Annotated in this window: 56 protein-coding genes and 1 riboswitch; of the genes, 33 read left to right on the top strand and 23 right to left on the bottom strand. The window is 65.5% G+C overall.

Translation table 11 applies throughout. The features are described 5' to 3' along the window. Positions 1–3: 3 nt before the first annotated feature. Both JQ586_RS06255 and JQ586_RS06250 read right to left on the bottom strand, forming a co-directional pair. A complete protein-coding gene (locus JQ586_RS06255) occupies positions 4–1,206 on the bottom strand; it encodes an MHYT domain-containing protein (RefSeq protein ID WP_212393838.1) in 1,203 nt (400 codons plus the stop codon). A 101-nt stretch (positions 1,207–1,307) separates the two neighbouring features. Next, a complete protein-coding gene (locus tag JQ586_RS06250; RefSeq protein ID WP_212393648.1) occupies positions 1,308–1,886 on the bottom strand; it encodes a 6,7-dimethyl-8-ribityllumazine synthase in 579 nt (192 codons plus the stop codon). 78 nt (positions 1,887–1,964) lie between these two features. Continuing rightward, positions 1,965–2,117, bottom strand: a riboswitch (FMN riboswitch). A gap of 442 nt (positions 2,118–2,559) precedes the next feature. Between JQ586_RS06250 and JQ586_RS06245 the strand changes: the two genes are divergently transcribed. Both JQ586_RS06245 and proC read left to right on the top strand, forming a co-directional pair. Further along, a complete protein-coding gene (locus JQ586_RS06245) occupies positions 2,560–3,060 on the top strand; it encodes a YbjN domain-containing protein (RefSeq protein WP_212393647.1) in 501 nt (166 codons plus the stop codon). A gap of 204 nt (positions 3,061–3,264) precedes the next feature. After that, positions 3,265–4,095, top strand: a complete 831-nt coding sequence (gene proC, locus JQ586_RS06240) for a pyrroline-5-carboxylate reductase (protein ID WP_212393646.1) — start codon at positions 3,265–3,267, stop codon at positions 4,093–4,095. Positions 4,096–4,190: 95 nt separating this feature from the next. Here proC and JQ586_RS06235 read toward each other — a convergent pair whose 3' ends face one another. From JQ586_RS06235 to JQ586_RS06220, 4 genes are all read right to left on the bottom strand, one after another. Further along, the gene (locus tag JQ586_RS06235; protein WP_212393645.1) at positions 4,191–4,601 is read right to left on the bottom strand and encodes a thioesterase family protein; all 411 of its coding nucleotides are present in this window, start codon (positions 4,599–4,601) and stop codon (positions 4,191–4,193) included. A gap of 67 nt (positions 4,602–4,668) precedes the next feature. Beyond that, positions 4,669–4,872, bottom strand: coding sequence for a tautomerase family protein (locus JQ586_RS06230; RefSeq protein WP_044538952.1), 204 nt, complete (start codon positions 4,870–4,872; stop codon positions 4,669–4,671). Positions 4,873–4,993: 121 nt separating this feature from the next. After that, positions 4,994–6,508 (bottom strand): histidine--tRNA ligase, encoded by a 1,515-nt coding sequence (gene hisS / locus JQ586_RS06225; RefSeq protein WP_212393644.1) that lies wholly within the window; start codon positions 6,506–6,508, stop codon positions 4,994–4,996. A gap of 83 nt (positions 6,509–6,591) precedes the next feature. Then, positions 6,592–7,482 (bottom strand): branched-chain amino acid aminotransferase, encoded by an 891-nt coding sequence (locus tag JQ586_RS06220; RefSeq protein WP_212393643.1) that lies wholly within the window; start codon positions 7,480–7,482, stop codon positions 6,592–6,594. Positions 7,483–7,779: 297 nt separating this feature from the next. Between JQ586_RS06220 and JQ586_RS06215 the strand changes: the two genes are divergently transcribed. The 3 genes from JQ586_RS06215 to JQ586_RS06205 are packed head-to-tail and all read left to right on the top strand — an operon-like array spanning position 7,780 to position 10,452. Beyond that, positions 7,780–8,328, top strand: coding sequence for a MarR family winged helix-turn-helix transcriptional regulator (locus tag JQ586_RS06215; protein WP_409334467.1), 549 nt, complete (start codon positions 7,780–7,782; stop codon positions 8,326–8,328). Beyond that, complete coding sequence (locus JQ586_RS06210; RefSeq protein ID WP_409334468.1) at positions 8,325–9,056, top strand: response regulator; 732 nt, start codon at positions 8,325–8,327, stop codon at positions 9,054–9,056. Before JQ586_RS06215 ends, JQ586_RS06210 begins: the two co-directional genes overlap by 4 nt. A 10-nt stretch (positions 9,057–9,066) precedes the next feature. Next, on the top strand, positions 9,067–10,452 hold the full coding sequence (locus JQ586_RS06205) for an ATP-binding protein (RefSeq protein WP_212393641.1): 1,386 nt from the start codon (positions 9,067–9,069) through the stop codon (positions 10,450–10,452). 24 nt (positions 10,453–10,476) lie between these two features. Here JQ586_RS06205 and JQ586_RS06200 read toward each other — a convergent pair whose 3' ends face one another. Both JQ586_RS06200 and JQ586_RS06195 read right to left on the bottom strand, forming a co-directional pair. Then, positions 10,477–11,010, bottom strand: coding sequence for a DUF3617 family protein (locus tag JQ586_RS06200; RefSeq protein ID WP_212393640.1), 534 nt, complete (start codon positions 11,008–11,010; stop codon positions 10,477–10,479). Positions 11,011–11,055: 45 nt separating this feature from the next. Continuing rightward, a complete protein-coding gene (locus JQ586_RS06195) occupies positions 11,056–11,355 on the bottom strand; it encodes a hypothetical protein (RefSeq protein ID WP_212393639.1) in 300 nt (99 codons plus the stop codon). 166 nt (positions 11,356–11,521) lie between these two features. Here JQ586_RS06195 and JQ586_RS06190 point away from each other — a divergent pair, with 166 nt between their 5' ends. From JQ586_RS06190 to JQ586_RS06175, 4 genes are all read left to right on the top strand, one after another. Beyond that, positions 11,522–11,998, top strand: coding sequence for a hypothetical protein (locus JQ586_RS06190; RefSeq protein WP_212393638.1), 477 nt, complete (start codon positions 11,522–11,524; stop codon positions 11,996–11,998). A gap of 122 nt (positions 11,999–12,120) precedes the next feature. After that, the gene (locus tag JQ586_RS06185) at positions 12,121–12,810 is read left to right on the top strand and encodes a ribonuclease T2 family protein (RefSeq protein ID WP_212393637.1); all 690 of its coding nucleotides are present in this window, start codon (positions 12,121–12,123) and stop codon (positions 12,808–12,810) included. 197 nt (positions 12,811–13,007) lie between these two features. Further along, on the top strand, positions 13,008–13,868 hold the full coding sequence (locus tag JQ586_RS06180) for a 23S rRNA (adenine(2030)-N(6))-methyltransferase RlmJ (protein ID WP_212393636.1): 861 nt from the start codon (positions 13,008–13,010) through the stop codon (positions 13,866–13,868). Between the two features lie 260 nt (positions 13,869–14,128). Beyond that, positions 14,129–14,344, top strand: a complete 216-nt coding sequence (locus JQ586_RS06175) for a cold-shock protein (protein ID WP_066502379.1) — start codon at positions 14,129–14,131, stop codon at positions 14,342–14,344. Positions 14,345–14,711: 367 nt separating this feature from the next. On the opposite strand, the gene JQ586_RS06170 is transcribed toward JQ586_RS06175, so the two are convergent. Further along, positions 14,712–15,359: an outer membrane protein gene (locus JQ586_RS06170; RefSeq protein WP_249147363.1), complete on the bottom strand. Its 648-nt coding sequence runs from the start codon at positions 15,357–15,359 to the stop codon at positions 14,712–14,714. Between the two features lie 264 nt (positions 15,360–15,623). On the opposite strand from JQ586_RS06170, the gene uvrC reads away from it, so the two are divergent. From uvrC to JQ586_RS06135, 7 genes are all read left to right on the top strand, one after another. Then, on the top strand, positions 15,624–17,699 hold the full coding sequence (gene uvrC / locus JQ586_RS06165) for an excinuclease ABC subunit UvrC (RefSeq protein ID WP_212393635.1): 2,076 nt from the start codon (positions 15,624–15,626) through the stop codon (positions 17,697–17,699). Positions 17,700–17,781: 82 nt separating this feature from the next. Then, on the top strand, positions 17,782–18,408 hold the full coding sequence (gene pgsA, locus JQ586_RS06160; protein ID WP_212393634.1) for a CDP-diacylglycerol--glycerol-3-phosphate 3-phosphatidyltransferase: 627 nt from the start codon (positions 17,782–17,784) through the stop codon (positions 18,406–18,408). After that, positions 18,405–18,656, top strand: a complete 252-nt coding sequence (gene moaD / locus JQ586_RS06155; RefSeq protein ID WP_212393633.1) for a molybdopterin converting factor subunit 1 — start codon at positions 18,405–18,407, stop codon at positions 18,654–18,656. Before pgsA ends, moaD begins: the two co-directional genes overlap by 4 nt. Before the next feature lie 7 nt (positions 18,657–18,663). Then, a complete protein-coding gene (locus tag JQ586_RS06150) occupies positions 18,664–19,131 on the top strand; it encodes a molybdenum cofactor biosynthesis protein MoaE (RefSeq protein WP_212393632.1) in 468 nt (155 codons plus the stop codon). Continuing rightward, a complete protein-coding gene (gene prmB, locus JQ586_RS06145; protein WP_212393631.1) occupies positions 19,131–20,090 on the top strand; it encodes a 50S ribosomal protein L3 N(5)-glutamine methyltransferase in 960 nt (319 codons plus the stop codon). Before JQ586_RS06150 ends, prmB begins: the two co-directional genes overlap by 1 nt. A 153-nt stretch (positions 20,091–20,243) precedes the next feature. After that, a complete protein-coding gene (locus JQ586_RS06140) occupies positions 20,244–21,656 on the top strand; it encodes an EAL domain-containing protein (RefSeq protein WP_212393630.1) in 1,413 nt (470 codons plus the stop codon). A 15-nt stretch (positions 21,657–21,671) separates the two neighbouring features. Continuing rightward, a complete protein-coding gene (locus JQ586_RS06135; RefSeq protein ID WP_212393629.1) occupies positions 21,672–22,526 on the top strand; it encodes a TIGR01459 family HAD-type hydrolase in 855 nt (284 codons plus the stop codon). A gap of 59 nt (positions 22,527–22,585) precedes the next feature. Here the strand turns inward: JQ586_RS06135 and JQ586_RS06130 are convergent, their stop codons facing one another. Next, positions 22,586–22,981, bottom strand: a complete 396-nt coding sequence (locus JQ586_RS06130) for a response regulator (protein WP_016844467.1) — start codon at positions 22,979–22,981, stop codon at positions 22,586–22,588. 216 nt (positions 22,982–23,197) lie between these two features. Between JQ586_RS06130 and JQ586_RS06125 the strand changes: the two genes are divergently transcribed. From JQ586_RS06125 to arfB, 7 genes are all read left to right on the top strand, one after another. After that, on the top strand, positions 23,198–24,169 hold the full coding sequence (locus JQ586_RS06125; RefSeq protein ID WP_212393628.1) for a bifunctional riboflavin kinase/FAD synthetase: 972 nt from the start codon (positions 23,198–23,200) through the stop codon (positions 24,167–24,169). A gap of 285 nt (positions 24,170–24,454) precedes the next feature. Then, entirely contained in the window at positions 24,455–27,469 is a 3,015-nt protein-coding gene (gene ileS, locus JQ586_RS06120) for an isoleucine--tRNA ligase (RefSeq protein WP_212393627.1), read from the top strand. Continuing rightward, on the top strand, positions 27,442–27,963 hold the full coding sequence (gene lspA / locus JQ586_RS06115; protein WP_212393626.1) for a signal peptidase II: 522 nt from the start codon (positions 27,442–27,444) through the stop codon (positions 27,961–27,963). Before ileS ends, lspA begins: the two co-directional genes overlap by 28 nt. A 102-nt stretch (positions 27,964–28,065) precedes the next feature. Beyond that, positions 28,066–28,806: a hypothetical protein gene (locus JQ586_RS06110; protein ID WP_212393625.1), complete on the top strand. Its 741-nt coding sequence runs from the start codon at positions 28,066–28,068 to the stop codon at positions 28,804–28,806. Between the two features lie 154 nt (positions 28,807–28,960). Next, positions 28,961–30,349, top strand: a complete 1,389-nt coding sequence (locus JQ586_RS06105; protein WP_409334469.1) for a M16 family metallopeptidase — start codon at positions 28,961–28,963, stop codon at positions 30,347–30,349. Then, the gene (locus JQ586_RS06100; protein WP_409410963.1) at positions 30,346–31,710 is read left to right on the top strand and encodes a M16 family metallopeptidase; all 1,365 of its coding nucleotides are present in this window, start codon (positions 30,346–30,348) and stop codon (positions 31,708–31,710) included. The genes JQ586_RS06105 and JQ586_RS06100 overlap by 4 nt, the downstream gene beginning before the upstream one ends. Positions 31,711–32,014: 304 nt before the next feature. Continuing rightward, entirely contained in the window at positions 32,015–32,434 is a 420-nt protein-coding gene (gene arfB, locus JQ586_RS06095; RefSeq protein WP_212393622.1) for an alternative ribosome rescue aminoacyl-tRNA hydrolase ArfB, read from the top strand. Positions 32,435–32,497: 63 nt separating this feature from the next. On the opposite strand, the gene JQ586_RS06090 is transcribed toward arfB, so the two are convergent. Next, a complete protein-coding gene (locus JQ586_RS06090; protein WP_212393621.1) occupies positions 32,498–32,794 on the bottom strand; it encodes a hypothetical protein in 297 nt (98 codons plus the stop codon). Positions 32,795–33,288: 494 nt separating this feature from the next. Between JQ586_RS06090 and JQ586_RS06085 the strand changes: the two genes are divergently transcribed. From JQ586_RS06085 to JQ586_RS06070, 4 genes are read left to right on the top strand one after another with little or no spacing between them, the layout of a single operon-like run. After that, complete coding sequence (locus JQ586_RS06085; RefSeq protein WP_212393835.1) at positions 33,289–33,609, top strand: c-type cytochrome; 321 nt, start codon at positions 33,289–33,291, stop codon at positions 33,607–33,609. Continuing rightward, the gene (locus tag JQ586_RS06080) at positions 33,610–34,005 is read left to right on the top strand and encodes a VOC family protein (RefSeq protein WP_212393620.1); all 396 of its coding nucleotides are present in this window, start codon (positions 33,610–33,612) and stop codon (positions 34,003–34,005) included. A gap of 32 nt (positions 34,006–34,037) precedes the next feature. After that, the gene (locus JQ586_RS06075) at positions 34,038–34,586 is read left to right on the top strand and encodes a gluconate 2-dehydrogenase subunit 3 family protein (protein ID WP_212393619.1); all 549 of its coding nucleotides are present in this window, start codon (positions 34,038–34,040) and stop codon (positions 34,584–34,586) included. A gap of 27 nt (positions 34,587–34,613) precedes the next feature. Beyond that, positions 34,614–36,182, top strand: coding sequence for a GMC family oxidoreductase (locus tag JQ586_RS06070; protein WP_212393618.1), 1,569 nt, complete (start codon positions 34,614–34,616; stop codon positions 36,180–36,182). 72 nt (positions 36,183–36,254) lie between these two features. Here JQ586_RS06070 and JQ586_RS06065 read toward each other — a convergent pair whose 3' ends face one another. After that, entirely contained in the window at positions 36,255–36,578 is a 324-nt protein-coding gene (locus JQ586_RS06065) for a ribbon-helix-helix domain-containing protein (RefSeq protein ID WP_212393617.1), read from the bottom strand. 231 nt (positions 36,579–36,809) lie between these two features. Between JQ586_RS06065 and mutL the strand changes: the two genes are divergently transcribed. Continuing rightward, entirely contained in the window at positions 36,810–38,627 is a 1,818-nt protein-coding gene (mutL, locus tag JQ586_RS06060) for a DNA mismatch repair endonuclease MutL (protein ID WP_212393616.1), read from the top strand. Between the two features lie 26 nt (positions 38,628–38,653). Here the strand turns inward: mutL and rsmD are convergent, their stop codons facing one another. Further along, positions 38,654–39,208 carry a 16S rRNA (guanine(966)-N(2))-methyltransferase RsmD gene (gene rsmD, locus JQ586_RS06055; protein WP_212393615.1) on the bottom strand — a complete coding sequence of 185 codons (555 nt, stop codon included), beginning with the start codon at positions 39,206–39,208 and terminating at the stop codon, positions 38,654–38,656. A gap of 6 nt (positions 39,209–39,214) precedes the next feature. Next, positions 39,215–41,284: a pseudouridine synthase gene (locus JQ586_RS06050; RefSeq protein ID WP_212393614.1), complete on the bottom strand. Its 2,070-nt coding sequence runs from the start codon at positions 41,282–41,284 to the stop codon at positions 39,215–39,217. Positions 41,285–41,406: 122 nt separating this feature from the next. Here JQ586_RS06050 and JQ586_RS06045 point away from each other — a divergent pair, with 122 nt between their 5' ends. Beyond that, on the top strand, positions 41,407–41,853 hold the full coding sequence (locus JQ586_RS06045) for a nucleoside deaminase (protein WP_249147360.1): 447 nt from the start codon (positions 41,407–41,409) through the stop codon (positions 41,851–41,853). A 145-nt stretch (positions 41,854–41,998) separates the two neighbouring features. Here JQ586_RS06045 and JQ586_RS06040 read toward each other — a convergent pair whose 3' ends face one another. Continuing rightward, positions 41,999–42,901 (bottom strand): alpha/beta fold hydrolase, encoded by a 903-nt coding sequence (locus JQ586_RS06040; RefSeq protein ID WP_212393613.1) that lies wholly within the window; start codon positions 42,899–42,901, stop codon positions 41,999–42,001. 125 nt (positions 42,902–43,026) lie between these two features. Here JQ586_RS06040 and JQ586_RS06035 point away from each other — a divergent pair, with 125 nt between their 5' ends. Further along, on the top strand, positions 43,027–44,259 hold the full coding sequence (locus JQ586_RS06035) for an acyl-CoA dehydrogenase family protein (protein ID WP_212393612.1): 1,233 nt from the start codon (positions 43,027–43,029) through the stop codon (positions 44,257–44,259). Positions 44,260–44,338: 79 nt separating this feature from the next. Here JQ586_RS06035 and purD read toward each other — a convergent pair whose 3' ends face one another. Beyond that, on the bottom strand, positions 44,339–45,622 hold the full coding sequence (gene purD, locus JQ586_RS06030; RefSeq protein WP_212393611.1) for a phosphoribosylamine--glycine ligase: 1,284 nt from the start codon (positions 45,620–45,622) through the stop codon (positions 44,339–44,341). Positions 45,623–45,786: 164 nt separating this feature from the next. Here purD and xseA point away from each other — a divergent pair, with 164 nt between their 5' ends. Beyond that, positions 45,787–47,406: an exodeoxyribonuclease VII large subunit gene (gene xseA / locus JQ586_RS06025; RefSeq protein WP_212393610.1), complete on the top strand. Its 1,620-nt coding sequence runs from the start codon at positions 45,787–45,789 to the stop codon at positions 47,404–47,406. A gap of 8 nt (positions 47,407–47,414) precedes the next feature. On the opposite strand, the gene JQ586_RS06020 is transcribed toward xseA, so the two are convergent. Continuing rightward, complete coding sequence (locus tag JQ586_RS06020; RefSeq protein ID WP_212393609.1) at positions 47,415–48,251, bottom strand: dienelactone hydrolase family protein; 837 nt, start codon at positions 48,249–48,251, stop codon at positions 47,415–47,417. 186 nt (positions 48,252–48,437) lie between these two features. Here JQ586_RS06020 and JQ586_RS06015 point away from each other — a divergent pair, with 186 nt between their 5' ends. Next, positions 48,438–48,665, top strand: a complete 228-nt coding sequence (locus tag JQ586_RS06015; RefSeq protein WP_212393608.1) for a DUF2093 domain-containing protein — start codon at positions 48,438–48,440, stop codon at positions 48,663–48,665. A gap of 2 nt (positions 48,666–48,667) precedes the next feature. On the opposite strand, the gene lpxK is transcribed toward JQ586_RS06015, so the two are convergent. The 6 genes from lpxK to JQ586_RS05985 form a co-directional block, all read right to left on the bottom strand. Further along, a complete protein-coding gene (gene lpxK, locus JQ586_RS06010; protein ID WP_212393607.1) occupies positions 48,668–49,690 on the bottom strand; it encodes a tetraacyldisaccharide 4'-kinase in 1,023 nt (340 codons plus the stop codon). Continuing rightward, positions 49,683–51,017 (bottom strand): 3-deoxy-D-manno-octulosonic acid transferase, encoded by a 1,335-nt coding sequence (locus JQ586_RS06005; protein ID WP_212393833.1) that lies wholly within the window; start codon positions 51,015–51,017, stop codon positions 49,683–49,685. The genes lpxK and JQ586_RS06005 overlap by 8 nt, the downstream gene beginning before the upstream one ends. Next, positions 50,980–51,693 carry a lysophospholipid acyltransferase family protein gene (locus JQ586_RS06000; protein WP_212393606.1) on the bottom strand — a complete coding sequence of 238 codons (714 nt, stop codon included), beginning with the start codon at positions 51,691–51,693 and terminating at the stop codon, positions 50,980–50,982. The genes JQ586_RS06005 and JQ586_RS06000 overlap by 38 nt, the downstream gene beginning before the upstream one ends. After that, the gene (locus tag JQ586_RS05995; RefSeq protein ID WP_212393605.1) at positions 51,690–51,938 is read right to left on the bottom strand and encodes a DUF4170 domain-containing protein; all 249 of its coding nucleotides are present in this window, start codon (positions 51,936–51,938) and stop codon (positions 51,690–51,692) included. The genes JQ586_RS06000 and JQ586_RS05995 overlap by 4 nt, the downstream gene beginning before the upstream one ends. 161 nt (positions 51,939–52,099) lie before the next feature. Continuing rightward, positions 52,100–52,909 carry a 3'(2'),5'-bisphosphate nucleotidase CysQ gene (locus JQ586_RS05990; protein WP_212393604.1) on the bottom strand — a complete coding sequence of 270 codons (810 nt, stop codon included), beginning with the start codon at positions 52,907–52,909 and terminating at the stop codon, positions 52,100–52,102. After that, positions 52,896–54,287 carry a TldD/PmbA family protein gene (locus JQ586_RS05985; RefSeq protein WP_212393603.1) on the bottom strand — a complete coding sequence of 464 codons (1,392 nt, stop codon included), beginning with the start codon at positions 54,285–54,287 and terminating at the stop codon, positions 52,896–52,898. Before JQ586_RS05985 ends, JQ586_RS05990 begins: the two co-directional genes overlap by 14 nt. Positions 54,288–54,573: 286 nt before the next feature. Between JQ586_RS05985 and JQ586_RS05980 the strand changes: the two genes are divergently transcribed. Further along, positions 54,574–55,098, top strand: a complete 525-nt coding sequence (locus JQ586_RS05980; protein WP_212393602.1) for a DUF6101 family protein — start codon at positions 54,574–54,576, stop codon at positions 55,096–55,098. The last annotated feature ends 206 nt before the right edge of the window (positions 55,099–55,304 follow it).

Raw genomic sequence — 55,304 nt, 5'->3', positions numbered from 1 at the left:
CGCTCAGGCCGTACGGCGCGCGAGCCCGAGTCGAGCCTTCACCTCGGCGATCTTGGCGCGGCTGACCGGGACCCGGTGCGGCGATGGGCCGTCCAGCTCGATGACCGCCCCGTCCCCCTCCTTGCGAACCAGGCTCACATGCGGGATCGCCACGATGTGGCTTCGGTGCACCCGGACGAACAGGCCGGGGTCGAGCAGCGCCTCTGCCTCCGAGATCGACCACGGGCACATACGCTCCCGCACCCCGTCGTGGATCCTGGTGTAGTGGGCGTCGGCGCGGACGCTGCGGACCTCGGCGGCGTCGATGAAATGGGTGCCATCGGCACCTTCGACAGGAAGCTTGACGGCCGGCGCCGCCCGCGGCGGCTGGCCCAGGCCCCCGAGCGGCGTCGGCCGCAACTTCGGGCCGGCGGGAGCCATGGCGGCATCGGTGATCGGGATATCGACGATCTCGTCGCTCGGGGCGGGTGTCCTGGCAGCCGACGGCTCCTTCTTGCGGGGATCGGGCACCAGCGAGAGCAGGAAACCGGCGGCGATCACGAAGCAGAGCAGCGCGACCACAAGCGAGAGGATCTGCGGCGATGCGGCCAACCCCTCCATCTGGTGATGTCCCTCCGCCCCGGGCGGAACGATCTGCACTCCCGCCATCGCGGTGTAGTGCATGCCCGAGACGGCGATGCCGAACGCTACCGCGCTCAGCGCCAGCTGCACGCCGCCGTGCCGCGCAAGGAACGCCCGCAGGCCGCCATACGCGGCCGCGATCGCAATCGCCAGCGAGAGCGCCGCCATCCCCGGCGCATGAGTCATCGCGAAGTCACCGGACAGTCCGTGCATGCCGACATAGTGCATGGTGAAGATGCCGAGCCCGAGCAGCACGGCCGACGACACCACGCGCGGCATCGACGGTTCGCCGATGCTGACGAAGAACAGCGAGACACCGACCACGAGCGCGCAAATCAGGAAGGAAACGATCGTCGGCAACACCAGATAAGCAGTGCCCGCCGGCAGCGGCGCGGCCAGCATGCCGACGAAATGCATGGTCCAGATGCCGACCGCGAGAAAGCATGCTGCACCCGCGAGCAGCAAGCGATGGCCGGCGTCCGGCGTGCCGCGGATGCGCGCGGCGAGACCGAAGCCGGTGTAACCTCCCAGGATCGCGATCACCACCGAGAGCGCGACGAGATAAGGATCGTGTCCTTCGAACATGATCATCCCGGCCTCCCCGTCATCACGGACAGGCCTCCTCCCGCCGCCGACCTTACAGGTGCGGCAGCGGGATTGACAATCAGACGATCGAGAGGCGCTTGCTAAACGATCCCCGCCGCGACCTGGCCGCGCAGGCGCTCCAGGCTGAGCAACGTGTTGGCGCAGGCTTCCGCGACCTCGATTCCCTTGATCACGAAATGCTTGCGGAAGAAGTCGTAATGCACCTCGGTCTCGTGGAATTGCTGCGGCGTCAGCACCGCGGAGAACACCGGCACCTCCGTGCGGAGCTGCACATCCATCAATGCCTTGATCACGGTGTCGGCGACGAACTCGTGGCGATAGATGCCGCCGTCGACGACGAGCCCGGCGGCGACGATCGCGGTGTAGCGGCGCGTCTTCGCCAGGATCTGCGCGTGCAGCGGGATCTCGAACGAGCCCGGCACCTCGAACACATCGACATTGGTGATATGCCGCGCCTCGATCTCCTTCAGGAAGGAGATTCGGCACTCCTCGACCACTTCGCGGTGCCAGGCCGATTGCACGAAGGCGACGCGCTGCGGCTTTGCGAAGCGCGGATGCTCGGGCACCGGCGGAGCCGCCGGCGTATCGGGAACGGATTCAGCTTGGGGGATTTGGACTTCCGAAGTCTTGAGGTCTTGGTCTTGCAACATCTGATTCATGGCTTTCCTCTTTCAGGACCAGAATCAGGGCATACGGACAACGACACGAGCCCCACGCGAATCCGCGCGGGCTGCCGCAACCGTTCTCTTTCATCCGGACTTTAACCGTCGGCTTCGGAATTGCACCGAATCTGCTGACCCTTCCCCGGCTTCGCGGAAAAGGCGCTCGCGGGCTTGGGCTCGAAAGCCCTTACCGCCGGTGGGGACTTTCACCCCGCCCTGAGAACATCGGCCCGCCCGGGATGGGCGTGCCTGTCAATAAATATGACCAAAGCACGACAGGCGGGCAAGCACCTTTCGCATGGGGAATTGTCATGTCCCCATGAGCAATCTGCGAGTCTCGCCGCGCTTCGCGACGGCGGCGAAGCGATTCACGAATGCGGCGAAGCCACGGCAAATCGTTAACGAATCGTTACGCTTGCAGCTCCGATTCCGGTTTGTTCCCAAATTAACAAATGTGGCGCGATCAGCTGTGGACGATGCGCGCTTTGGCTGTGGACGGACTCGGCGTGCGGTTGCGCGGATTCCGCAAATCACATCACTTCATCCGCGTCAGGTCCAAGGGGCATCCGGAAGCCGCTCAAGGAGCTGTACTCGGCCACGACGCAGTTTGTCGCACGTGCCGGCTTCCGTGTGCGTATCAACAGTTCATAAGAACAAGGGTCGAGACGGCATGTCCCTCCTCGAAAGCATTATCGATTCCCGGAGCAACCCGCTTGCGGTGGTCGAGGATATCGCCACCGACAACAACTGGGCGTTCGAGCGTTCCGGCGAAGACGAGGTGACGATCGTCTCCAAGGGAGACTGGACCGACTATCAGCTCTCGTTCACCTGGATGGGCGAGATCGAGGCGCTGCATCTGGCCTGCGCCTTCGACATGAAGATTCCGCAGGCGCGACGCGCCGAGGTGCAGCGGCTGATCGCCGCGATCAACGAACAATTGTGGGTCGGTCATTTCGACCTCTGGACGCACACCGGCATGATCATGCATCGTCAGGCGCTGGTGCTGCCCGGCGGCCTCACCGCGTCGACCTCCCAGTGCGAAAGCATGCTGGTCAGCGCGATCCACGCCTGCGAGCGCTATTACCCTGCGTTCCAGTTCGTGGTCTGGGCCGGCAAGTCGGCGGCGGAGGCGATGAGCGCGGCGATGTTCGACACCGAGGGCGAGGCGTAAGGGCTTTCGAGGCGCGCCTGTACATTCGGTGTCGTCCCGGCAAAGGCCGGGATCCGCACGCCGCGACCGCAATGCTCAAGCAAACGGCTTGTGGCCCTTCCTGCGCTTCACTAAGAACCGCCTGTGGTATCGCGACGAGCGCAAATGCGCCCGCGCGGGGATCCCGGCCTCCGCCGGGACGACGGAGAGTTGGTGGAGACAGCCATGAACACATCCAGCAGCGCATTGACGAACGCGGCAGGCACCATCGCGCTGGCGGGCGCGGGCAAGATGGGCGGCGCAATGCTGACCGGCTGGCTGGCGCAGGGCTTCGCGCCCGAGCGCGTCGTGGTGATCGATCCCTTCATGTCGCCTGATATCGCCGCGCTTGCCGCGAAAGGCGTCCGGCTCAACCCGTCGGCAAGTGACGTCGGCACGGTCGATACGCTGGTCGTTGCGGTGAAGCCGCAGTCGTTTCGCGAGGCGGGGGCGGCACTGAAGGCGTTCGTCGGGCCGTCGACGCTCGTGGTGTCGATCATGGCCGGCACGACGATCGCCGCGCTCGAAGAGGTCTGCGGCGGCAGGGTGGTGCGCGCAATGCCGAACACTCCGGCAGCGATCGGCCGGGGCATCACGGTCGCGGTGCCGGCGAAGAGCGTCACATCGGCGCAGCGCACCACCACGGATGCGCTTCTGAAGGCAACCGGTCTCGTCGAATGGGTCGATGATGAAAGCCTGATGGACGCGGTGACCGCGGTCTCCGGCTCCGGCCCGGCCTATGTGTTCCTGCTCGCCGAAGAGCTCGCGCGTGCCGGAGTGGCGGCGGGCCTGCCGGAGCAACTGGCAACGACGCTCGCCCGCGCCACCGTCGCGGGCTCCGGCGAATTGCTGCATCGCTCGGACCTGCCGTCGGCGACCCTGCGCCAGAACGTCACCTCGCCGGGCGGCACCACGGCCGCGGCGCTCGAGGTGTTGATGGCGAATGACGGAATGCAGCCGCTGATGACCCGCGCGATTGCCGCGGCGACCAGGCGCTCGAAGGAACTGGCGAAGTAGCGGAGGATCCGCAGGGTTGGCAAAGACGCGCACATGCGCTCTGCCCACCTGAAGTACAAGGTCGCGACGGTTGGCGCGGTAGGGCTTTGCCCGTCCTACAGTCCTGCGCCCGGCGTCATGGCAAGCCGCCTGTTGAAAAGCTCGACATTGATCAGCCCGCGGGCGTGGCGGCCCTCGCCGAGCCTGCGCGTGCCTTCAAAGGCCTCGACCTCGAAGCGGATGACACGGCGCTCGACCGCGATCACCTGCGCCGTGGTGCGCACCGTTGCGCCGACCTGCGCGGCGGCAAGATGGCGGATGTCAACCTCGGTGCCGACAGTCACCCAGCCGGGCTGCAACGCTGCCCCGATGGCATCGCCCGATGCCATCTCCATTTCCAGGATCATCATCGGGGTCGCATAGACCATCGGCATGCCTGGCACGAAATGCCCGACCGTGCGCTCCGGCGGCACCACGAGCCTGCGCTCCGCGCTCATGCCAACCTTGATGAAGTCGCGTGCGTCCATTCCAGCCTCACCTGTCATTGCGGGGCACGCGAGGCGTGAACCTCAGATGCGCAATCGCGCTCCCGCGTCACTTCTTTGCGGCTGCGGCGCGCTCGACGAAGGTCTTGCCACCCTTCATCTTGTGGTGCAGCGGCGCCTCGTTGATCTGGATCACCACCGCGTCTGCATCGACGCCGAGGTTCTTCACCAGCGCCTGGGTGATGTCGCGCATCATGCCGGCCTTCTGCTCGTCGGTGCGACCGGCGGCCATGCTCACGGTAATCTCGGGCATCGGAAGAACTCCCTTGTTATTGTTGACGCATAGTTCTCGACACACAAACCGGCCACCGGCCTGTGCCGGGCCATCTTTTTTGAGATGGATGCACGGGTCAAGCCCGCGGACGACAATCCAGCTATCCCCACGCCACCTCATGCCGCGCCAGCACCTCGCGGACTTTTGCGACGAGATCGGCCTCGGGGCACGAGAATTGCGCCGGCCGCGTTTCGCGCCACTCCTGGTTGGAGGCGATCGCGGAAGCGGCCTTGGCGCCCTCGATCAGGTCCTTGATCTGCACCTCGCCGCGCGCTTTCTCGTCACTGCCCTGGATGATGACGCAGGGCGAGTTGCGGCGGTCGGCATATTTGAGCTGGTTGCCCATGTTCTTCGGGTTGCCGAGATAGAGCTCGGCGCGGATCTTCGCGTTGCGAAGCTGCGTGACCATCCGCTGGTAGTCGGCGACGCGGTCGCGATCGAACACGGTGACGACGACCGGCCCGAAGTCCGGGCGCGTATCGAGCTTGCCGAGCATGGTGAGCGCAGCCTGCAGGCGCGACACCCCGATCGAGAAGCCGGTCGCCGGTACCGGCTCGCCGCGGAAGCGTGAGACCAGACCGTCATAGCGACCACCGCCGCCGACCGAGCCGAACCGCACCGGGCGTCCCTTCTCGTCCTTGGTGTCGAGCAGCAGTTCAACCTCATAGACCGGCCCGGTGTAGTATTCGAGGCCGCGGACGACGGAGGGATCGATCCGGATTTGGTCGGCACCGTAACCAGACGCGGCGACAAGCTTTGCGACCTCTTCGAGCTCGCTGACGCCGGCCTGGCCGATCTCGCTCTTGGCGAGATAAGTATCCGCCGCAGCAATCGCCTCTCTCCAATCGTCGCGCTTTTGCGTGACGGCCAGAACGATTTCGGCATCGGCTTCGCTCAGGTCGGCGCCCTCGGTGAAATCGCCCTTGCCTTCATCACCGCCGTCCCATCGCCCCGGGCCAAGCAGTTTGCGAACTTCATCGGCGGCAAACTTGTCCAGCTTGTCGATCGCGCGCAGCACCGTGAGACGCCGTCCCGCATTCTCGTCTCCGCCGAGGCCGATCGCCTCGAGCACGCCGTCGAGCACCTTGCGGTTGTTCACCTTCACGAGATACTGGCCGCGCGCGATGCCGAGCGCTTCCATCGTGTCGGCCGCCATCATGCAGATCTCGGCGTCGGCCGCAGCCGAGCCGGAGCCGACCGTATCCGCATCGAACTGCATGAACTGACGGAAGCGACCCGGGCCGGGCTTCTCGTTGCGGAACACGTAGCCGAAGCGGTAGGAGCGGTACGGCTTCGGCAGGGAATCAAAATTCTCGGCGACGTAGCGCGCCAGCGGCGCGGTCAGGTCGTAACGCAGCGAGATCCACTGCTCATCGTCGTCCTGGAACGAGAATACGCCCTCGTTGGGACGATCCTGATCCGGCAGGAACTTGCCGAGCGCATCGGTGTACTCCATCGCCGGCGTCTCCACCGGCTCGAAGCCATAGCGCTCATAGACTTCGCGGATCTTCTCCACCATCTGGCGCGTGGCCGAGATCGCGGCAGGACCACGGTCTTCCAGTCCGCGCGGCAAGCGCGCCTTCAACTTCTGCGGTTTTTTCGATTTGTCGGCCATGGGCGGCTAGGTACCAGCCATGGCCCGGCCGGGCAACCCGGCGAGAGGCCCCCTCTCCCTGCGCAGGAGAGGGGGCCAGCGGCTCAGGCCGCGACCTTCGTACTCTTCGGCTGCACCTCGGCGGTGTAATCCACCATCAGTTGCTCCGACAGCTTGCCGGGCGTGAAGCGCCAGTCCGCGATCTCGGAGACCGGGGTCACTTCCGCAGCCGTGCCGGTGATGAAGCATTCCGAAAAGCCGCCGAGCTCGTTCGGCATGATGCGGCGCTCGATCACCTCGATGCCGCGGCGTTTGGCAAGCTCGATCACGGTCGCGCGCGTGATGCCGGCGAGGAAGCAGTCCGCGATCGGAGTGTGGATCCTGCCGTCCTTGACGAAGAAGATGTTGGCGCCGGTGCACTCGGCCACCCTTCCCTCCCAGTCCAGCATCATCGCGTCGGCATAGCCCTGGCGCTCTGCCTTGTGCTTGCTGATCGTGCAGATCATGTAGAGGCCGCCCGCCTTGGCCAGCGCCGGGATGGTGAGTGGATCCGGCCGCCGATATTCGGCGAGGCTAATGCGGATGCCCTTCAGCTTCTCGGCGGGATCGAAATAGCTCGGCCAGTTCCAGGCCGCGATCGCCAGATGGATGGTGTTGGTCGGCGCCGCCACACCCATCATCTCCGAGCCGCGCCAGGCGATCGGGCGGACATAGGCGTCGGGCAGGCTGTTGCGGTCGATGACGAGCTGCTTGGCCGCATCGATCTCGGCAACCGAATAGGGAATCTCGAAGTCGAGGATGTTGGCGGACCGCTTCAGCCGCTCGGAGTGCGCCGTGCTCTTGAAGATCGTGCCGCCATAGGCGCGCTCGCCCTCGAACACCGAACTGGCATAGTGCAAGCCATGCGTCAGCACATGGACATTGGCGTCCTGCCACGGCACCAGTCTACCGTCATACCAGATGACGCCGTCGATCTTGTCGAATGACACTCCCATGGGGCCTCTCCCGAGTTGGCGCCGGGTTTGCTCTCGCCCCCGGCGCTTCAGACAGCCGGCCTCAGCCACTGCCCATAAGGCAGCCGTCACCGCCCGCGTCGTCGACACGCTTTTGCGGAGTGCTGAAGTCCAGTATGTTTGTCGAAATGCCGCTCGACGATCGCACGGTAGTCCAATTCGCGGCTCAAACCGCCATCGCTGGCTCTTCAGGCCGCCGCAAACGCCGTCGGGGACAAAACGACCTAATGTTTCGTCGTGATGCGCAGTTTTGTAACATTGAACCCAAGATACGTCAATATGACTGACATAAATTTCCCAGGCATGGCAGCCAAGCCCGATTCGCAGGGGAGCGACCAGGCGTCCCCCACGGCGGGCGGGCGCGACCTGCGCTGGGACATCATCGAGCTCCTGTTCTTCGCCTACCGTGACTTTGTCGGTGACGCCGATCAGGAGCTGGAAGCTTTCGGCTTCGGCCGCGCCCATCACCGGGTGATCCACTTCGTCACCCGCTATCCCGGGCTCAAGGTCGCCGATCTGCTCGACGTGCTGCGCATCACCAAGCAATCGCTCGGGCGCGTGCTCAAGCAGCTGCTCGACGAGGGCTATATCGTGCAGAAGACCGGCAACAATGACCGCCGGCAGCGCCTGCTCTATGCGACGCCCAAGGGCGAGGCGCTGGTCGCCAAGCTCGCGGGGCTGCAAACCGACCGCATCAACCGTGCGGTCACCGGTATCGATGCCGAAGGCGTCGAGACGGTCCGCCAATTCCTGCGCGCGATGATCGACCGCGACGATCCCGACAAGGTGCTCGAGGCGATCTTCGGCGGCAGAAAGACGAGGGAGTGACCGTGGCTCAGGCTGCAACTGCAGTGGCGCCCGCGCCGGCCCAGCTGGCCGACGACGCGCCGCATCTTCTTCTGGTCGACGACGACCGGCGCATCCGCGACTTGTTGTCGCGCTTTCTCGCCGGCGAGGGCTACCGGGTCACAACCGCGATGAGCGCGAGCGACGCACGCGCCAAGCTGCTCGGACTGCATTTCGACCTCCTGATCCTCGACGTGATGATGCCGGGCGAGAACGGCTTCGACCTCGCCCGCTTCATCCGCACCTCCTCATCGGTGCCGATCATCATGCTGACCGCGCGCCACGAGGCCGAGGCCCGCATCGAGGGTCTGCAGATCGGCGCCGACGATTACGTCGCCAAGCCGTTCGAGCCGCGCGAGCTCGTGCTGCGCATCGGCAATATCCTCAAGCGCACCGCGCCGCCGCAGGTCACGGCCGTCGAGCAGATCGCCTTCGGTCCCTACATCTTCCACATCGAGCGCAGCGAGCTGCGCCAGGGTGAGGAGATCATCCATCTCACCGACCGCGAGCGCGAGATGCTGCGCATCCTCGCGACGACGCCCGGCGAGACCGTGCCGCGCGCCGCGCTGACCAGCGGCGGCACGGTCAACGAGCGCGCCGTCGACGTGCAGATCAACCGCCTCCGCCGCAAGATCGAGCGCGACCCCGCCAATCCGCTGTTCCTGCAGGCGGTGCGCGGTATCGGCTATCGCCTGGTGGCCTCGCCGTAAGATCCCAGCCATGAGCACGCTCGACTCCGGCCTGACCCTGATTCGCAACGCGTCGCAGCGCGTGTCGAGGGCCAATGGCTGGATGGGCAACGCGTTCAAGAGCTGGATGCCGACCGGCCTCTATGCCCGCGCGCTGCTGATCATGATCGTGCCGATGGTGATCCTGCAGACCGTGGTCGCGTTCGTGTTCATGGAGCGGCACTGGAACACGGTGACACGGCGCCTGTCGGCCGCCGTCGTGTCCGACATCGCCGCGCTGATCGACGTCTACAAGAACTACCCGCAGGACAAGGACCGCGCGCAGCTGCGCCACATCGGCCAGAAGCTGCAGCTCGTGGTCGACTTCCTGCCGGCGGGCGACATGCCGCCGCCGGGGCCGAAGCCGTTCTTCTCGCTGCTCGACCAGACGCTGTCGGTGCAGCTCGGACGGCAGATCAACCGCCCGTTCTGGATCGACACCGTCGGCAAATCCAACCTGGTCGAGATCCGCGTCCAGCTCGACGATTCGGTGATGCGGATCTTCGCCCAGCGCAGCGCGGCCTATGCCTCCAATTCGGAGATCTTCATCTTCTGGATGCTCGGCACCTCGACGATCCTGTTGATCGTCGCCGTGCTGTTCCTGCGCAACCAGATCAAGCCCATCCTCAGATTGGCTGATGCCGCCGAAAGCTTCGGCAAGGGCCGCGAAGCGCCGAACTTCCGGCCGCGCGGCGCGCGCGAGGTGCGGCGCGCGGCGCAAGCCTTCATCGAAATGAAGGGTCGCGTCGAGCGCTCGATCGAGCAGCGCACCGCGATGCTTGCCGGCGTGTCGCACGATTTGCGCACCATCCTCACCCGCTTCAAGCTCGAGCTCGCCTTGCTCGGCGAAGGTCCCGAGATCGACGCGATGCGCAAGGACGTCGACGAGATGTCGATGATGCTGGAGGACTACCTCGCCTTTGCGCGCGGCGATTCCGGCGAGATCGCGCAGCCCACCGACATGGCGATGGCACTCGAGGAACTGCGCAGCGACGCGGAGCGCCACGGCCATACCGCGACGGTGGCGTTCCACGGCCTGCCCGTCGTCACGGTGAAGCCGGCCTCGTTCAAGCGCTGCCTCGCCAACCTGGTGTCGAACGCGGCGCGCCACGCCAACACGATTTCGATCACCGGCCACCGCGACCATCGCTATCTCACCGTGACCATCGACGACGACGGCCCGGGCATTCCTGCGGAGATGCGCGAAGAGGTATTCAAGCCGTTCCTGCGCCTCGACGACGCGCGCAACCAGGACGAAGGCGGCAGCGGGCTCGGTCTTGCGATCGCCCGCGACATCGCCCGCTCGCATGGCGGCGATATCATGCTCGGCGAAAGCCCGATGGGCGGCCTCAGGGCCGCGGTGCGCGTGCCGGTTTAGACGAGATTGCGACGGTCAGCCGAATCACTTCTGCAGCTTGGGGATCAGCCCCTTCAGCTTTTCCATGTCCTTGACGTTCATCTTCATGCCGCCGGGCATGATGATGTCGCCGGGTTTCTGGTCGGCCTTGCATGCGCCGAGCCACTTCGCCTCGATTGTCGCCGAGGTGTCGCGCGCGCCGGAGGAGCCGCCCTCGACGTGCGATGTGGTCTTGACCGTATAGGCCGAGCTGAAATCACCGATGATCTCGGAATGCGAGGTCACTGTCACACCGGCTGCGCCGCAGACGGAATCGCTGACATAGCCGGTGGCGGTCTTCTGGATGTCCTGCTTGGAGCAAGCCTGCTTCGCCGCCGGCCCGACGGATGTGTTCATGTCCTTGTCGGTCGTCTCGTCGGTGCAGTGCTGCATGGTCATTTCGGGCATCGGACCGCCCGTGCGCACCATCTTCATCTCCCAGAGACCGGCCTTGCGGGTCGGCAGGTCGACCGCGCCGGCGGCGCCGGCCGACAACGCCAGGCATACGGCCGAACCAAGCAATGCAAGCTGTCGCGTCATGGCGATTGGCTCCCGGCTTGACGATTCGAGAGGCTGCGCAGGCGCTCAATAGCGCGCATGCAGGGGCCGGTCGGCCGCACCGTAGGGCACCCAGCGGCAGGCAAACGAAATGTAGCCGCCCGGATAGGGCTGCACCGCGAGGAATTTCACGACCTTGCCGTAGGAGGCGCAGTGGTCGACGGCGAGTTGCCTGGCATCGGCCTGCCGCGCCAGCGAGTAGGCAATGATACCGCCGGTGTCATTGCCGGTGAACGGCGCCACCGGCTGCAGCCAATCGGCCCGCGCCGGCAGAGCGGCCAGCATCCCGCAAACGGCAACCAGGCACGCGGCCAATTTCCTTCGCATCGCAGACTCCATTTCGCCTGGAGCCAACATAGAGTGCGTCGGCGGCCGTGAAAAGAACGAGCCGTAGGTCAAAAGTGGAGTTCTCGACAGGTGTTGCCGCGCTGCACTTGACCTTGCCGGGGCTTCGCGGCACCGTCCGCGGCATCGGATTATCGGGCGGATTCCCATGCGCAACCTGTTCATCTCCCCCAAAAAACTCGGCCGCAGGCTCAGCCTTGGAGCTGCCCTCGTGTGCAGCCTCATGGCCGTCGGGGGAACGGCACAGGCCGCCAATCCGTTCGAGCTGAACTTCTGGCTGTCCGGACCGCGCTATGACGGGCGCGTTGCCAACTGCGAGGCGGCCCTGCCGACCATCACCTCGCAATTCCAGGAGAAGGAAGCCACCCAGTGGAATTCGCCGCTGGTGATCACCGGCTTCGGCCGCATCCACGAGACCGCCTTCCGACCCTGGCAGTCCGACAATATTCCGCGCCGCTATTGCTCCGGCGACGTCATGCTGAGCGACGGCAAGATGCGCTCCGTCCACTATTCGATCATCGAGGACGGCGGATTCGCCGGCTTCGGCCAGGGCGTCGAATGGTGCGTCACGGGCCTCGACCGCAACTGGGCCTACAACCCCGCCTGCCGGGCCGCGCGGCCCTGATCCTGCCCGGAAACCGCGAGACAGCGCCTGTGCCCGGCCCACCGTCGGCACGCGACGCATTTTGTTCTTGAAATGTTCCGATGTCCTGCTAGCTTCCGAGGCGTCAAGTTAGGGAGCGTTTGATGCCTCGGTTGGTCACAATTTCCCGATTTCTGATTTCGCTTGCGGTCTTCAGCCTGTCCTGCACGGGCATCGCGACCGCCCAGGACCGCAGGCAGAACGCGCCCGGCGATTTCGATTTCTACGTGCTCTCGCTGTCGTGGTCGCCCTCGTTCTGCGAGGCGGCGAGTGAACGCGGCAATAATGGCCGTGGCACGCAGGCCCAGTGCGGCGGACGGCCATTCTCCTTCGTGGTGCACGGCCTGTGGCCGCAATACGAGCGCGGCTTCCCCGAATACTGCGAACGGCCCTCGCCGCGGCTTGCCCGCAACATCATGACCTCGATGCTGGACCTGATGCCGGCGCCCGGGCTGATCTACAATGAGTGGGACAAGCACGGCACCTGCTCCGGCCTCGGCGAGCGTGCCTATTTCGAGACCATCCGCAAGGCCCGCGCCGCGGTGAAGATCCCCGATGAATTCCTGCAATTATCCGAACCGAAGACGATCGCGCCCGACGACCTCGAGGCCGCGTTCATCAAGGCCAATCCGGGGCTGAGCAGTTCGGCCATCGCGGTCACCTGCGACAGCCAGCGGCTCGGCGAAGTGCGCATCTGCCTCTCCAAGGACCTTCAGTTCCGGTCCTGCGAGGAGATCGACCGGCGGGCCTGCCGCCGCGATCAGGTGCTGATGCCGCCGATGCGCGGCGGCTAGAGCATGGTCCGGAGAATTGTGTAGCGGTTTTCCCTCGCTACAAGCGCGGAACGCGTTTGCGCGGAGATCAAACAAAGAGCTACGATTCAGCCTTATCTCAGCGCGCTTCAGGCTTCGCTGGCAAGACACGCCGGTCGCCGCTCACGCGCAAGGCGAACGATTGGCTGCGCGCGCGGTGACGTGGTAATCGCTGTGACATGAACTACCGCCACGCCTTTCATGCCGGCAACTTCGCCGATGTCGTCAAGCACATCGTGCTGGTGCGCATGGTCACCTATTTGCAGGAGAAGCAGGCGCCGTTCCGTGTCATCGACACCCATGCCGGCGCCGGGCTCTATGATCTTACCTCTAACGAAGCCGAGCGCGGCGGCGAATGGCTCACCGGCATCGCGCGGCTGATGCAGGCACGGTTTTCGGAGGAGGCGTTGCCGCTGGTCGCGCCCTACCTCGACATCGTCAGGGCGTTCAACCCGAAGGCCGAACTGAAGGCCTATCCCGGCTCGCCCTTGATCGCGCGCGCACTGTTGCGACCGCAGGACCGCCTGACGGCGTGCGAGATCGAGCCGACCGCACGCAAGCAACTGATCGATGCGCTGCGGCGCGATACGCAGGCCCGCGTCGTCGACCTCGACGGTTGGACCGCGTTGCCGGCGTTCGTGCCGCCGAACGAGCGTCGCGGACTCGTGCTGATCGATCCACCGTTCGAGGCGAAGGATGAGTTCGAGCGGCTGGCGGCGGGTTTCTCGGAAGCGTTCGCAAAATGGCCGACCGGCGCGTACCTGATCTGGTATCCCGTAAAAACACGGAGAGCCACCGACGAACTCGCGCAGAGCGTCGCCGCGGCCGCGGCGACAAGCCGGCCACCTGGCAAATGTCTGCGTTTGGAATTCAGTGTGGCGCCGCAGGAAGCCAGCGGCGGCCTCGTTTCCACGGGTCTTTTGATGGTGAATCCACCATGGACGCTGGCGAGCGAGTTGAAGATCATCCTGCCAGAACTCGAGAAGCCGCTTGGTCACGGCGGTGCCGCCCGCTTCAGACTCGAGACGCCCAAGCCGTAATCGCGAGCTACCTCTGAAAAGTACGATTGAGGCGTAGGCATTCTGCGCGGAACCGTATTATGCTCGTCCTGTTACGACTGGCTTTACGTTCCGCTTCCGCGAATGGTTGCGGCGGAGTGACAAGGCCGAAACAAAATCCAGGCGGACCGGTGGCGTGACGCCGGCCTGCTCAGGTGGCCAAGCTTCCGACAAGCGAATGTCGGTCAACCGCTTCGCGGCGTGCGCGTAGCGGTGGAGCAATACGGGGGAGGAGTTTCCCGATGGCCATGACTGGGACAGTCAAGTTCTTCAACGGAGAGCGTGGCTACGGCTTCATCAAGCCTGATGATGGCGGCCGCGATGTATTCGTTCACATCACTGCCGTCGAGCGGGCGGGATTGAAGGACCTGACTGAAGGACAGCGCATTACATTCGAGGTCGAACCGGACAAGAAGGGCAAGGGCCCCAAGGCGGTCAACCTGGTGGTTTCCTCGTGAGTGCAGACGTCAGCCGAACAGGCGGAGCAGGGTCTCCGACCGGATCACGTGCTGACAAGAGACCTGAGATCGTGTCGCGATTGCGTGCGATGGCATCATGATCCCGGGCTCACGACGAAAGCGGAATGAAGCGTTGCGCGCGAGTTGCGTGCCAGGCGCATGATCCACGTGCGCTTGACTGATGGTCTGCATGGAGCGGCCGCCGCCTTGGCGGACTCCGCACAGCTGCGTTGTGCGGCCGGTCTTGCTCCTGCATCGAACCCGAGCTCCCGTGCCGTGCTCGCCGGCCTCGTCCTGCTGTCATCACAAAAAGAAACCCGGCCGCGCAAGGCGCAGCCGGGAGTTGGTGGTCGACGTCTTCTTGTTCTCAGAAGTGATAGTTGATGCCGGCGCGGACCAGGCTGAAGCTGTAGCCGTTCGCGGCACCGCCGGTGATCGCGAAGTTGCTGTTGCCGAGATCGACATAGAGATATTCGATCTTGGCGCTCCAGTTCGGGGCGAATCCCATTTCAGCGCCGGCGCCCACGGTGAAGCCCGCATTGGTGTGCGATTCCGACATGCCGAAGGTCTCGCCGCGCAGCTCGCCGAAGGCGAGACCGCCGGTCGCATAGAACAGCACGTTGTTGAAGGCGTAGCCGGCGCGGCCGCGCACGGTGCCGAACCACGGATTGGAGAACTTCCAGGGCGCGAACGTATCGTCGGCGGCCGAGGCCTGGATGTCGCCTTCCAGACCGAACACCCACGGAGTACCGTTCTGGAAGTTGTAGCCGGCCTGGACGCCGCCGGCGAAGCCGGACGGCCTGGTCGGGCTGTTGTCGACCGAACCCCATCCGTAGCCGGTATTGCCGCCGAGATAGGGACCGGCCCAGCTATAGGCATTGAGCGGCTGATTGACCGTGTAGGGCGATCCATAGTTGACGTCAGCGGCGGCAGCCGAGGTCGTCCAGCCTGCCGCGATCAGCGCCAGGACGCGCACAGCCCCGCCCATAGCCACGCGCATAACCAACCGGGTCATCGGCACTCTCCACCACGCAACCGCCGCAACCCGCCGGCCTGCGGCCGGCGTGGTTACGGATTTCCACTTTTTTCTCGAAAGTTTATCGAGAGTTTTAAGTTAAGCGGTTGTTAAGGCCCGTTACCGCCTGCTCATCAGTCTTAACAATGCGTTACGCGCGCCGCCGGCAGGCGTCCGTGGCGACCGTAACCCTCTGCAATCCGACCTTTTTTTGCCGTGCGGCTGGCGCTGGCGACGGGCCGCGGCAGGGCTTAGTTTAGGGCCATGGTTCACGATTCTCCCGAGCGTCCGACGCCGCCGGCCCGAAAGGCGCGACGCGGTTCAAAATCCGATCTGCCACAGGACGATTTCGCGCTTGATACGGGCGACGTCGATCCCGCGAGCACGGCTGGCGACGAGGACGACGAGGTACGCCTGCCCGACGCGCCGGACGACGCCACTGACGCGATCGCCGAGGGGACGCTCGCGACCGGGCACGCCGCGATCGAAAACGCCGTCCGCCTCGCGCCCACCTCGCCCGGGGTCTACCGCATGCTCAACGCCGTCAACGACGTGCTCTATGTCGGCAAGGCGAAGAACGTCAGGAAGCGCCTGTCGTCCTATGCGCGCGCCAATGCGCCGCTGCCGGCGCGCATCCTGCGCATGATCGCGGCGACCACCCAAGTCGAGATCGTTTCGACCACGACCGAGACCGAGGCATTGCTGCTCGAAGCCAATCTGATCAAGCAGCTCCGCCCGCGCTTCAATGTGCAACTGCGCGACGACAAGTCCTTCCCCTATATCCTGATCACCGGCGACCATTGGGCGCCGCAGATACTCAAGCATCGCGGCGCGCAGTCGCGGCCCGGACGCTATTTCGGCCCATTCGCCAATGCGGGCGCCGTCAATCGCACCATCACGGCGCTGCAGCGCGCGTTCCTGATCCGCTCCTGCACCGACGGCTTCTTCGAAAGCCGCACGCGGCCCTGTCTGCTTTACCAGATCAAGCGTTGCGCCGGCCCCTGCACGCGCGAGATCGATTTCCCCGGCTACAGCGAGTTGGTGCGCGAGGCGACCGAATTCCTGTCCGGCCGCAGCCATGCCGTGAAGGAATTGCTCGCGGCCGAGATGGAAAAGGCTTCCGGCGAGCTCGAATTCGAGTCGGCGGCCCTCTACCGCGACCGGCTTGCGGCGCTGTCGGCGATCCAGTCGCAGCAGGGCATCAATCCGCGCACCGTGGAGGAGGCGGACGTGTTCGCGATCCACCAGGAGGGCGGCTATTCCTGCGTCGAAGTGTTCTTCTTCCGCACCGGCCAGAACTGGGGCAACCGCGCCTATTTCCCGAAGGCCGAGAAGACCTTCACGCCGGAGGAGGTACTGTCCTCGTTCCTCGCGCAATTCTACGACGACAAGCCGCCGCCGAAACTGATCCTGCTCTCGCACGAGATCGAGGAAAGCATGCTGCTCGCCGATGCGCTGTCGGTCAAGGCCGGATACAAGGTCGAGGTCTCCGTGCCGAAGCGCGGCGAGAAGAAGGAGCTGATCGGCCACGCCCTCACCAATGCGCGCGAGGCGCTCGGCCGCAAGCTTGCCGACACCGCGACCCAGAACCGGCTGTTGGAATCGATGGTGACCACGCTCGGCCTGTCGAATACGCTGAAGCGGATCGAGGTCTACGACAACAGCCACATCCAGGGCACCAACGCGGTCGGCGCGATGATTGTCGCCGGGCCCGACGGCTTCATGAAGAACCAGTACCGCAAGTTCAACATCAAGTCCGAGGGGCTCACGCCCGGCGACGACTACGGGATGATGCGCGAGGTCCTGGAGCGGCGCTTCAAGCGCCTGCTCAAGCCGCCGGAGGGCGATGCGGCCAAGCAGGGGACGGACGACGACGCTTTCCCGCAATGGCCCGATCTCGTCATCATCGACGGCGGCCGCGGCCAGCTCAACGCGGTCCGGGAGATTTTCCAGAACCTCGGGCTGACCCAGGTCGCGCTGATGGCGGTTGCCAAAGGGCCGGACCGCGACGCGGGACGCGAGACCCTGTTCATGCCGGATCGCGAGGCCATCAAGCTGGAGCCGCGGGACCCGGTGCTCTATTTCATCCAGCGGCTGCGCGACGAGGCCCACCGCTTCGTGATCGGCTCACACCGCAAGCTGCGGAAGAAGGACATCCGCGAGGCCGGCCTGCAGGAGATCCCGGGGATCGGCCCATCGCGCAAACGTGCCTTGCTGCATCATTTCGGAACGCTCAAGGAGATCGAGCGTGCCTCGATTGCCGACCTTGGCAAGGTTCCCGGCGTCAGCGCCGAAAGTGCCCGCAAGATTTTCGAGTTTTTCCACGCCCAGCCGGGTTAAAGGGAATGCGGGTCATCACGGCGTCGGCCCATCCTGGGTACGCACAGTTGACCTTCTCGCTTCAGCGGTATTGGTAAGACGGATGAACATCGCCACGACCCGGGGACAGCCCAAGGGACAACCCAAGACCCTGTCCCTTCCGAATATCCTGACCTATGCCCGGATCGCCGCCATTCCGGTGGTGATCGGCTGCGTCTACTGGCAGTCGATCCTGGACGGCCCGTTATGGCTGCGCTGGGTGGCGCTGGCCGTGTTCATCGCGGCGGGGGTCACCGACTACCTCGACGGCTATTACGCCCGGATCTGGGACCAGCAATCCGCCTTCGGCAGGATGCTCGACCCGATCGCCGACAAGCTGCTGGTCGCCTCCAGCCTTTTGATGCTGGCCGCCGACAACTCGATCCATGGCTGGACGCTGTGGGCGGCGATCGTGATCCTGTGCCGCGAAATCCTGGTCTCGGGCCTGCGCGAATACCTCGCCGGCCTGCGGGTGAGCGTGCCCGTCACCAAGCTTGCGAAATGGAAGACGACGATCCAGCTGGTGGCGATCGGCTTCCTGATCGCCGGTGAAGCCGGCGAGCAGATCTTTCCGGCGACCACCCTGATCGGCATCGTGCTGCTGTGGATGTCGGCGATCTTCACGATCTACACCGGCTGGGATTATTTCCGCGCCGGCATCCACCACCTCATCAAGGAGGATGAGGGATGAAGGTGAAGTATTTCGCCTGGGTCCGCGAGCGCATCGGCAAGGCGGAAGAGACCGTCGAGCCGCCGGCCGACGTGCGTACCGTCGGCGACCTGATCGGCTGGCTCTCAGCGCGCGGCGAGACCTATGCCTATGCGTTCGAGAAGCCCAAGGTGATCCGCGCCGCGATCGACCACGCCCATGTCAAGGCGGACGCGATGATCGCGGGCGCGCGCGAGATCGCATTCTTTCCGCCGATGACCGGCGGCTAACCTTCCTATGACCGTCGCTGCGACCATCCGTATCCAGGAAGCCGACTTCGACGTCGCGCAGGAGATCGCGGGCCTCAGCAAGGACCGCACCGACATCGGTGCCGTGGTGAGCTTCAGCGGTATCTGCCGCGGCAGCGAGCAGGGCGAGCCGATTGCGGCACTGGTGCTCGAGCACTATCCCGGCATGGCGGAAGCCGAGATCGAACGCCACGCCGACGAGGCGCTGGCGCGCTGGCCGTTGCAGGGCCTCACCATCATCCATCGCTTCGGACGGATCGCGCCCGGCGAGAACATCGTGCTGGTGGTGACGGCGTCGGCGCACCGGCACGCGGCGTTCGAGGCCGCGGAATTCCTGATGGATTATCTGAAAACCAACGCGCCGTTCTGGAAGCGCGAGGAAAGCCGACGCGGCACGAGCTGGATCGAGGCGACTGACCACGATGACGCGGCCACCGCGCGCTGGACCAAGCCCTGATGGCCAAGCGCAGCAAAGTGCCGGCGCAGCGAAGCCCCGCCGCGCCGAAGGCCCCGAAGGTCGGCGCAGGCGAGCTTGCGACGCTGTTCGATTACGTGCGCTACGCCGTGAGCCGCTTCAATGCGGCAAGTCTCGTCTTCGCGCACGGCACCACCGATCCGGTGGCAGAGGCCGCCTTCCTGGTGTGCGAGACGCTGCATCTGCATCCCGACCAGTTCGAAACCTTTGCGACCGCGCGCGTCACCGCGACCGAGGGCAAGCGGATACTCGATCTGATCGAGCGCCGGATCGCGACGCGAAAGCCCGCCGCCTATCTCGTCAACAAGGTCTATATGCGCGGCCTGCCGTTCTATGTCGACGAGCGCACCATCGTGCCGCGCTCCTTCATCGGCGAACTGCTTGATTCGCATTTCGGTGCCGACGAGGACGGCGCCTCGCTGATCGGCGACCCCGCCGGGGTCGAGAGCGTGCTCGACCTCTGCACCGGCTCCGGGTGCCTCGCGATCCTGGCGAGCCGGAATTTTCCGAATGCCGAGGTCGACGCCGTTGATATTTCCAGGGATGCGCTTGCAGTTGCCGCGCGCAACGTCGCCGACCATGGCCTGGAGGACCGGCTGACCTTGCACCGGGGCGACCTGTTCCAGCCGCTCGGCGACCGGCGCTACGACCTCATCATCTCGAATCCGCCCTATGTCGACGCCGAAGGCATGGCGTCGCTGCCGCGCGAGTGCCGCGCCGAGCCGAAGCTCGCGTTCGACGGCGGCGCCGACGGGCTCGATATCGTCCGCCGCATCCTCGACGAGGCCAAGCGGCATCTCACGGCGCAGGGCGGCCTGCTCTGCGAGCTCGGCCGCGGGCGCGACAACCTCGAAGCCGCCTATCCGAATTTGCCCCTGCTCTGGCTCGACACCGAGGATTCCGAAGGCGAGGTGTTCTGGATCGCCGCGGCGGACCTCTGAGCCAACCCGATTGCGCGAGGTCGCCCGGGACGGCCCCGATGCGAAAATCGTGTTCAGTTCCAGCCGGTTCCAAAGAACACCGCCTCGTCGAATCAGCAATGGTGCTAAGGTAGCGGGGTTGGGGCAGCTTGGACTGAGGGCGCAGCGGGCGACATGATTCGCATTTCGACGATCTTCATCGCCATCTGCATGGTGCTGGTCGCAGCCTCGCTCGGCTTCGTTCTGTATTCGGTCGCGGGCATCAGCGGACCCGAATCGGCGATCGTCGCACTCACTGCCCTCACCTTCCTGATCCTTTACAACGCGGTCTCGATGCGACTGCGCGACCGCAGCGATGTCGGTGGCCAGATTGCCGATCTGTCGCGCGGCACCGCCGACCTCGCCCGTCAGGTCGCCGAATTCGGCCGCCGGCTGGCAGCGGTCGAGGGCCGCGTGGTGTCGGCCAATTCCGCCGGCGCCGACCGCATGCAGGGGATGGCCGGCGAGATCAACGAGCTCGGCGTGCTGGTGAAACAGCTCGCGGCCTCGGTCGCGAGCCATGAGGACCTGCTGGCGCTGGATGCTGCACCGGTTGCACCCGTAGCGCCGCGCAGCGAGCCGCTGCGAGCGGCCGAGCCGCCTCCGCCCGTTACCGTCGTGCCCCAGCCGCCGCCGATGCCGGCTGCCGCGACCACCCGCAGCGGCAGCCAGCTCCTCGGCGCGGTGAAAAGCGCCATCGAGGAGAACCGCCTCGACATCTACTTGCAGCCGATGGTGACGCTGCCACAGCGCAAGGTGCGCTACTACGAGGCAATGTCGCGGCTGCGTGACGAGCGTGACCAGGTCCTTGCCGCCGACGACTTCATCGCCGTCGCCGAGGCCGGCGGCGTGATCGGCCGCATCGACCACATGGTGATGCTGCGTTGTGTCCAGGTGCTGCGCCGTCTGATGGTGCGCAACAAGGATGTCGGCGTGTTCTGCAACGTCTCGGCGGCGACGCTGGCGAGCCCGGCCAGCTTCACCCAATGCCTGGATTTCCTCGAGGCCAACCGGGCGCTGGCGCCGTCCCTCGTGCTCGAGTTCAAGCAGGAGACGTTCCGCAATCTCGGCCCGACCGAGAGCGAGAATCTCGCGGCGCTGGCGCAGCGGGGCTACCGCTTCTCGATCGATCATGTCAGCGACCTCCGCATTGAGCCGCGCGAGCTCGCCGACCGTGGTGTCCGCTTCATCAAGGCGCCGGCCGCCCTGCTGCTCGATGCCAGGCAGAGCGCGACCACCGACATCGATCCCTCCGACCTCTCCGATCTGCTCGGCCGCTACGGCATCGACCTGATCGCCGAAAAGATCGAGGGCGAGCGCGCCGTCGTCGACCTGCTCGACTACGACGTCCGGTTCGGCCAGGGCTTCCTGTTCGCGCCGCCGCGGCCGTTGCGGCCGGAGGGTGCATCTGCTACCGCCGAGGCTCCGCAGACCAGGCCGCAGGACCTCAATGGCGCCAGCACTTCAGCACTCACTTCCGCGATGGAACAGCCACCGCGCGCGACCGGCAACGCCGCACTGGCCCGTCGCGCCGTCGGCCCGGGCTGACGGGGCGTTCCAGCCATGACCGCGCTGCGATTTGTGGAGCGGTTGCGCGATTTGATCGGCGGCGTCGACGTCGTGCTGTCGGACATCTGGGGCGTCGTGCACAACGGGCTGGAAGCGTTCCCCGAGGCCTGCGGGGCGCTGCACAGCTTTCGCCAACAGGGCGGCACCGTCATCCTGATCACCAATGCGCCGCGACCGGCCGATTCGGTGCAGCGGCAGTTGCGCAAGCTCGGCGTCGCGGACGAAACCTATGATGCCATCGTTTCGTCAGGCGACCTGACGCGCCATTTCGTGGCCGATCACCCCGGCCAGAAGATCTTCTGGATCGGCCCCGAGCGCGACAGCTCTATCCATCGCGGCCTCGATGCCACGATGGTTCCGCTGGAGCAGGCGGATTACATCATCTGCACCGGCCTGTTCGACGACGAGACCGAATCCGCGGAAGACTATCGCGAGATGCTGATGAAGGCGCTCCAGCGCAAGCTGACGCTGGTCTGCGCCAATCCGGACATCGTGGTCGAGCGCGGCGACCGGCTGATCTATTGCGCCGGCGCGATCGCCGAACTCTATCGCGAACTCGGCGGCGAGGTGATCTTCTACGGCAAGCCGCACCGGCCGATCTACGAACGCGCGATGGCGCTGGCCACCGAGCGGCGCGGCCACGCCACCGAGCGCTCGCGGGTGCTCGCGATCGGCGATTCCGTGCGCACCGATCTTGCCGGCGCCAATGGCTTCGGCATCGACCTCCTCTTCATCACGCGCGGCATCCATTCCGAGGAGTTCGAGGGCGTCGAGCAGCTCGATCCGTCCTCGGTGAAGGAGCTGTTCGGCCACCCGCCCCGAGCGCTGATGCGCGAGCTGCGCTGGTAGCCGGAACGAACAATGCCCGGGCAAGCCCGGGCATTTTTTGTTGAATAAGTCTCAGCTGCCTACGCGGTCGCCATATCCGGGAAGACTGCCTCGATCTTGGTCTTCAGCGTCGCGGCATTGAACGGCTTGACGATGTAGTTGTTCACGCCGGCCTTCTTGGCGGCGATCACGTTCTCGGTCTTGGATTCCGCCGTGATCATGATGAAGGGCGTGGTCGCCAGATTGGGATCGGCGCGGACTTCCTTGAGCAGGTCGTAGCCGGTCATCGGCTCCATATTCCAGTCGGAGATGACGAGGCCGTATTTCTTGCCGCGCATCTTGTTCAGCGCAGCCGAGCCATCGGAAGCGTCGTCGATATTCTCGAAGCCGAGCTGCTTGAGAAGATTTCGGATGATGCGGATCATGGTGCTGTAATCATCAACCACCAGAACCGGCATGGACAAATCAACCGCCATCTTTTCCCCCAAAGCGACGCTAACTCAACTAGGCTTCTGCGCGACCCGCAGTTCTCAGGCAACGAGTAACAGCAGGCGTTAAACAGCGCGTTAACCCGGTGGAACCGGATTGTTACGGATTTGACGCGATTTCGGCCGCTTGACTTCCCTGCCGCCGGCACGTCACGGTTCCGGCCCGCACCGATCATGCTTAAGAATCCTTGAAGAATCCCCGACATGAGCACTGGTTTTACCGTTATCCGTGACAACACCCCTGACAGCGCGATACCGAAGGGCGCCGTGGTCGCGATGGGCAATTTCGACGGCGTGCATCTCGGCCACCGCGCCGTGATCGGCGCGGCGCTGCGGATGGGCGCGGCCCACGGCAAGCCGGCGCTGGCGGTGACCTTCGAACCGCATCCGCGCAGCTTCTTCAGCCCGAACAGCCCGCAATTCCGCCTCACGGACGAGACCAACAAGTTGCGGCTGCTCGCGGCGACTGGCCTCGCCGGCGCCGTGGTGATGACGTTCGACAAGTCGCGTGCCGGCACCTCGGCGCAGGACTTCATCCGTCACGACCTGATCGACAGACTCGGCGTCAGCGGAATCGCGGTCGGCTACGACTTCCATTTCGGCAAGGGCCGGGTCGGCTCGCCGAGCCTGCTCGTCAGTGAGGCACCGAAGCTCGGCATCGAGGTCGACGTGCAGGCGCATGTCGATATCGAGGAGCGCCCGGTCTCTTCTACCGCGATCCGCATGGCGCTCGCCGAAGGCCAGGTCGCCGATGCCACCGCGATGCTGGGCGGACCATGGTTCGCGACCGGCGAGGTGATCCACGGCGAGAAGCGCGGTCGCGATCTCGGCTATCCCACCGCCAACATCCGCCTCGACAAGAACTGCGCGCTCAAGCACGGCATCTACGCGGTCAGGGTCGGCCTCGGGGCCGAGCGGATCGACGGCGTCGCCAGCTATGGCCGCCGTCCGACCTTCGACAACGGCGCGCCGCTGCTCGAGGTGTTCCTGTTCGACTTCAAGGGCGATCTCTACGGAAAGGTGCTCGACGTCGCCTTCATCGGTTTCATTCGCGACGAGCTGAAATTCGACACCATCGAGGCGCTGACGAGCCGGATGGATGACGACAGCGCCAGGGCGCGCGCGGCCCTCGCCGCGGCGCCGGATGCGTTCCCGAAGCTTGGGGTGATTGGTTGAACGGGACAGGGAAGCATCCTGGGACGTGGCTCCCGGGCTGACGCGATCGTGACCGGAAATCCATACCGATCCTGGCCCGGTTTAGCGGCCTCCCAACCGGCCTTGCGGAGGCTTTGCGATTTCCCCGTCTGGCTGCTATGGAACGGCCATGTTCTCGCGGCGCATCATACGGATTAGCGGCCCGGCTTCCGCCTGAGCCTCAAGGCTCGGCGCAAGACCGGGATGTCCTCGTTTCACCGCGATTGATCGCGTTTCCGCGCCCGCACCTGCCAGATCAGAGCCTTCATGTCCGACAAGCCGCAAATGACTGACGCCCAAAAGACCAACGCCAAAGACTATTCCAAGACCCTTTACCTGCCGCAGACGGACTTCCCGATGCGCGCCGGCCTGCCGCAGCGCGAGCCGGAAATCCTCAAATACTGGAACGAGATCGGCCTCTACGAAAAGCTGCGCCGGTCCGCCGAGGGCCGCGCCAAATTCGTGCTGCACGATGGCCCGCCCTACGCCAACGGCAACATCCATATCGGGCATGCGCTCAACAAGATCCTCAAGGACGTCGTGACCAAGAGCCAGCAGATGCTCGGCTTCGACTCCAATTATGTTCCGGGCTGGGACTGCCACGGCCTGCCGATCGAATGGAAGATCGAGGAGGAGAACTACCGCTCCAAGGGCAAGCAGAAGCCCGATTTCCGCGATTCAACCGCTATGGTCGCGTTCCGCAAGGAATGCCGCGCCTACGCGACGCACTGGATCAACGTGCAGCGCGAGGAGTTCAAGCGCCTCGGCATCATCGGCGACTGGGATCACCCCTATCAGACGATGAGCTATCCCGCGGAAGCCGCGATCGCGCGCGAGCTGATGAAATTCGCCGCCAACGGCACGCTCTATCGCGGCTCCAAGCCGGTGATGTGGAGCGTGGTCGAGAAGACCGCGCTCGCCGAAGCCGAGGTCGAGTATGAGGACTACACCTCCGACATGGTGTGGGTGAAATTCCCGGTGACATCGCCGGCTCATGGCGCGCTCGCCAATGCTTCGGTGGTGATCTGGACCACGACGCCATGGACGCTGCCGGGCAACCGCGCCATCGCGTTCTCGCCGAAGATCGCCTATGGCCTGTACAAGGTCACCGATGCGCCGGCGGACAACTGGGCCAGGAACGGCGATCTCCTGATCCTGGCCGACGCACTTGCCGGTGACGTCTTCAAGCAGGCACGCGTCACGGCCTATGAGAAGGTGCGCGACATCCCGGGCGACACGCTCGATGCCGTGGAATGCGCACATCCGCTGCGCGGCTTCGGCGGCGGTTATGAGTTCACCGTGCCGCTGCTTGCCGGCGAGCACGTCACGGACGATACCGGCACCGGCTTCGTGCACACCGCGCCGAGCCATGGCCGCGAGGACTTCGACGTCTGGACCGCCAGCACCCGCGAGCTCGACGCTCGCGGCATCAACACCGCAATCCCCTACACGGTCGACGAGAATGGCGCCTACACCGCGCAGGCTCCGGGCTTCACCGGCAAACGCGTGCTCAACGACAAGGGCGAAAAGGGCGACGCCAACGAGGCGGTGATCAAGGCGTTGATCGAGGCCGGCAATTTGCTGGCGCGCGGCCGGCTGAAGCATCAATATCCGCATTCCTGGCGTTCCAAGAAGCCGGTGATCTTCCGCAACACGCCGCAATGGTTCATCGCGATGGACAAGGACATCGTCCAGGACGGCCACGCGAAAAAGGGCGACACGTTGCGCGCCCGCGCGCTGCACGCCATCGCGGTGACGCAGTGGGTGCCGCCGGCCGGCCAGAACCGCATCAACGGCATGATCGCCAACCGCCCCGACTGGGTGATCTCGCGCCAGCGCGCCTGGGGCGTGCCGATCGCGGTGTTCGTGCGCGAGAAGGGCGACGGCTCCGCGGAGATCCTCGAGGACGAAGTCGTCAACCAGCGCATCGTCGAGGCCTTTACCGAGGAAGGCGCCGACGCCTGGTACATGGACGGCGCCCGCGAACGTTTCCTCGGATCACGCGCCAACGAGGACTGGAAGAAAGTAGACGACATCCTGGACGTCTGGTTCGATTCCGGCTCGACGCATGCCTTCGTGCTGGAGGACCGCCAGAATTTTCCCACGCTCGGCCATATCGTCCGCAAGGTCGACGGCGGCCAGGACACCGTGATGTACCTGGAAGGCTCCGACCAGCATCGCGGCTGGTTCCACTCCTCGCTGCTGGAAAGCTCGGGCACCCGCGGCCGCGCCCCCTATGACATCGTGCTCACCCACGGCTTCACGCTCGACGAGAACGGCCGCAAGATGTCGAAGTCGCTCGGCAACACCGTCGAGCCGCAGAAGGTGATCAAGGATTCGGGCGCAGATATCCTCCGCCTCTGGGTCTGCGCCACCGACTATGCCGATGACCAGCGCATCGGCCCGGAAATCCTCAAGAACACCATCGAGACCTACCGCAAGCTGCGCAACTCGATCCGCTGGATGCTCGGCACGCTGCATCACTTCAAGCCGAGCGAGAAGATTGCCGTTGCAGAGATGCCCGAGCTCGAACGGCTGATGCTGCACGGGCTCGCCGGACAGGCGGAGACCATCCGCAAGGCCTATGCTGAATTCGACTACAAGACGGTGGTGGCGAGCCTCTCCGCCTTCATGAATACCGAGCTGTCGGCGTTCTACTTCGATATCCGCAAGGACACGCTGTATTGCGATCCGCCGTCCTCGGTGGCGCGCAAGGCGGCGCTGACCACGATCGACATGCTGTGCGACGCGATCCTGCGCTGGCTCGCGCCGGTCTTGAGCTTCACGGCCGACGAAGCATGGCGGATGTACCGGCCAAACGCCGAGCCGTCGGTGCACCTGACCCAGTTCCCGGATGGTCTCGAGCAGTTTCGCGACGACGCCCTGTCAGCGAAATGGGAGACGATCCGCAACGTGCGCCGCGTCGTCACCGGCGCGCTCGAGCTCGAACGCGCCGCCAAGAAAATCGGCTCGTCGCTGGAGGCCTCGCCGATCATCTACGTCGCCGACAGGGAGACGCTGGCGACGCTGTTCGACGTCGACCTCGCCGAAGTCTGCATCACCTCGAACTATGAGGTGCGCGAGGGCGAGGCCCCCGCCGGCGCGTTCCGTCTGGACGCCGTGCCTGGCGTCGCCGTGGTGATCGAGAAGGCGGTCGGGACGAAATGCGCCCGCTCCTGGAAGATTCTTCCGACCGTCGGCGAAGATCCCGACTATCCCGACGTCTCGCCGCGCGACGCGCAGGCGCTGCGCGAATGGAAGGCGCTGGGGGGCACTGCTTGACCCCTCCGCTGCGCGCCGGACTGTTCGCGGCCATCGCGACGCTGATCGCCGATCAGGCGTCGAAGCTATGGCTGCTGCACATACTCGACATCGCACATCGCGGGGCGGTGCGCGTGACGCCGTTCTTCGACCTGGTGCTGGAGCGGAACCCGGGGATCAGCTTCGGCCTGCTGCAAAGCGAGAGCCCCGCGGCCCAGATCCTGCTGATGGCGGTCAAGGCGGCGGCCGTGATCGCGCTGGCGGTCTGGATGGCGCGGTCGCGCACCTGGCTCGCCACGATCGCCCTCGGTCTGATCATCGGCGGCGCCATCGGTAACGGGATCGACCGCCTGGCCTACGGGGCGGTGGTCGATTTTGCGCTGTTGCATATCGAGATCGGCGGCAAGGTCTATTACTGGTACGTCTTCAACGTGGCCGATACGGCCATCGTTGCTGGCGTGGCGGCCCTATTGTATGATTCCTTCCTGGGGGTACCCGCCGCAAAAGCGCCCTGATCCCGGCCGATACGGACCGGTCGGCGGTGGATTGACTCCATCCGGCGGAACTGTGCCTAAGCCAGTGATCGCCTTACCGAAATTCGAGATGGGAATGGCGCGATGCGCAATACCGATATCAGCGGCTACCTGACCTGGACCTCCCGCTGGACCTCCCGCCTGACGCTGACTCGCGGCTTCCGCCTGGCGCTGGTGACCGCCGGCATCGGCCTTGTCATGGCGGCGGGCCCGGTGCGCGCCGGTGACGACGACGATGATGGCGACGACGGCCTGACCTTCGAAGAGCGAATCATCGACAATCTGATGACCGGCCTCGGCGCCAAGAGCGCGGCCAGCAAGGGCATCGATTACCGCGAGCGCTCGCCGCTGGTGGTACCGCCGAAGCTCGACCTCCCGCCCCCCGCGTCCGCCCGGGCCGACGCGCCGAACTGGCCAAAGGATCCCGATATTGCCAAGCGCAAGGCGATGATCGAGGCGCGCAAGAAAGAGGTCAAGAAGCAGCCCTGGCAGGAGTCTCAACCACTCACCCCGGCCGAGATCGAGGCTGGCCGCAAGCAGCAAACCGCGGTCGACAGCAACAAGGAACCGATCGAACCCGGCGTAACCAAGAATCCTTCGCTGATGCCGAACGAACTTGGCTATAAGGGCGGCCTGCTCGGCGTGTTCAAGGGGAACAGCAGCGAGTCCGCACCGTTCAAGGGCGAGCCGCCGCGCGAGAGCCTGACCGAGCCGCCTCCGGGCTATCAGACGCCGTCGCCGAATTTTGCCTACGGCACCGGGCCGCAGAAGCCGCTGGCCAAGGAAGGACAATACGACGTCATGACCGGCAAACCGGTCCAATAGTTGCGTCGCGTCCACCGGCCGAGTTGACATGTGCAAAGCTTAATGCGGGGTGGTGCCTGTCTCTCCGCTTCGTGACGACTGGCACGGGCCGTCCCGTGTAGGATGCCGTGCTTTCGCGCCCCGACCCCGTGTCCGGGCTTCCATAAGGATCATGATGCCCTTACGCCGAGCGACTGCCCTTTTCGTTGCCGCACTTGTTTCCACGATCTCGCTGTCGAGCAGCGGCCTCCGCGCCCAGACCACGGTTACCTCCGAACGCCCCGCCAGCTTCACGCTCGACAACGGCCTGCAGGTCGTGGTGATCCCCGATCACCGCACGCCGGTCGTGACGCAGATGATCTGGTACAAGGTCGGCTCGGCCGACGAGACACCCGGCAAATCCGGGCTGGCGCATTTCCTCGAGCATCTGATGTTCAAGGGCACAGCCAAACATCCGGCCGGCGAGTTCTCGCAGACCGTGCTACGCGTCGGCGGCAACGAGAACGCCTTCACCTCGGTCGATTACACCGGCTATTTCCAGCGCGTGCCGCGCGAGCAGCTCCCCACCATGATGGAGTTCGAGGCCGATCGCATGACCGGCCTCATCCTCAAGGACGAGAACGTGCTGCCCGAGCGTGACGTCGTGCTCGAAGAGTACAACATGCGCGTCGCGAACAATCCGGATGCGCGGCTGACCGAGCAGATCATGGCTGCGCTCTACCTCAATCACCCCTACGGCCGCCCGGTGATCGGCTGGCACCAGGAGATCGAGAAACTCGACCGCGAGGATGCGCTCGCCTTCTACAAGCGCTTCTACGCGCCGAACAATGCGATCCTGGTCATCGCCGGCGATGTCGACGTCAAGGACATCCGCCCGCTGGTGGAGAAGAATTTCGGCCCGATCCCGGCGCAACATTCGATTCCCGAGAAGCGCATCCGGCCGCAGGAGCCGACACCGGTCGCGCCGCGCACCGTGACGCTGTCCGATCCGCGCGTCGAGCAGCCCGGCCTGCGTCGCTACTATCTGGTGCCGTCGGCGACCACGGCCGCGGCGGGCGAAAGCCCGACGCTCGACGTGCTCGCGCAGTTGATGGGCGGCGGTGCCAATTCCTATCTCTATCGTTCGCTTGTGATCGACCAGGGCCTGGCGATCAGTGCAGGCGCGGGCTACCAGGGTACGGCGCTCGACCCCTCGCAATTCTCGATCTCGGTGACGCCGAAGCCCGGTGTCGAGTTCGCACAGATCGAGGACGCAATCGACAAGGTGATCGCCGACCTCGCGCAGAACACCGCGAAGGCCGAGGACCTCGAACGGGTCAAGACCCAGCTCATTGCGGAAGCGATCTACGCCCAGGACAACCAGGCCACGCTGGCGCGCTGGTACGGCGGCGCGCTGACGACCGGACTCAGCATCGACGACATCAGGAGCTGGCCGGACCGCATCCGCGCCGTCACCGCCGAGCAGGTGCGCGACGCCGCCGCAAAATGGCTGGACAAGAAGCGCTCCGTGACCGGCTATCTGATCAAGGATACTGCGCCGAAACGCGAGGAGAAGCGCTCGTGACCTATTCCATCACCCGCCGCACCGCGTTGATCGGCGGCGCCTGCGCCGCGATGCTGGCGCTGTCATCGGCTCCTTCGCAGGCCGCGGCCAAGATCCAGCACGTGGTGTCGCCCGGCGGCATCGAGGCGTGGTTCGTGCAGGACGCGACCGTGCCCCTCATCGCGATGGAGTACGCCTTCAGCGGCGGCGCGAGCCAGGATCCAACCGGCAAGCCCGGCGTCGGCAATCTGGTCGCAGACCTGCTCGACGAAGGCTCCGGCGATCTCGATTCAAAGACCTATCACGAGCGGCTCGACCGCCGCGCCATCGAATTGAGCTTCGCTGCGACGCGCGACCATTTCCGCGGCTCGCTTCGCATGCTCAAGGACAACAAGGACGAGGCCTACGACCTGTTGCGGATGGCGCTGACCTCTGCGCACTTCGAGCCCACCGATGTCGAGCGCATCCGCGCCCAGGTGATCTCGGGCCTGCGCCGTGATTCGACCAATCCATCCGCGCTGGCGGGCCGCAAGTTCCTCGAACTCGCCTTCGGCGATCATCCCTACGGCCGGCAGGCGACCGGCACGCTCGAGAGCGTGCCGAAGATCGAGATCTCCGACCTGAAGGACTATGCCCGCCGCGTCATCGCCAGGGACACGCTGCGCATCGCCGTGGTCGGCGACGTTGATCCCGATACGCTCGGCAAGCTGCTCGACAAGACCTTCGGCGGCCTGCCCGCCAAGGCCGAGCTGACGCCAATTCCGGATGTCGTGGCGACCAAGCCGCCGCAGCGCGCCTTCATTCCGCTGGACGTGCCGCAGACCGTCGTCACCTTCGGCGGCCCCGGCATCAACAGGCACGATCCGGATTTCATGGCGGCCTACGTGGTGAACCACATCCTCGGCGGCGGAGGCCTGTCGTCGCGGCTCTACAAGGAGGTCCGCGAGAAGCGCGGCCTGGCCTATTCGATCTATGAAGCGCTGCTCTGGATGGATCATTCCTCGCTGTTCATCGGCAACACCGGCACCCGCGCCGATCGCGCCGGCGAGACCGTTGAAGCGATCGACAGGGAGATCCGCCGCATCGCCGAGCAAGGCCCGACGCAGCAGGAGCTCGACGAGGCGAAGTCCTACCTGAAGGGCTCGCAGATGCTGGCGCTCGACACCTCCTCCAAGCTGGCGCAGGCGATGTTGCAGTACCAGCTCGACAAGCTGCCGATCGACTATATCGAGAAGCGCAACGCCCTTGTCGATGCGGTGACGCTCGATGACACCAAGCGGGTCGCCAGGAAGCTCTGGGGCGACGGCCTCTTGACCGTGATCGTCGGCCGCGCCCCGCAGGCCGCCGCCCAGCCGGTTTCGGCGCCGCCGAAGGCGAACTGAGCTTCCCGACAGACCACCGGTGCGGCTTACCCTCTCCCCGCCTTCCCCCGCAGGTGGGAAGGGAGCCTGACGGGCGCACTCGCCTCACGTCGCGTCATGATCGACGCGAGTGAATAGCGGTCAGAATCAGTAAGGGACGAACCGGCGGACGGGCTCCCTCCCCCCTTGCGGGGGAGGGTTGGGGAGAGGGGTAAGCCGGGCAATCCGGCAAAGATGTTGGACGTGCTGCACCAATACCGCCCAAGCACACCCACCACAAACCCGCTATCTTGCGCCGGCTGATTCCTCATCCCCTGGTGCCGCCATGCTGCGGGTGTCCCGCGACCTCACGATCGACGAGAACGACATCGAGATCGTCTTTGTCCGGGCCTCGGGTCCGGGCGGACAGAACGTCAACAAGGTCTCGACCGCAGCCCAGCTCCGCTTCGACACCAACAAGATTGCGCTGCCCGCGGACGCTGCGCAGCGGCTGGCGCGGCTGGCCGGCAGCCGCATGACCAAGGATGGCGTGATCGTGATCCAGGCCTTCCGCTTCCGAACCCAGGAGCGCAACCGCGCCGACGCGATCGAGCGGCTGCTTGAGATGCTGAAGGAAGCGATGGTGCGGCCGACACCGCGACGGCCGACCAGGCCGACGCTGGGCTCGAAGCAGCGCCGCCTCGAAGGCAAGAAACGCCGCAGCGATATCAAGGCCGGGCGCGGCGCGCGCCGATTTGACGATTGAAGCAACCACACGAATGCGGCGCGCGCAGAGAGCGCGCCGCATCCGCGGTTCATCAATTGCCGACTAGTATTTCCTGGTGCCGGGTGCCGTTTCGGTACCGGTCGTCTTCGGCGTGCCGCGAGCGCTGCCGACCGTTGCCTTGGTGCCGGTTCGGGCGTTGACACTGCCCTTCTGCGCGGACGCGCCCGGCTGCACGGCGAGTTCTTCGTCGCCACTGCCTGACATCCCGCCGCCCTGCATGCCCTGGCCCTGCGCGGTACCACGCATCTGGCTATCGGATGAAACTCCCTGAGCCAGCACGGGGCCGGCCAGCGCAGCCGAAATGGCAAGGGCAAGCACGGTGGATTTCGCAATCGTCATCCATGTCTCCTGGATATTGACGGCGATGGACGGAGCCGCGCCAGCGCGCCGTTTGCAGCGTCGAATCCGGCCCATCGCGCGAGAGATTGAATTTGCGCAAACGACGCAGGTGCAATGCAAGCTGCGTCGTGTGGTCATCATGCAGGGATTTCGCGGTCATTTTGCGAAATTCGCGTCCGCATATGCGGCGACTCCGGTTCCGTTGCCGCACTCCTGTCAATCGCGTGTCAAACATTCGTGGCTCATCGACCGCGCGCGATGAATCGCGCAACAATGTCGCGATAACGTTCGGGCATCGACTGGCGGATGGTCGGCTGGGCAACCGCCCGCCTTTGTTCTCCGATGAAACAGCCCGCTACTACCACCGGCTGTTTTCGCCGCCCTACAGTCCCTGCACACAGGCGGTGATGTATATGACAAAGCTGCACGCGGCATGGACGATCGGGCTCGGATTTTGCAGCGCGGTGCTTGCAGCGCACATAGCGGTCGCGCAAATGCCCCTGCCCGCCGCCAAGCCGCCCGATGGCGCCACGCTGTTCAAGCAGCAATGCGCGACTTGCCACACCACCAACACCGCGGACCCGGTGCGACAGGGGCCGTCGCTCTACAAGATTGTCGGCCGGCCCGCCGGCAAGGCCGACGGCTTCAAATATTCGGCAGGCTTCGCCAAGGCCGATTTCGTCTGGGACGACGCGAAGCTCGATGCGTGGCTGACCAATCCGCAAGACGTGATCCCCGGCGCTGTGATGGCCTACCGGCAAGCCAAGCCGGACACCCGCGCGATGATCATCGCCTATCTGAAGGAGCTGAACTGAATGGCGAAACCCGTGCATTCGATGATCCGCGTACTCGATGAGGACAAGGCGCTCGACTTCTACAGGCGCGGGTTCGGCCTCGAGATCGCAGACAATCTGCGATTCCCCGATTTTGCACTGATCTATCTGCGTCATCCCTCGTCGCCGTTCGAGGTCGAGCTGACGGTCAATTTCGATCGCAAGGAGCCCTACGCGCTCGGCGACGGCTACGGCCATCTCGCCGTCGTCGTCGATGACGTCGACGCCGAGCACGCCCGCTTCGAGAAGGAGAAGCTGTCGCCGGGACCGCTGCGCGACTTCAAGCATGACGGCAGGACGCTGGCGCGCTTCTTCTTCGTCTCCGATCCCGACGGCTACAAGATCGAGGTGATCCAGCGCGGCGGACGTTTCGGTTAGTCAATAACAAGGACAATCTACGGAGGAAACCCATGAGAGAAGTTGATCGTCGCAGCAAGTTCGACCGCCGCGTCTTCCTTAAAGGCGCCGCCGCAACCGCGCCGGCCGTGGCAATCGCGACCTCTACGGGCCTCGGCGTCGCCGACGCATGGGCCGACGAGGCAGGCACCCTGACGCCGGCCACGATGAAGACGCTGTTGAAGGTGGCGCGCGACATCTATCCGCACGATTTCCTTGGCGACAGCTACTACATAGCGGCAGTCAAGCCGTGGGATGACAAGGCGGCGAAGGATCCGGCGGTGAAATCGCTGATCAGTGACGGCGTGGCACGCCTCGATCAGGAAGCCAATGACCGCCACAAGATGCCCTACGCCCAGGTCCCCTGGGAGAACGACCGCGTCGCGCTGCTGCAGCAGATCGAGCAGAGCGCCTTCTTCCAGAAGGTCCGCGGCGACCTGATCGTCTCGCTCTACAACAACAAGGAGGTTTGGCCGAGATTCGGCTACGAGGGCTCCTCCGCCGAGCATGGCGGCTACATCAAGCGCGGCTTTGCCGACATCGATTGGCTGCCGAAAGTCTGAACAGACAACGCTCAAGGAGGACACACAATGGCAAAATTCGATCAGAATGACAGCAGCGTTGTCGTTATCGTCGGCTCCGGCGCCGGCGGCGGAACACTCGGCAACGAACTGGCGCAGAAGGGCATCAAGGTCGTGATCCTGGAGGCCGGCCCACGCATCGAGAACCAGGATTTCATCAACGACGAATGGGACAGCTTCAGCCAGCTCGCCTGGTCGGACGCACGAACCACGTCGGGAAGCTGGCGTGTCCACAAGGACTTTGCCGGCCTGCCGGCCTGGATCGTGAAGGCGGTCGGCGGCTCGACCACGCATTGGGCCGGCGCGTCGCTGCGCTTCGACGAGCACGAGTTCAAGATCAGATCGGCTTACGGCAACATCCCCGGCGCCAACCTCTTGGACTGGCCGATCACGCTCGCCGAGATGGAGCCGTATTACGCCAAGGCCGAGGACAAGATGGGCGTCACCCGCACCAACGGCATTCCCGGCCTGCCCGGCAACAACAATTTCAAGGTGCTGGAGGCCGGCGCCAAGAAGCTGGGCTACAAGGAGGTGCACACCGGACGGATGGCGATCAACAGCGAGCCCCGCGACGGCCGCGGATCCTGCCAGCAGATCGGCTTCTGCTTCCAGGGCTGCAAGTCCGGCGCCAAATGGTCGACGCTCTACACCGAGATCCCGAAGGGCGAAGCCACCGGCAATCTCGAAGTGCGCCCGAGCAGCATGGTGATCACGATCGAGCACGATCAATCCGGCAAGGTGACCGGCGTGGTCTATGCCGACGCAAGCGGTGCGATGCAACGCCAGAAGGCGCGCGTGGTCGCGGTCGCCGGCAATTCGATCGAGAGCCCCCGGCTCCTGCTCAACAGCGCCTCCAACATGTTCCCGGATGGGTTGGCCAACTCATCCGGTCAGGTCGGTCGCAATTACATGCGGCACATGACCGGAAGCGTCTATGCCGTGTTCGAAAAGTCGGTGCACATGTATCGCGGCACCACGATGGCCGGCATCATCCGCGATGAGGCGAAGAACGATCCGAAGCGCGGCTTCGTCGGCGGCTACGAGATGGAGACATTATCGCTCGGGCTGCCGTTCATGGCCGCGTTCCTCAATCCCGGCGCCTGGGGCCGCTCCTTCACCAGCGCGATCGAGGGTTACCCGCGGATGGCCGGCATGTGGCTGGTCGGCGAGGACATGCCGCAGGAGACCAACCGCGTCACGCTGGATCCGAAGGTCAAGGACAAGTTCGGCATGCCGGTCGCGAGCGTGCATTTCGACGACCACCCAAACGACGTCGCAATGCGCGATCACGCCTACAAGCAGGGCTCCGCGGTCTACGAGGCGGTCGGCGCCACCGTGACCTATCCGACGCCGCCCTATCCGAGCACCCACAACATGGGCACCAACCGGATGAGCGAGAAGCCAAAGGACGGCGTGGTCAACAAGTTCGGACAGACCCACGACGTCAAGAACCTGTTCATCTCGGACGGCAGCCAGTTCACCTCGGGTGCGGCGTGCAATCCGACGCTGACGATCGTGTCGCTGGCGATCCGCCAGGCCGACACCATCGCCGGCGCAATGCAACGCAAGGAGATCTGAACTCCCACTGAGCGCGAGCGGCCTTGTCCTGCCAGGACAAGGCCGTTCATTCTTTGCACGATGGACTGAATTCTACTCGGCCGCGTCCAGAATCGTCGCCGCCCTGCCGCGATAGTCAGGAACGGCCGCGGGCGCGCTCGCCCTGGAGCGATAGATCAGGCAGGAGCAGCGCAGCAGCGAGGCGAAATTGTTCACCTCGCCGCGATGGTCGAGCACCTCGTTGTGCAGAGTGGTGAGGAACTTGGCCAGTGTCATACCTTCCTTGACCGCGATCTCCTCCAGCGTGTCCCAGAACGACATTTCGAGCCGGATCGAGGTGCAATGGCCGTCGATCCGCAACGATCGGGTTTGCGATTGATAGTCGCGTTGCGGCTGATGCGCGAACAGCTGGCACATGGCGTTCCTCCGGCGGGACTTATCATTTTTCAAAACGATATACCCGCGCGTGGTGCCTCACAATCGCCACGTAGGGCGTAGCCGGAACACGGCTGAAGATGAGCATCTTCAGGGCGATAGGCCGATTTCATCCCCAGAAGGAATCGACGCGGCGCAGCTCTCCCCATGCATTTGCCGGCACGGCGCTCTAGAATGGCCGCCCAACTCGAATCTCCGCCAGACCGCAGTTCCATGCCCGTCCGCCAGCTTCCCGAACAGGTCGTCAACCGCATCGCCGCTGGCGAGGTGGTCGAGCGTCCCGCGAGCGTGGTCAAGGAACTGGTCGAGAACGCGATCGACGCTGGCGCCAGCCGGATCGACATCTTCACCGATGGCGGCGGGCGGCGCCGGATCGGCATCACTGACGACGGCAGCGGCATGACGCGCGCCGATCTCGCGCTGGCGGTCGACCGTCACGCCACCTCCAAGCTGGACGACGAGGACTTGCTGCGCATCAAGACGCTCGGGTTCCGTGGCGAGGCCCTGCCCTCGATCGGCGCAGTCGCGAAGCTCGCCATCATCACGCGCCACGCCACCGAGCCGCATGCCTGGTCGATGTCGGTCGAAGGCGGCGCGAAATCATCCATCATGCCGGCCGCGCTCGGTCAGGGCACGCGCGTCGAGGTCAACGATCTCTTCTACGCGACGCCGGCGCGGCTGAAATTCCTCAAGACCGACCGAACCGAGGCAGAAGCGATCCGCGAAGTGGTGCGGCGCCTGGCCATGGCGCGTCCCGACGTCGCCTTCACGCTGGCCGGCGAGGAGCGCGCGCCGGTCACCTGGGCCGCGGCGCTGCCCGGCGCGGCAGGACGGCTGACGCGGCTCGGCGACATTCTGGGCGCCGACTTCCGCAGCTCGGCCATTGAAGTCCGAGCCGAGCGCGAGGGCTTCGTGGTCGAAGGCTTTGCCGCCGCGCCCGCGTTGACCCGCGCCAATGCGCTTGGCCAGTACCTCTTCGTCAATGGCCGCCCGGTCCGTGACAAGCTGATGCTCGGCGCAGTGCGCGCGGCCTATTCCGACTATCTGCCGCGCGACCGTCATCCGGTCGTCGCGCTGTTCGTGACCTGCGATCCCGAGGCCGTCGACGCCAATGTGCATCCGGCCAAGACCGAGGTGCGATTCCGCAACGCGGGCCTGGTGCGGGCGCTGATCGTGCATGCGCTGAAGGATGGCCTCGCGCGTGAGGGCAAGCGCACTGCGGCCAACACCGCCGACGGCGCAGCGTTGTCGGCATTCCGCCCTGCCTTCGCGCCGTCACGCCCGGGCAATTGGGACTGGCGCAGCTCGCCGTCGTTTCCGGTCAATCCGATGCGATCGTTCGACGGTGTCGCGGCGACCGCCTTCGCCGAGCCCGGACAGGTCGCCTTCGACGTCGGCACGCCCAGCGCCGATGTGCGATTCGAGGCAGCGCCGGCACCCGATCTGCTCGATCGCCCGTTGGGTGCCGCGCGGACCCAGATCCACGAAACCTACATCGTCTCGCAAACCCGCGACGGGCTCATTGTCGTGGATCAGCACGCCGCCCACGAGCGCATCGTCTACGAGAGGCTGAAGGCATCGCTCGCGAAGGACGGCGTGCAACGGCAGATCCTCCTGATCCCCGAGATCGTCGAGCTCGACGAGGCCACCGTCGAGACGCTGCTCGATCGCGCCGAGGAGCTGGCATCGTTCGGGCTCGCGATCGAATCCTTCGGCCCCGGCGCCGTCGCGGTGCGCGAGACGCCCTCGCTGCTCGGCAAGACCAACGCCGCCGGATTGTTGCGCGACCTCGCCGAGCACATGGCGGAATGGGACGAGGCGCTGCCGCTGGAGCGGCGCCTGATGCACGTCGCCGCCACGATGGCCTGCCATGGCTCGGTCCGCGCCGGCCGGCGCCTCAAGCCGGAAGAGATGAACGCACTGCTGCGCGAGATGGAAGACACTCCGAATTCCGGCCAGTGCAACCACGGCCGCCCGACCTATGTGGAGCTGAAGCTCGCCGATATCGAGAAGCTGTTCGGGCGGAGGTAGCGCCGCCTACTCCGCAATCGGCGAAGTCACGCGCTTCGCAAGAACACGAACTCCGTATCGTCATAGGCGCGCCGCTCGAGCTCCTCGAATCCCTCGGGCGCCGCAAAGGCCGCGGCCTTCGCCTCTTCCACGACGAGCAGGGCACCGGACGTCAGCCAGCCACCGTCGCGCAGTGAGCCGAGCGCTTTCTCCGCCAGGCCGTTGCCATAGGGCGGATCGAGGAACACCAGCGAGAACGGCTCGACCGGATGCGCCGGTCCGAGATCAGTGGCATCGCGGCGATAGACCTTTGTGACTCCGCCAAGGCCGAGCGATTCGACGTTGTTGCGCAGCAGCGCCCGCGCCTCCGCGCCATTGTCGACGAACAGCGTGAACTTCGCGCCGCGCGAGGCCGCCTCGATGCCGAGCGCGCCGGTACCCGCGAAGAGATCGAGCACTCGCGCATCCACAATCGGGTCGTCATAGGCGTGGACGAGGATGTTGAAGACCGACTCGCGCAAGCGGTCCGCGGTCGGCCGGATCTCGCGGCCCGAGGGCGAGGCGAGATTGCGGCCCTTCAATCGACCCCCGACCACACGCATCGGCGGCTACTCGTCGCGCGGCTTGAGATCGCGCTTGCCGTGGTAACCGCGCTTCGGGCGGCGCGGCGGGCCGTAGCCGTTGGCTTCGTCCTCGTTGCGGGCGCGCGCCTCCTCGCTGCCGGTGCGCTGCACCAGCACGCGACGGCCCTTGCGGTCATTGATCACGGCCCTCTTGGTTGCCGGCTTGGCCGGCTTGTCGCCGCGCGCCGCATCGCCCTCATGGCCGGGCTCGCGCTGCTCCGGTCGCGTAAAGTCGGCACCTGCGAGCTTGGCGACCTTCTCGCCGAGCTGTTCGCGCAACACCCGCGTCTTGACCTCCTCGACCTTGCCCTCCTCGAGCTCGCCGAGCTGGAACGGGCCGTAGGAGACCCGGATCAGCCGGTTCACCTCGAGCCCGAGATGCGCCATCACGTTACGCACCTCGCGGTTCTTGCCCTCGCGGATCGCGAACACCAGCCAGACATTGGCGCCCTGGTCACGCTCCAGGGTCGCATCGATCGGCCCGTACTTGACGCCGTCGACCTCGACACCCTTCTTCAGTTCGTCGAGCTGCGCCTGCGTCACCTCGCCATGCGCACGCACGCGATAGCGCCGCAGCCAGCCGGTGTCGGGCAGCTCCAGCGTCCGCGCCAGGCCGCCGTCATTGGTGAGCAGCAACAGGCCCTCGGTGTTGAAATCGAGCCGGCCGATCGAGATCAGCCGCGGCAAGCCCTCCGGCAGATTGTCGAACACCGTCGGGCGCTTTTCGGGATCGGAATGCGTCGTCATCAGCCCGCGCGGCTTGTGGTACATGAACAGCCGCGTGCGCTCGCGCGGCGGCAACGGGGTTCCATCCACGGCGACGACGTCATTGGCCGTGACGTCGAGCGCCGGCGAATTGATCACGCGGCCGTTCACGGTGACGCGGCCCTGTGTCACGATTTCCTCGGCATCGCGGCGCGATGCGAGGCCGGCGCGCGCCAGCACTTTCGCAATGCGCTCGCCCGACTTTTTCGGCGCAGGCTCCGGACGGCTGCGCCTGTCATCGTAAGAGCGTTCGCGATACGCACCGCGTCCGCCGAAGGCCGGGCGCTTGGCAAAAACCTTGCTGTCATCCTCATTGTCGCGGCGCGCACGGTCGCCGAAACGGCCTTCGCTACGCGGATGTTCCTGCCAGTCCATGCGGCCTTCGGGCCGCTCGCGCCGACGGTTGTCGCGGCGATCGCCGCCCTTATCCTCGTTGCGATCCCCGGAGTCCCAGCGCGGTCGGCTGAATCTCGGGCGTTCGCGGAACGGACGGTCGCCCTGCTCGCGATCGTCGCGCGACCGGGAGAACCGCGGCCGCTCGCCGCCACCGCGATCGTCGCGCGGCTTGCTATCGTCGCGCGGCGTGCGCTCACGTTTCTGCCAGGGCTTTTCGTCGCTGCGGTCGCGGCCGCCGAAGTCGCGATCGCGCCCACGATCGTCGCGCTTGAAGCGCGGCCGGTCAGCGAGATCGCGGCGCGGCGCATCGCCATCCTCGCGGCGGCGGAACGGGCGCCCCTCGCCCTTGTCGCCGAACGACCGCTTGTCGCGATCGCCGCGCGAGAACTTCCGATCTTCGAATTTGCGCTCGGCGCGTTCGCCGCGGGGCGCATAGGAGCGCTTCTCGCCGTCCCGCTCGCCACGCGGCGTATAGGGCCGCTTCTCGCGATCGCCATAGGGCCGCTTGTCGCCGAACTTCTTGTCGGAGAACCGTCCCGCGGGCCGACCGCCGCGGTCGCCGCGCGGAGCACGATCATCACGATCAAAGTCGCGCCGCTCGCCACGCGGCTTGAACGCACGCTTCTCGCCAGCCTCGCGGCCGCGGTCGTCGCGCTTGAAACGCGGCCGGTCATCATGGTCGCGTCGCGGCGCATCACCGTCCTCGCGGCGACGGAATGGGCGGCCCTCGCCCTTGTCGCCGAACGAGCGCTTGTCGCGATCGCCCTTGCCGCCAAAGCTGCGCTTCCCGAACGGCTTGTCCGATCCGCGGCCGCCGCCAGGGCGGCCCTTGCCGGGAGCGCCCCGGTCACGCCGGCCGCGGGAATCGTTGTTTTTGTCGCTGTCGCGGGGCATGAAAGTCTCACTCGGGTAAAGTTCAAACGGCCGTGCGCCCGCTGTCGGCAGCGCACCAAAAGCCGGTATCCACGTTGGCTGAAGGCGACGCTAGTAGCAGGTTTCTTGCGATGATACGAGGCATGTCTACCCCTTCTTTCATGGATTTGGCGCTGAAAACGGCCGAAAACGCCGGAAAATCGGGCGAAGTCCCGATTGGATGCGTGATCGTGCGGGGGTACGAGGTGATCGCCGCGGCCGGCAACCGCACGCTGACAGACCGCGACCCGACCGCTCATGCCGAGGTTCTGGCGATCCGGCAGGCCGCGGAAGCCATCGGAACGGAGCGGTTGGTCGATTGCGACCTCTATGTCACCCTCGAGCCCTGCACCATGTGCGCCGGAGCAATCTCGTTTGCCCGTATCCGCCGCCTCTATTACGGCGCCGCCGACCCCAAGGGCGGCGCGGTGGAATCCGGGGTACGGTTCTTCGCGCAGCCGACGTGCCACCATGTGCCGGAGGTCTACGGCGCAGTCGGCGAGCGCGAGGCGGCGACGCTGCTGAAGGATTTCTTCAAGGAGCGACGGTAGGCCCCGTAGCCCGGATGGAGCGCAGCGCAATCCGGGAAGCCCCTCCGCGGAGACGATGCCGGATTCGCTGCGCACCATCCGGGCTACACATCATCCTCAGCGACAAAGGCGAAGCCTCTGCGCGGGGATGACGGTGCGCGCCGCGTTACGCCAGGAAAAACTCCCGCAGCAATTTCGCTGTCGCCACCGGCGCCTCCTCCGCGAGGAAATGCCCTGAATCCACCGGCGCGCCGCGCACGTTGGTGGCCCACCTCTGCCAGGTGTCGAGCGGGGTGGTCGTGGCGCTCGCAACGCCGGCGTCGCCCCACAGCGCCAGCATCGGGATCGTGATCTTCTTGCCGGCGTCGAAGTCGGCCTTGTCGATCTCGTAGTCGGCGTAGGCGCCGGCGCGATAGTCCTCGCACATCGCATGCACGCGGGCGGGATCGCGGAACGGCGCGAGATAATGCTCGAGCGCGCGCGGATCGATCGCATCCAGCGTCTTGCTCTTGGTCTGGCTCGCCATCTTCTCCTTCAGGAAGAACTCGCCGTGGCCAGAGATCAGCGTCTCCGGCAGCGGATAGGGCTGCGCCAGGAACGCCCAATGGTAGATCTTCAGCGCGGAGAGCCGGTTCAGCTTCTGCCAGTAATCGTAGGTCGGCGCGATATCGAGCACCGCGAGCTTCGATAGCCGGCCGGGATGATCGAGCGCCAGCCGGTACGAGACGCGGCCGCCGCGGTCGTGACCGGCGAGCGCGAAGTGCACATGGCCGAGTTGCTCCATGACCTCGACCATGGTCTTCGCCCAGGCGCGCTTGGTGTAGGGCGTATGGTCCTTGTCGCTGTCGGGCATATCGGACCAGCCGTAGCTCGGGAGATCCGCGATGATCAGTGTAAACTTGTCGTCGAGTTTTGGCGCAACCTGGTGCCACATCACGTGGGTGGACGAGAATCCATGCAGCAGCAGCAGCGGCGGTCCCTTGCCGCCGACGCGGGCGAAGATGCGGCCCTGCGCGGTGTTGATCCATTCGGAGGCATAGCCGGGAAAAAGATCGGCGAGATCGGGCATCGATGGCTCCTTCCCTGGCGCAGGCCGCGTCCTGCTTCAAACTTTGTTTGGCGTTGCCGCTGGCTTGGGCGAGGTTTATGCCATCAACACGTCCGGCCAACAACAACACCAGGTGAGGGAGTGCCATGTCGATCGATTTCGAGATTCCGGCGGAAGCCAAGGCGATCCGCGAGAAGGTCCGCAAATTCGTGCACGACGAGTGCATTCCCGCGGAAAAGGAACTCGACACCAAGCCGCTCGCCGATGTGCTCGGCCCGCTGCGGAAGAAGGCCCGCGCGCAAGGCCTGTGGTGCCCGTTCGTGCCGAAGGAGTATGGCGGTATGGGCCTCGGCCCGCTGGCGAACGCGCTGGTGCAGATGGAGCTCGGCGAGAGCATGCTCGGCGCGCTCGCACTGAACACGCAGGGACCCGACGACGCCTCGATGATGACGATCCTCGCGCACGGCACCGAGTACCAGAAGGAGAAGTTCCTCAAACCCCTTTTGAACGGCGAAAAGCGCATCTGTTTCTCGATGACCGAAAAGGCCGCCGGCGCCGACGCCACCGGCATGCAGACCACGGCCGTGAAGGACGGTAACGAGAACTACATCCTCAATGGCGAAAAGTGGTTCTCCTCGTCCGCGAGCGTCGCCGACATGGCGCTGGTGATGGCAAAGACCGATCCGAACGCGCCGCGCCACAAGCAATATTCGACCTTCATCGTCGAGCTGCCGAACCCGGGTTACCGCATCAAGCGCAACGTTGCGAACATGGCGATCGAGGGCCCGCACGACGACGTCATCCATGGCGGCCATTCCGAGATCGAGATAAGGGACCTCAAGGTGCCGGCCGACAACCTGCTCGGCGGCGAGGGCAACGGCTTCAACATGGGCCAGCACCGCCTCGCCTACGGCCGGCTGCGCCACGGCATGCATAATGTCGCCAAGGCGCAGCGCGCTCTCGACATGGCGGTCGCCCATGTCACCAAGCGCTCGACCTTCGGCCAGTTGCTGGCCGACCGTCAGGCCGTGCAGTTCATGCTCGCCGACTGCGCCAGCGAGCTCTATATCGGTCGCCTGATGCTGCTGCACATCGCCTACAAGGCCGAGAAAGGCCTCGATATCAGGCAGGAGAACTCGATCGCAAAGATCTTCCATGCGCATATGGTGCACAAGGTGATCGACACCGCGATCCAGCTCCACGGCGCGCTCGGCTTCAGCCAGGATACGCCGCTCGCGAAATGGTATACCCAGGTGCGTTCGCAGCGGCTGGTCGACGGCCCCGACGAGGTCCACAAGTGGAAGATCGGCAAGAACGTCATCAAGGCGTTCCGCGAGCACGGCACGACCGCGAGCGCCGCGGGCGGGGATTTGCTGTAGCCGTCATTGCAAGCGAAGCGAAGCAATCCATGGTCCATGCGGGGACAGATGGATTGCTTCGCTCGGACGAACAGCCAAGTCAGCCCGACGCCTTTTCTTGTTCCACCGCCTGCCAGGCGATATCGCGGCGGCAGAAGCCGTCGGGCCATTTGATGCGACCGACCGCCTGATAGGCGCGATCCCTCGCCTCGGTGACGGTCTTTCCCATTGCGCAGACATTCAGCACGCGGCCGCCATTGGCGAGGACGGCGCCATCCTTCGCCACCGTGCCGGCGTGGAAGATCTCGACGCCTTCGACCTTGGCGGCGTCATCGAGGCCCTCGATCCGCGTGCCCCTGGCATAGTCGCCGGGATAGCCTTTCGCTGCCATCACCACGGTCAGCGCAGGCTCGGGATACCAGCGCAGATCGAAATGCTTCAGTTGTCCGTCGCAGGCGGCAAGCAGCGCCGGCACGATGTCCGACATCATCCGCAGCATCAGCACCTGGCATTCAGGATCACCGAAGCGGACGTTGTATTCGAACAGCTTCGGGCCCTGCGCGGTCAGCATCACGCCGGCATAGAGCACACCCTTGAACGGCGTGCCGCGGCTCTTCATGCCGGCAACCGTCGGCAGGATGATCCGCGCCATGATCTGGTCGTGAACCCCCTGCGTCACGAACGGCGTCGGCGAATAGGCGCCCATGCCGCCGGTGTTCGGACCCTCGTCGTGATCGAACACGCGCTTGTGGTCCTGCGCGGAGGCGAGCGGAATTGCGGTCTCGCCGTCGCACAGCGCGAAGAAGCTGATTTCGCGGCCCGCAAGGTACTCCTCGATCACGACCTCGGCGCCGGCGGAGCCGAAGGCGCCCTCGAACATCATGGCGATCGCGGCCTCGGCCTCCGCCAGCGTGCTGGCCACGACCACACCCTTGCCGGCGGCGAGCCCATCCGCCTTGACCACGATCGGCGCGCCTTGCGCCCGGACATAGGCCAGCGCGTCGCCGGCATTGTCGAAGCGGCGATAGGTGCCGGTCGGAATGTCGAACTCGCTGCAGAGGTCCTTTGTGAATCCCTTCGAGCCTTCGAGCTGCGCAGCCTGTTTGCGCGGCCCGAATGCCTTGATACCGGCGGCATCGAGGTCGTCGACGATGCCGGCTGCGAGCGGCGTCTCGGGCCCGACCACGACCAGATCGACCGCCTTGCGCTTGCAGAAATCGATCACTGCCGGATGGTCGGCAACATCAAGGGCGACGCATTCGGCCTCGCGCGCGATCCCGGCATTGCCCGGCGCGCACCAGAGTTTGGTCAGCAGCGGGGACGCCGCGATCTTCCACGCCAGGGCGTGTTCGCGGCCGCCGGAACCGAGCAGGAGAATGTTCATGAAGGCTGCCAGTTTTGGGGAGCAATGCTGTTCGCCACGGTGTAGCACGGCCCCGGACCGCCGCAATCGAGCAGTCCGGTCATGTGTGGATATGTGAATCGACACCCCAAACAGGCCGTCCGGACCTTGCGCATGGGGACGAAAACCCCGATTCTATAGGTCGAATGACTGCTGCTCCGAATCTCGTCAACGCGCCTGAATTCACCGTCTCGGAACTCTCCTCCGCCCTGAAGCGGACGGTCGAGGACCGGTTCGGCCATGTCCGCGTCCGCGGCGAGATCACCGGCTTTCGCGGCCCGCATTCCTCCGGCCACTGCTATTTCGCGCTGAAGGACGAGAATGCCAAGATCGAGGCCGTGATCTGGAAGTTCGCCCACGCCCGGATGCGCTTCAAGCCGCAGGAAGGGCTCGAGGTCATCGCGACCGGCAAGCTGACGACCTATCCGAACTCCTCGAAGTACCAGATCGTCATCGAATCGCTGGAACCCGCCGGCGTAGGCGCCCTGATGGCGCTGATGGAGGAGCGCAAGAAAAAGCTCGCGGCCGAGGGCCTGTTCGACGAGGCCCGCAAGCAGCTCCTGCCCTGGCTGCCGGAGGTCATCGGCGTCGTCACCTCGCCGACCGGCGCCGTGATCCGCGACATTCTGCACCGGCTGGAGGACCGCTTTCCTCGCCGCGTGCTGGTCTGGCCGGTCAAGGTGCAGGGCGAAGGCTCGGCCGAGCAGGTCGCGGCCGCGATCCGCGGCTTCAATGCACTGCCGGAGGGCGGCCGGATTCCGCGGCCTGACCTGTTGATCGTTGCGCGCGGCGGCGGCTCGCTGGAGGACCTCTGGTCGTTCAACGAGGAGATCGTGGTCCGCGCCGCCGCTGACAGCCATATTCCGCTGATCTCCGCGGTCGGCCACGAGACCGACATCACGCTGATCGACTTCGCCGCCGACAAGCGCGCGCCGACGCCGACGGCGGCCGCCGAAATGGCGGTTCCGGTGCGCAGCGAATTGTTCGTCGAAGTTGCCGCGCTGGCCCGCCGCACCATCGTGTGCTGGCAGCGCAGCCAGGAGGCCCGCCGCAACGAGCTGCGCGCCGCGGCGCGTGCGCTGCCTGCCGCAAGCGAGCTGCTCGCGATCCCGCGGCAGCGGCTCGACCATCTTGGCGCGGCGCTGCCGCGCGGGCTGAAGGCCAACACGCACGCGCATTTCCGTCGCTTCGCCGCCGGCAGCGCGCGGCTGACCATCGGCGTGCTGCGCGGCCAGGTCGCACATGCACGGCAGCGGCTGACCGTGTCGGGCGAGCGCATCAGTCTCTCGGCGCGCTCGCTGCTGCATCGCCGGCGCGAGCGGTTTGCCGGGCTCGAGATCCGGCTGAAGGCCTCGAAGCTCGCCAACGCCAAGGCCCAGCGCAATGCGATCGCCCGCGATCTCGAGCGCACCCATCGCCTCGCCGAGCGCGCCCGCAGGGCGCTCTTGACGGCTATGCAGCGGTTCGAGGCGCGCGTCACCCATAGCGGTCAGCTGCTGTCGGCGCTGTCCTACCGCGGCGTGCTTGCGCGCGGCTTTGCGCTGGTGCGCGACGAGCGCGGCCACGCGGTCCATTCCGCCGCAGCGGTCGGGTCCAGCGCCAGCCTCTCGCTCGAATTCGCCGACGGCCGCGTCGCCGTCACCGCGGACCCCGATCGCCCGGCCGCGACGGCCTCGTCCGCGAGCGAGCCGAAAGCGCCGCGCGAGACCCGTCCGGCAGCTCCGAAGCGCGCTGCAAAGCCGGTCGATCAGGGCAGCCTCTTCTAAGCCCAGGCCTAGCGGGACAACCATTCCGCCACGCGCTTTTGCGCATCCTTGCGCGCATCCACATCGGTACCGACATGACCGTGCTCGTCGGTCGCAAATTCGGACGAGGCAGCGATCATGTGCAGCGGCAGGTTGGCGCGATCGAAGCCATGATAGGCATCGGGGTAGACCACGATGCGGGCGAGCGCGCTGCGGCCGTGCGCGCCGTCGACCATCTGGTGACAGACCGACGGCGAGGAGACATCGTCGCGTCCGCCGATCAGGACCAGCGTCGGCACCCGTGCGCTCCAGCCGAAACCGAACGAGGAGCGGCAATCCGGATAGAACGCGATCGCCGAGCGGAAATCGTGCTCGCCGTTTCGCGACCACATTTGCGGCCGCACCGCCCACAACAGCGCGGCGGCGCCACTGCCCCAGCCGACCAGGCTGATACGGTCATGCGCCACCCATTTCTGCTGCACCAGCCATTGCCGCGCCGCACTGATGTCGGCAACCCGCTCGCGACGGATCTGGACCTGATGTTCCCGGATCCGGCACTGCGGCCCAAGCTCGCGCGAGCCGTAGCTGTCCGGCAGCAGCACTGCGTGACCGCTCGTGAGCAATTGCTCGGCCCAGTCGCGATAGCGCGGTGCCACCTGCTCCGAACGGTTGGCAAGCCCACCGCAGCCATGCAGGGCAATCACGGTCGGAAACGGTCCATCGCCGTCGGGCCGATAGAGCTGCGCGCGCAGGGTGACGTTACCGTCGGGAATCTCGACCTGATGCGGCGCCGGAAGCGGTGATGCGGCCGCGAACGGCACGGCGGCGAGCATCGTCACAAACATGAATACCGACTTGAGGCGCATCCGATCCGGCCGTGTCGTGATGGCGCTGGAAACACAGCGAACCATACGCGCAACGCTACCATGCGTACCTACCACCAAATCATCACAAGTCGGTGGTTTAACGAGCGGACACGACGTCCTATCTGTGTTAGACCGGCTCATGAACATCGAGTAAGCCTCGCGAGAGGCAAGGCGGAGAGCTCAATCGTGCTGAACAAGTTCGGTCCCTCGGGACATGGCGAAGCGCAGGTGCAGTATCTCGACGGCGATTTCCGCGTGATCTCGCCGGGCACCTATGTGCGCTGCGCGATCTCGGATGCGCGGATCCCGCTCGACGAGCTGAAATACTGGAGTGTCGACCTGCAGGAGGCCTACGCCACGCCGGCCGCCGTGTTGCAGCGCCACTTCCCCGGCGCGCTCAAAACGCAAGCCTGAGGTCAAGTCCGCAATCTCCTCTGCCTCGCCTCGAACAACCGGTCGGTCACGAAACGCCGCAGCAGCGCCGTGTCCGCAAACTGCAGCGTCACCGCAAACGGCACGATCGCCTGCACTGCGGCCGGCAAACCGTCCGCGCCGTGCAACCGCGCGAGATCCTTTTCCGTCGTCACCAGCGTCAAGCCGTCGCGCGCGGCCTCGGCCACGAGCTCGGCGATCTCGCCGCTGGTGAAGGGATGGTGATCGGTGAACGCCTTGCAGCGAACGAGATCGACGCCGCTTGATCGCAGCGTGCCGAAGAAGCGCTCGGGATCGCCGATACCGGCGAAGGCCAGCACGCGCTTGCCGCGCAGTGCGGCCAGCGATACGGCATCCGGCCTCAGATGCGCCGCCAGCACCGGCGTGCCGCGGGACACGAGTTCGTCGGCGACCTCTTGCGCCGCATCTCCATCGCCGACCACGATCAGCGCATCGGTGCGCGCAAGCTGCGGCGGCAGCGGTGCGCGCAACGGCCCCGCCGGGATTACGCGGCCATTGCCGAGCCCACGCGTGCCGTCGATCACGATCACCGAGGCATCTTTCACCACGCTCGGGTTCTGGAAGCCGTCATCCATCAGGATGACGCTCGCGCCCTGGGCCCGCGCCAGCGCGACGCCATCGGCGCGATCGCGCGCGATCACGACCGGCAGGGTTGCAGCCATCATCAGCGGTTCATCACCGACATCGGCGGCGGTGTGGCCGTTTGGGTCGACCTTGACCGGTCCGCGCAGCCGGCCGCCATAGCCGCGACTGAGCACGACGGGCAGTTCGTCGAGCTCGCGCAGCAGCGCGGCCAGTGCCAGCACGGTCGGCGTCTTGCCGGCGCCGCCGACGTGATAATTTCCGACGCAAAACACCGGAATCCCGGCATCAAGGCCGCCGCGACGCATCCGTTGCGCGGCGACCGCGCCATAGAGCGCGGCAAGTGGTCGGAGCAGATGCGACTTCCAGGACGACGGCCGGTGCCAGAAGGCCGGCTCACGCATTGGCGGCTCCCATCTCGAGCCGCAGCTGCAACAGATAGGGCTCGAGAGCGGCGAGCGTGCGTTCGAGCGCGCCGCCGAGCTGCTCGACCACGTGCTCGGATGCGACCAGCGAGGCCTCCCGCGCAACGGGATCGGCGAGGAACTGGCCGAGCTGCTTGACCAGTGCTTCCCGGCCGTCCGCACGCTTCGCGCCGCCGCCACGATCGAGCGCCTCATACACGTCGGTGAAATTGAAGACATGCGGCCCATGCACGATCGCCGCGCCGAGCTTCACCGCCTCGATCGGATTCTGTCCGCCATGCGCGACCAGCGAGCCGCCCATGAACACGATCGGCGCCAGCCGGTAGAACAGGCCGAGCTCACCCATGGTGTCGGCGACGTAGATGTCGGTGGTTGCGATCGGCAGATCCTCGTGCGAGCGCAGGCCGGGCGTGAGTCCGGAGGACGTGACGAGGCGCGCGATCGCCTCGCCGCGATCGGCATGGCGCGGCACGATCACCGTGAGCAATCCGGGAAAGAAACCCGACAGCGTCTCGTGCGCCTCGATCAGGATCTCGTCCTCGCCGGGATGGGTGGAGGCCGCGACCACGATCGGGCGGCCGCGCGTCACCGACATCAGCCGCTCCAGCTTGGCCGGGTCGGCCGGCGGCGCCGCCACATCGAGCTTGAGATTGCCCGTGGTGATGACGTTGCGGCTGCCGAGCGCGGCGAAGCGTTCGGCATCGGTGTCCGATTGCGCGAGGCAGATGTCGAACCGCCCGAGCAGCGCCCCAATCGTGTTGGAAACCCGGCGCCAGCGCGGGAACGAGCGCTGCGACATCCGCCCGTTGATCAGGACCATAGGCAGCCGCCGCGCCGCGCTCGACAGGATCAGGTTCGGCCACAGGTCGGACTCGATGAACAGTGCCAGCGACGGCCGCCAGTGATCGAGGAAGCGTGCGACATAGCGCGGCGAGTCGTAGGGCACGTATTGATGGATCACGTCGGGCGGGAACCGCTTGGCCACGATCGCGGCCGACGTCACCGTGCCTGATGTCACGAGGATGCGCAGGTTGAGCGCCCGCAGGCGCTCGATCAACGCCGCCGCCGCGAGCACCTCGCCAACGCTCGCGCCATGGATCCAGACCAGCGGGCCATGGGGACGGACATCGTCGCTCATGCCGCGCCGCTCGCCGACGCGTTCGGGATCTTCCTTGCCGAGCTTCAGCCGCCGCTTGATCAGGGCGGGCGCAAGCGGCACCACGACGGACGACAGCTTGCGGTAAACACGCAATGTCATCGGGAGCGAGCTAGCCAAGCGTGGCCTCCGGTCGCCCGACGGCTGCATAGGCACGTCGGGTCGCCTCGTTCAGAAGATACTCCACATGCTGCCGAAGCTTCTCCATGGTCTCGGCATCGGCATCCGGCGGCACGTGAACCGGCTCAATTCCTACCACCGCACCGCGCCCGAATGGCAGATTGATCGTGGTGGAATCCCAGTTTTTCAACCGGATGAATCGGCTGGTGACCATCGCGAGCGCCAGGATCGGCCGGCCGGTCTCCCGCGCCAGCATGATGGCCCCTAATCCCGCCACCCGCGCCCGCTTCGGCACGTCGGCCGTGGTCGCGACGTTCCAGCCCTCTTCCAGCGCCCGCCCCATCTCCTTGAAGGCGCCGACCCCGCCCTTGCGATGGAACGCGCCGGAATGATCGCCGGACCCGCGGATCGTGCCGATGCCCAGCCGCTCGACCGCGATGGCGTTGAACTCGCCGTCGCGGTGCCGGGAGATCAGGACCTTGGCCTTGTAGCTGTCCTTGGTCCTGATGAACGGCGTCATCAGATGCTGGCCGTGCCAGAACACGAAGATCGCCGGCATCATCGGCTCGACGATCCCGTAGACGTCGGGGGGCTCGTAGACGAAGCGGTTGGTGAGCCAGACCAGCCGCAGGTACTCGGCCGCAAGCACACCTAGCGCGCGCTGCACAAAGCTGCTGCGCAGCAAATCGCGAAGGAGGCGTTTCAATGGGAGTGCTTTGCGTCCTGCTCAGGGTCGAGCAACCGGTGGAGGTGGACGACGAAATAGCGCATCTGGGCGTTGTCCACGGTCTGCTGCGCCTTCGCCTTCCAGGCCGCATAGGCGGTCGCGTAGTTCGGGAATACCCCGACGATCTCGACCTCGTCGAGATTCTTGAAGGTATTGTGTTCGAGATCGGTCAACTCGCCGCCGATGACGAGATGAAGCAGTTGCGGCTGGGCATTGTCTGACATGGTGGCCTTTCCTGGAGAGATGCCCGGCAAGCAAAGTTTAAGTCGTGGTTGTAGCAAGTCTGATTGTAGCAAGTCTGATTGTAACAAGTCTGATTGCAACAAGTCTGGTCGTAGCAGGTCTGGTCGTCACGGTCGGATGCGCGGCGCGGATCGAGCTGGCTTCACGGCAACGGTCGGTTGCGAAAGTGCTCGACAATGCGTGCATGACGATCGCGTCCCGCTGCCACCAGCACCCCATGCGTCACCTCCCGGCGATTATACTGAATCGCATCCCCCGAGAGCGCGGTCATCCTACCATCCGCTTCCTGCACGATCAAATTCGCCGCGGCAAGATCCCAGTCGCGGCTTTGTCCACCCGCGAAGGCGGCGTCCAGGCTGCCTTGCGCGACGCGGCACAGCCGCAGGGCCAGCGATCCGATCCGTGGAAATACCGAGATCTCGTCCGCTGTGTCATTCAGCCGTTGCACGAGCGGTTTCGGCCCCGCCATGCGCGGAAAGATGAAGTCGGAGCCTTCGGTGGCGTGCACCGGCATGTCGTTGCGGGTCGCGCCCTGCCCGCGCGCGGCGAAGAAGAACTCGTCGCTGACAGGCGCGTAGACCGCCGCGAGCACCGGGAGGGCATTTTCAACCAGCGCCACACTGACGCACCAGTCCTCGCGACCGGCAAGGTAGGCGCGCGTGCCGTCGATCGGATCGACGATCCAGGTCAGCCGTTTGCCGAGCCGGGCCGGGTCATCGGCACTCTCCTCCGACAGCCAGCCATAATCGGGCGTTGCCGAACGCAGCTGCTGCTCGAGCAGGTCGTTGACCGCGATGTCGGCTTCGGAGACCGGCGACGAGGCGCCCTTGACCCAGTTCTTCAATTCGGTGCGGAACATCGACTGCGCCAGCCGCCCCGCCTCATGCACCGTCCTGGTCAGCAAGGCCGCGTCGCGCGCCCTCGACCAGGCGTCCGTATCAGCGTCCGCCAAGCGTCAGTCCCTCGATGCGCAGCGTCGGCGAATTGACGCCGTAACGGAATTCCAGATCGTCGGCCGCCACCAGCGACTTGAACATCGGCAGCAGATGGCCTGCGATCGTCACCTCGCTGACGGGATAGGTGATCTCGCCATTCTCGATCCAGAAGCCCGACGCGCCGCGGCTGTAGTCACCGGTCACGCCGTTGACGCCGGACCCGATCAGGTCGGTGACGTAGAAGCCCTGCTTGATGTCCGAGATCAGCTGCTTCGGCGTCACCGCGCCGGGCTCGATATGCAGATTGTACGCCCCCGGCGACGGCGAGGAGGACACGCCGCGATGGGCATGCCCGGTCGTGGTCAGGCCAAGTTCGCGCGCGGTCGCGCAATCGAGGATCCAAGTGGTCAGCACGCCCGCATCGATCAGCGCCGTCTTCTTCACCTTGACGCCCTCGGCGTCGAAGGTCTGCGAGCGCAGGCCGCGCACCCGCAAGGGATCGTCGATGATGCGGATGTCCCGGGAGAACAGCTGCTCGCCGAGCCGGTCCTTCAGGAACGAGGTCTTGCGCGCGATCGAGGCGCCGTTGATGGCGCCGACGAGATGGCCGATGATCGATCCCGCGACCCGGGGATCGAACACGACAGGCACCTTCGAGGTCTCGACCTTGCGCGGATTGAAGCGCGCCACCGCGCGCTCGCCGGCGCTGCGGCCCACGGCCGCAGGGGACTCCAGATCGGATGCGTGCGGCGCGCTGGTGAAATCGTAATCGCGCTCCATGGCGGTCCCGTCGCCGGAGATCGCAGTCATCGAGATCCCGTGGTTGGAGCGCAGATAGGAGCCGTGAAAGCCGGTCGACGTCACCAGCACCATGCCGCCGATCCCGGTCGAGGCCGACGCGCCGCCGGACTTGGTGACACCCTTGACCGCGAGCGCGGCGGCCTCCGCCTCGATCGCGTGCCGCTCGAGCTCGGCGGTCGAAGGAACCGTGCGGTCGAGCAGATCGAGATCGGGGAAATCATGCGCATGGAGCGCCGGATCGGCGAGACCGACAAATTTGTCGACGGGCGCCACGCGCGCCATCGCCACCGCGCGCTCGGCGAGCTTCGCGATGCCGTCGCCGCTGACGTCATTGGTCGACACCACCGCCTGGCGCTGACCGACGAACACGCGCAATCCGACGTCATCGCCTTCGGAACGCTCGGTTGCCTCGACGCGGCCGTCGCGCACCTCGACGCCCTGCGAGACGCCGCGCACCGCAACCGCATCGGATGCGTCGGCACCGGCACGCCTGGCGGCATCGACCAGGCGCTGCGCGAGCTCGCTCAGGGCCGATTGATCGAACAGGTCGGAGGTATCACCGTTTCGCGATGATGCAGATGGTGAAGGGTTCACGAACAAATTCCTGCGGATTGGACGGGGGAGCGGCGCCTCTGCGATAGACCAACCAGATGTGCCGGATTCACAGGGATTTCAAGCACATTACATCGGCCAATGACAAAGATTCTCGGCATCGCGGCAAGCCTTCGTCAATCATGTGGGCCAACCTCTTGTCAATCATGCCCACGAAAGCAGCGCCGGTGACACCGGGTTAACCAGGCTTTTTAAGCCGAAACGGACGGGCTTCGGCTAAGGTCTCACGCATCGACCGGGAACATAATCCCGGCGGGGAGACAAAGGCGTGAGGCGTCAAACACCAACAAGCGGATTCAATTCCGCCGGGTCGAGCCGTGCACTGCGGCTCGACCCTCTTTCCCTGCCCGTCAGCTTCCACGCGCAGGACGCGCGCGCGGATGGCGGCATGCGGCAGGTCGAGCTTCATCGTGAACATGTCGTGCTGCGCCGTGCCGTCAGGGGCATGCGGATGGCCGTCAACGTTCGCGTCAGCGATTTCCTCGGGGTTGCCGTGCGCGGCATCGACGACGCGCAGATGCTGGTGCTGGTTCATCGCGATCCCGCCCTCTCCATTCCGCTCGGCAGCAGCGTCGATGCCGACGAGATCGCATCGGCCTGGCAGATGTGGAGCGACATCTTCCATCTGCCGCAGCTCGCCGAGGAAGCACCGCTCGATCCGGCCCCGCGCCGCCGCCGCCGCAACGCGATCCGCCAGCGCCGTCCAAAATTCCTGGTCCGCCGCCGCGCCGGCTTCCGTCTCGACGCGGCAAGCGTGCATCGCGACGAGCGCGAGATCATCGCACGGGATTGAGATCGGGTCTGCCAATAGCGCCGGAATACAAACAGCGCCGCAACATGCGTCGCGCGGATTGTCGTCATGGCCTCGCGTTCTCGCGACTTGAATCGTCCGAGCTTTGCATTCGTTTCGCCCTCTTCTTTCGGAGAGGGCGCAGGGAAAGCCGGGTGCCGATCGCACCCATGGGCCCCGTGCAATGTAGAAAGCACGGGGGTAGGACC

It is taken from the genome of Bradyrhizobium jicamae (assembly GCF_018130215.1).
Taxonomy (GTDB): domain Bacteria; phylum Pseudomonadota; class Alphaproteobacteria; order Rhizobiales; family Xanthobacteraceae; genus Bradyrhizobium; species Bradyrhizobium jicamae_A.
Note: the sequence above shows the minus strand (reverse complement) of the source record. Positions and strands in the feature narration are given on the sequence as shown.

Excerpts from the sequence above, each read along its gene's own strand:
- JQ586_RS06255 (WP_212393838.1), bottom strand. The coding sequence starts at position 1,206 with ATGTTCGAAGGACACGATCCTTATCTCGTCGCGCTCTCGGTGGTGATC.
- JQ586_RS06250 (WP_212393648.1), bottom strand. The coding sequence starts at position 1,886 with ATGAATCAGATGTTGCAAGACCAAGACCTCAAGACTTCGGAAGTCCAA.
- JQ586_RS06245 (WP_212393647.1), top strand. The coding sequence starts at position 2,560 with ATGTCCCTCCTCGAAAGCATTATCGATTCCCGGAGCAACCCGCTTGCG.
- proC (WP_212393646.1), top strand. The coding sequence starts at position 3,265 with ATGAACACATCCAGCAGCGCATTGACGAACGCGGCAGGCACCATCGCG.
- JQ586_RS06235 (WP_212393645.1), bottom strand. The coding sequence starts at position 4,601 with ATGGACGCACGCGACTTCATCAAGGTTGGCATGAGCGCGGAGCGCAGG.
- JQ586_RS06230 (WP_044538952.1), bottom strand. The coding sequence starts at position 4,872 with ATGCCCGAGATTACCGTGAGCATGGCCGCCGGTCGCACCGACGAGCAG.
- hisS (WP_212393644.1), bottom strand. The coding sequence starts at position 6,508 with ATGGCCGACAAATCGAAAAAACCGCAGAAGTTGAAGGCGCGCTTGCCG.
- JQ586_RS06220 (WP_212393643.1), bottom strand. The coding sequence starts at position 7,482 with ATGGGAGTGTCATTCGACAAGATCGACGGCGTCATCTGGTATGACGGT.
- JQ586_RS06215 (WP_409334467.1), top strand. The coding sequence starts at position 7,780 with ATGACTGACATAAATTTCCCAGGCATGGCAGCCAAGCCCGATTCGCAG.
- JQ586_RS06205 (WP_212393641.1), top strand. The coding sequence starts at position 9,067 with ATGAGCACGCTCGACTCCGGCCTGACCCTGATTCGCAACGCGTCGCAG.
- JQ586_RS06200 (WP_212393640.1), bottom strand. The coding sequence starts at position 11,010 with ATGACGCGACAGCTTGCATTGCTTGGTTCGGCCGTATGCCTGGCGTTG.
- JQ586_RS06195 (WP_212393639.1), bottom strand. The coding sequence starts at position 11,355 with ATGCGAAGGAAATTGGCCGCGTGCCTGGTTGCCGTTTGCGGGATGCTG.
- JQ586_RS06190 (WP_212393638.1), top strand. The coding sequence starts at position 11,522 with ATGCGCAACCTGTTCATCTCCCCCAAAAAACTCGGCCGCAGGCTCAGC.
- JQ586_RS06185 (WP_212393637.1), top strand. The coding sequence starts at position 12,121 with ATGCCTCGGTTGGTCACAATTTCCCGATTTCTGATTTCGCTTGCGGTC.
- JQ586_RS06180 (WP_212393636.1), top strand. The coding sequence starts at position 13,008 with ATGAACTACCGCCACGCCTTTCATGCCGGCAACTTCGCCGATGTCGTC.
- JQ586_RS06175 (WP_066502379.1), top strand. The coding sequence starts at position 14,129 with ATGGCCATGACTGGGACAGTCAAGTTCTTCAACGGAGAGCGTGGCTAC.
- JQ586_RS06170 (WP_249147363.1), bottom strand. The coding sequence starts at position 15,359 with ATGACCCGGTTGGTTATGCGCGTGGCTATGGGCGGGGCTGTGCGCGTC.
- uvrC (WP_212393635.1), top strand. The coding sequence starts at position 15,624 with ATGGTTCACGATTCTCCCGAGCGTCCGACGCCGCCGGCCCGAAAGGCG.
- pgsA (WP_212393634.1), top strand. The coding sequence starts at position 17,782 with ATGAACATCGCCACGACCCGGGGACAGCCCAAGGGACAACCCAAGACC.
- moaD (WP_212393633.1), top strand. The coding sequence starts at position 18,405 with ATGAAGGTGAAGTATTTCGCCTGGGTCCGCGAGCGCATCGGCAAGGCG.
- JQ586_RS06150 (WP_212393632.1), top strand. The coding sequence starts at position 18,664 with ATGACCGTCGCTGCGACCATCCGTATCCAGGAAGCCGACTTCGACGTC.
- prmB (WP_212393631.1), top strand. The coding sequence starts at position 19,131 with ATGGCCAAGCGCAGCAAAGTGCCGGCGCAGCGAAGCCCCGCCGCGCCG.
- JQ586_RS06140 (WP_212393630.1), top strand. The coding sequence starts at position 20,244 with ATGATTCGCATTTCGACGATCTTCATCGCCATCTGCATGGTGCTGGTC.
- JQ586_RS06135 (WP_212393629.1), top strand. The coding sequence starts at position 21,672 with ATGACCGCGCTGCGATTTGTGGAGCGGTTGCGCGATTTGATCGGCGGC.
- JQ586_RS06130 (WP_016844467.1), bottom strand. The coding sequence starts at position 22,981 with ATGGCGGTTGATTTGTCCATGCCGGTTCTGGTGGTTGATGATTACAGC.
- JQ586_RS06125 (WP_212393628.1), top strand. The coding sequence starts at position 23,198 with ATGAGCACTGGTTTTACCGTTATCCGTGACAACACCCCTGACAGCGCG.
- ileS (WP_212393627.1), top strand. The coding sequence starts at position 24,455 with ATGTCCGACAAGCCGCAAATGACTGACGCCCAAAAGACCAACGCCAAA.
- lspA (WP_212393626.1), top strand. The coding sequence starts at position 27,442 with ATGGAAGGCGCTGGGGGGCACTGCTTGACCCCTCCGCTGCGCGCCGGA.
- JQ586_RS06110 (WP_212393625.1), top strand. The coding sequence starts at position 28,066 with ATGCGCAATACCGATATCAGCGGCTACCTGACCTGGACCTCCCGCTGG.
- JQ586_RS06105 (WP_409334469.1), top strand. The coding sequence starts at position 28,961 with ATGCCCTTACGCCGAGCGACTGCCCTTTTCGTTGCCGCACTTGTTTCC.
- arfB (WP_212393622.1), top strand. The coding sequence starts at position 32,015 with ATGCTGCGGGTGTCCCGCGACCTCACGATCGACGAGAACGACATCGAG.
- JQ586_RS06090 (WP_212393621.1), bottom strand. The coding sequence starts at position 32,794 with ATGACGATTGCGAAATCCACCGTGCTTGCCCTTGCCATTTCGGCTGCG.
- JQ586_RS06085 (WP_212393835.1), top strand. The coding sequence starts at position 33,289 with ATGCCCCTGCCCGCCGCCAAGCCGCCCGATGGCGCCACGCTGTTCAAG.
- JQ586_RS06080 (WP_212393620.1), top strand. The coding sequence starts at position 33,610 with ATGGCGAAACCCGTGCATTCGATGATCCGCGTACTCGATGAGGACAAG.
- JQ586_RS06075 (WP_212393619.1), top strand. The coding sequence starts at position 34,038 with ATGAGAGAAGTTGATCGTCGCAGCAAGTTCGACCGCCGCGTCTTCCTT.
- JQ586_RS06070 (WP_212393618.1), top strand. The coding sequence starts at position 34,614 with ATGGCAAAATTCGATCAGAATGACAGCAGCGTTGTCGTTATCGTCGGC.
- JQ586_RS06065 (WP_212393617.1), bottom strand. The coding sequence starts at position 36,578 with ATGTGCCAGCTGTTCGCGCATCAGCCGCAACGCGACTATCAATCGCAA.
- mutL (WP_212393616.1), top strand. The coding sequence starts at position 36,810 with ATGCCCGTCCGCCAGCTTCCCGAACAGGTCGTCAACCGCATCGCCGCT.
- rsmD (WP_212393615.1), bottom strand. The coding sequence starts at position 39,208 with ATGCGTGTGGTCGGGGGTCGATTGAAGGGCCGCAATCTCGCCTCGCCC.
- JQ586_RS06050 (WP_212393614.1), bottom strand. The coding sequence starts at position 41,284 with ATGCCCCGCGACAGCGACAAAAACAACGATTCCCGCGGCCGGCGTGAC.
- JQ586_RS06045 (WP_249147360.1), top strand. The coding sequence starts at position 41,407 with ATGTCTACCCCTTCTTTCATGGATTTGGCGCTGAAAACGGCCGAAAAC.
- JQ586_RS06040 (WP_212393613.1), bottom strand. The coding sequence starts at position 42,901 with ATGCCCGATCTCGCCGATCTTTTTCCCGGCTATGCCTCCGAATGGATC.
- JQ586_RS06035 (WP_212393612.1), top strand. The coding sequence starts at position 43,027 with ATGTCGATCGATTTCGAGATTCCGGCGGAAGCCAAGGCGATCCGCGAG.
- purD (WP_212393611.1), bottom strand. The coding sequence starts at position 45,622 with ATGAACATTCTCCTGCTCGGTTCCGGCGGCCGCGAACACGCCCTGGCG.
- xseA (WP_212393610.1), top strand. The coding sequence starts at position 45,787 with ATGACTGCTGCTCCGAATCTCGTCAACGCGCCTGAATTCACCGTCTCG.
- JQ586_RS06020 (WP_212393609.1), bottom strand. The coding sequence starts at position 48,251 with ATGCGCCTCAAGTCGGTATTCATGTTTGTGACGATGCTCGCCGCCGTG.
- lpxK (WP_212393607.1), bottom strand. The coding sequence starts at position 49,690 with ATGCGTGAGCCGGCCTTCTGGCACCGGCCGTCGTCCTGGAAGTCGCAT.
- JQ586_RS06005 (WP_212393833.1), bottom strand. The coding sequence starts at position 51,017 with ATGCAGCCGTCGGGCGACCGGAGGCCACGCTTGGCTAGCTCGCTCCCG.
- JQ586_RS05995 (WP_212393605.1), bottom strand. The coding sequence starts at position 51,938 with ATGTCAGACAATGCCCAGCCGCAACTGCTTCATCTCGTCATCGGCGGC.